Origin of the sequence: Pseudomonas sp. IT-P258 (genome assembly GCF_949767825.1) — a bacterium.
Classification (GTDB): Bacteria; Pseudomonadota; Gammaproteobacteria; order Pseudomonadales; family Pseudomonadaceae; genus Aquipseudomonas; species Aquipseudomonas monachiensis.
This window is the reverse complement of record NZ_CATKPU010000032.1, coordinates 280,837-338,507: the sequence shown is the minus strand read 5'-3', so window position 1 is coordinate 338,507 and position 57,671 is coordinate 280,837. Positions and strand designations below refer to the sequence as shown.

The following is a 57,671-nucleotide window of genomic DNA, read 5'->3' as shown; positions in this document are numbered from 1 at the left end:
CTCTGGATCGAGGAAATCACTGAGCGACTGATACCTCATCCACTCCGTCCCGCGCTGTTCTTCGACCGTGGTGGTGCTGACGTCCACGCACTTCACATCCGTGAACCCGGCACGGCGCAGCCACAACTCCAGCGCCGGCACCGACGGCAGGAACCACACATTACGCATCTGCGCGTAGCGGTCTTCCGGTACCAGCACCTGATGCTTGTCGCCTTCGACCACCAGGGTTTCCAGCACCAGTTCCCCGCCCTTGACCAGGCAATCCTTCAGCGCCAGCAAATGCTCGATGGGCGAACGGCGGTGGTAGAACACCCCCATGGAAAACACCGTGTCAAAGCCTTCCAGATTCGGCGGCAGGTCTTCGAACGGGAAGGGCAGGTGCCAGGCATTCGGCTCGGACAGGTAGCGTTGTACCGCCTGGAATTGGCAGAAGAACAGCCAGTTCGGATCGACACCGATCACGCTGTTGGCGCCGGCGCCGAGCATGCGCCACATGTAATAGCCGTTGCCGCAGCCGACATCGAGGATGCGCTTGCCCTTCAAGTCCAGGTGCGGGGCGACCCGCGACCATTTCCAGTCCGAGCGCCATTCAGTGTCGACGTGCACGCCGAACAGGTCGAACGGCCCCTTGCGCCATGGCGACAGGCCCATCAGCGCGGTGCGCATCTGTGCGCGGGTTTCTTCGTCGCAATCGGTGTCCAGTTTCAAGCCATTGAGCAAGTCGACTTCGCTCGGCTGGATCTTCGGCAGGGCGTCCAGCGCGCTTTGCCAGCGCTCCAGGTCGCCGTGGCCCTTTTCCATTTTCTTGTCGAGTTGCGCTTGCAGGGTGTTGGCCCAATCGGCCAGCGGAGTACCGGCCAGACGGCGGGCGAGGGGGGACAGATCAATCATGGCAAGGCAATCAACGAGGCAAAGTTAAGACACTGGAACCACGGCACGACTTTCGAGAACCCGGCGGCCAGCAGGCGTTCGCGGTGTTCTTCGAGGCTGTCGGGCTTCATGACGTTTTCGATGGCGCTGCGCTTCTGGGCGATTTCCAGCTCGCTGTAGCCGTTGGCGCGTTTGAAGGCGATGTGCAGGTCGGTGAGCAACGCGTGCTCCTGCTCGTCTTCGAAGCGCAGTTTTTCCGAGAGGATCAGCGCACCACCGGGCAACAGCGACTGACGGATGCGCGACAGCAACGCCGTGCGTTGGTCCGGGGCGATGAATTGCAGGGTGAAGTTCAGCGCGACCACCGAGGCCGGCTGGAACTCCAGCGCGAGGATATCGCCCTCGATCACTTCCACCGGCAGCAACTCCTGGAACATCGAATCCTGCCCGTTGAGGTACTCGCGGCAGCGTTCGACCATGGCCGCGGAGTTATCGACAGCAATGACGCGGCAACCGTCGGTGCGCACATGCCGGCGCAGGGCCTGGGTCACGGCCCCCAGGGACGAGCCCAGGTCGTACAGCACGCTATTGGGCTGGGCGAACTGGGCAGCGAGCACGCCGAGGTTTTCGACAATGGTCGGATAACCCGGTACCGAGCGCTTGATCATGTCCGGGAACACCCGCACCACGTCTTCGTTGAAGGCGAAGTCAGGCACCTGGGCCAAAGGCTGGGCGAAAAGGCGATCGGGTTCTTTGCTCACGGCGGTTCCAGCGGTGTAGGTGGAAAAGGCCGGCATTTTAGCCAAGTTGGCGCGGGGATGCGCGGGTTGTCTGATAAACCGCCAAATCAAAAGATCGCAGCCTGCGGCAGCTCCTACCCTGGGAATGCGATCCCTGTAGGAGCTGCCGCAGGCTGCGATCTTTTTCTCATGCTGATTGCGTTTTTTTGCTGAAAGCCGAGGCAGTGATACCCCATTGCCCCAGCCAGTAACTGAGGATGATCACATAAGGCGCCGCATCAAACGGCACCACAAACCGGCTGATGCCAATCACGCTGTCGGAGAACACGAACGCCACTGCGCCCGCCGCCGCCAGCAGCGCCGAACGCTTGGGCACGTCGGTGCCGAGTCGGGCCAGGGCGCGCCAGAGCATGGCGCTGATCGCCGTGCCATAGACAATCACGGGCACCAGCAATGGGCCGAGGCCGTTGGAAATCAGAATCCCCAGCAGGACGGCGCCGACACCGAGGGCCAGCACCAGCGGCAGTACGGCCAGGCGTCGGCAATCGCTCAGATAAGCCTTGAGATAAGCCAGATGCGCGACCAGAAACGCGCCCAGCCCAAACACGAACAAATCCCCCGGCCAGGCCAGCAACACATCGCCGACCAGGGAGAAAATCAGGCCCAGGCTGATCCAGCGCCGATACTCGCCGGGCGGTGCGTCGTGCAGCCAGCCGAGCAGGGCCAACACCGGCAGTGGCTTGACCAGCAGGCACAGCAATGACGCATGCACGCTCAAGCCATAAAGGAAGGTCACCGCGCCCATCAGCGCCAGAATCAGCCAGCCCACGGTCAGTTGACCGAGATCGCGCAGTCGAACGAATCCACCGGCAGCACTTCCGGCGCCCATGGTTGTTGCGAAGTTAAACGCAAACGCCCGCTGCCGGGCGCAAAAGCCTGAAAGCGCCAGGTCGAGACCCCGGCCGCGCCGACGATGCCGGCATCTTCCGGATTTCGATAAACCTCTGGCCCCAGGGGGTGCAGTACGCCACCGGCCGAATCCTGGATCGCCCAGCGATAGCCCGTGGTCGGATTGCTCGGCAGGGTCAGGATCAGGTTTTGCCCGTTGCTGAGCCGCACCGGACATTCGCTTTGTTTTTCCACGGTCACGTTGTGTGCAGGTTGCGTGGCGCATCCGGCCAGCAAGGCGAGGGCGAGGGGGGCAAGCAGGCGAATGGGGGACATAGGCTTCAGGGGCTCCGGCGTTCACGACGAACGGCGAGCATAACTTAAGATGAGACAAAGTGTGACAGTCACCCGCAATGAGGGGGCAGGGTTGATGCTACCGCGAGCGGGCCACACTCAGGGGAGGGAAGTCGCCTCGTGAGAGCGACCTGCTCGGGATAAAGAGATATTAACTGGTTAGTGCCAAGTGGTTAACTCGCAAGAGAAAAACAGAAATCGCTTCTTGATGTAAATTCGATACCTTGTCGATCTTTGAACTTCATGATCGCGTTGCCAGTGTACTGTTGTGTTTTACTGTTCACGACCAGGTTCATGACACCCTCCAACGCCCAGTGGGTGGTGTAGGAAGGGAAGTTTTCGGTATAAGCTATTTCAATTAAATGACCCTGAACATTCAGTGGGTAGGTGCCCGTCTCGATAAGCTTGGGCATGTAAATATCAAAGGCCCGGTCGAGTGGGGTGTTTTTTTCTCCAGTCTTGAATATGGCGATGATTTCCCTGTTTCCGACGCTGGCGAAAAACTCTTCGGAGATGAAGTCTTCACGGTTCTGAAGGGTTGCATTCAAGTGGTTGTTTGGACAGCAACGGCGAAAGTTGATTTCGTCATTGATGCGCTTGTCGACAAGAGTTCTTCGTAGTTTGATATCCATTGGTTCTCTTCTGTGTGCTTGAAACACAATTGATTTGAACCTTGAAAATATAGAGTTTAAGTGCCTTGGTGTACTATCTGTTCTGATAGGCTTTCAACCGGATTAAATATGTATGTCGAAGTTGTTGCTGCCTAAAAAATGGCCAGTTTACTAATCTGGCCATTTGAAAATTACACTGTTTAATCAGAACAGCACCTTCGCCACATCCGCAAAGCGCTTGGCGAAGTGCACGGTGATGCCTTCCTTCAGATACTCCGGCAGCTCCTCGAAATTGCCCTGGTTGGCCTCCGGCAGAATCAGTTCGAAAATCTTCTGCCGCCGCGCCGCAATCACTTTTTCCCGCACTCCGCCAATCGGCAGTACATGCCCGGTCAACGTCAGTTCGCCGGTCATGGCCACGCCTTTTTTCGGCGGCTGGTTGCGCGCCAGCGATAGCAGGGCGCTGGCCATGGTCACGCCAGCGCTCGGACCGTCTTTCGGGGTGGCGCCTTCCGGCACGTGCAGGTGAACGAAGGCTTCGTCGAAGAACTTCGGATCGCCGCCAAAGGACTTCAGGTGCGAGCTGACGTAGCTGTAGGCGATTTCCGCCGACTCTTTCATCACGTCACCCAACTGCCCGGTGAGCTTGAAGCCACGGTTGAGGGTATGGATGCGCGTGGCTTCGATCGGCAAGGTGGCGCCGCCCATGCTGGTCCAGGCAAGGCCGGTGATCACGCCGACACCCGACAGCACCTGCTCGTTGCGGAACACCGGCTTGCCGAGGGACGCCTCGAGGTCTTTCGGGCCGAGCTTGATCACCGTCTTTGGGTCGTCGAGCAGTTTCATCACCGCTTTGCGCACCAGTTTGCCGAGGTTTTTTTCCAGCTGGCGCACGCCCGCTTCACGGGCATAACCGTCGACCAACGCCTTGAGCGCACTGTCGGTGATGCTCAGGCTGCCCTTGGACACACCAGCTTTCTCAAGCTGCTTGGGCCACAGGTGACGCTTGGCGATGGCGACTTTTTCTTCGGTGATGTAACCCGACAGGCGAATCACTTCCATCCGGTCCAGTAACGGGACAGGGATCGAGTCGAGAGTGTTGGCGGTGCAGACGAACAGCACCTTCGACAGGTCCATCCGCAGGTCCAGATAGTGGTCGAGGAACTCGACGTTCTGCTCCGGATCAAGGGTTTCCAGCAGTGCCGAGGCCGGGTCGCCCTGGTAGCTCTGGCCCATCTTGTCGATCTCGTCGAGCATGATCACCGGGTTCATCACTTCGACGTCTTTCAACGCCTGCACCAGTTTGCCCGGCTGTGCGCCGATGTAGGTGCGGCGATGACCCTTGATCTCGGCTTCGTCGCGCATGCCGCCAACGCTGAAGCGGTAGAACGGCCGGCCCAGGGATTCGGCGATGGATTTGCCGACGCTGGTTTTACCAACACCCGGCGGGCCGACCAGCAGCACGATGGAGCCGCTGATTTCGCCTTTATAAGCGCCGACTGCGAGAAATTCGAGGATGCGGTCCTTGATGTCGTCCAGGCCTGCGTGGTGTTTGTCCAGCACCTTGCGCGCGTGCTTGAGGTCGAGTTTGTCCTCGCCGTACACGCCCCAGGGCACCGAGGTCGCCCAGTCGATGTAATTGCGGGTCACCGCATACTCCGGCGAGCCGGTTTCGAGGATCGACAGCTTGTTCATTTCCTCTTCGAGGCGTTTCTGCACCTGCGTCGGCAGGACTTTGCCCACCAGCCGCTGCTCAAACTGTTCGAGGTCGGCGCTGCGGTCGTCCTTGGTCAGCCCCAGCTCCTGCTGGATGACCTTGAGTTGTTCCTTGAGGAAGAACTCGCGCTGATGCTCGCCGATCTTGCGGTTAACTTCGGCGGAAATCTCTTTTTGCAGGCGTGCGACCTCGACTTCCTTGCGCAGCATCGGCAGGACTTTTTCCATGCGCTTGAGCATTGGCACGCAGTCGAGCACTTCCTGCAGCTCGCTGCCGGTGGCCGATGTCAGCGCGGCGGCGAAGTCGGTCAGCGGCGACGGATCGTTGGGGCTGAAGCGGTTGAGGTAGTTCTTCAGCTCTTCGCTGTACAGCGGGTTGAGCGGTAGCAGTTCCTTGATCGCATTGATCAGCGCCATGCCGTAGGCCTTGACCTCGTCGGTCGGCTCGGTGGGCTGGTGCGGGTATTCGACTTCCACCAGGTACGGCGGGCGGTGATGCTTGAGCCAGGTCTTGAGGCGGACGCGGGTCAGGCCCTGGGCGACGAATTGCAGCTTGCCGTTTTCGCGGCTGGCGTGGTGCACCTTGACCAGGGTGCCGTAGAGCGGCAGGGCCGAGGTGTCGAAGTGGCGCGGGTCTTCCTGGGGCGTGTCCATGTAGAACAGGGCCAGGGAGTGGTGTTCGGACTTGGCCACCAGGTCCAGGGTCTCGGCCCACGGTTCTTCGTTGACGATGACCGGCAGCACCTGGGCCGGGAAGAACGGGCGGTTGTGAATCGGGATGATGTAGACCTTGTCCGGCAGGTTCTGGCCAGGCAGGGCCAGGCCTTTGCCAGGTTTGTGCTGCGTGGCGTTTTCCGGATCGGCGTATTCGCTCGGGTCTTCGGGGAATTCCTGCTGGTCGCTCATGGGGGTACCTGCGCAATGGGTATGGGTCTTAGATGGGGCAGGTTGGCGGTGGTTTCAACGGTCATTTTCTGCAATGCCGTGTTTCGAAGGCGTGTTCAGCGCAGAGACAGGTTAGCTGAACCATGGCCGTGCACGGTCAAAATGTGGGAGCGGGCTTGCTCCCACAGGGGGGCGATGTGGCACAAAAAAGGCGACGTCCTCACGGGCGTCGCCTCTGGTTTTACTGCCGCGAAAACTTACTCGGACAGTTTGTACGCAATCACATAGTCACCCATCTTGGTGCCCAGTGAGCCGTGGCCACCGACGACCAGCAGCACGTACTGCTTGCCGTCCTTGCCGGTGTAGGTCATCGGCGTAGCCTGACCGCCAGCCGGCAGGCGCGCTTTCCACAGCTCGCTGCCGGTGTTGACGTCATAGGCGCGCAGGTATTGATCCAGCGTGCCGCTCAGGAAGCCGACGCCGCCGGCGGTGACCATCGAGCCGCCCATGCTTGGCACGCCGAGTGGCAGGCCGATAGGCAATGGCGAGCTGTCGCGGCTGGTGCCGTTCTTGCGTTTCCACACGACTTTGCCCGTGGTCAGGTCGATGCCGGCCACGTAGCCCCAGGCCGGAGCCTGGCACGGTACGCCGAACGGCGACATGAACGGGTGCATGATCACCGCGTAAGGTGCGCCCGTGTTCGGTTGCACGCCTGCGGTTTCGCTTTCGCGCTTGCTGTCGGCCGCGACTTCGGCGCGAGGCACCATCTTCGAGACGAAGGCCATGTAGTTCGGGCTGGTGAACAGCATCTGGCGAACCGGGTCGACCGAAACGCCGCCCCAGTTGAAGACGCCGACGTTCCCCGGATAGATCAGGCTGCCCTGTTCCGACGGCGGGGTGTACTGGCCTTCGTAGCGCAGTTCCTTGAACTGGATGCGGCACAGCATCTGGTCGAACGGGCTGGCGCCCCACATGGCTCTTTCGGTCAGTTCCGGGGCCAGCAGGTTCAGGTCCGAACGGGCCTGGGTCGGCGCGGTGTGGTCACCTTTCACGGCGCCTTGCGGAGCCGGGATTTCCTTGATCGGGATGATCGGCGTGCCGTCACGACGGTCGAGGACGTACAGGCTGCCTTGCTTGGTCGGTTGGATCACTGCCGGCTTGATGCCGTCGGCGGTTTTCATGTCCAGCAGGGTTGGCTGGCTGCCGACGTCCATGTCCCACAGGTCATGGTGAGTGAACTGGTAGTTCCAGCGCACCTTGCCGGTGGCCAGGTCCAGTGCGACCAGGCCGGCACTGAACTTCTCGGCGCCCGGGGTGCGGTCCGCGCCCCACTGGTCAGGGGTCTGGTTGCCCAGTGGCAGGTAGACCATGCCGAGTTTTTCGTCGACGCTGGCCAGCGACCACATGTTGGCCGAGTTGCGGCTGTAGTGTTCGCCCTCTGGCAGCGGTTCGGTCGCGTCGGGATTGTTGCTGTCCCAGTTCCACACCAGATGACCGTCGTGTACGTCAAAGGCACGGATCACGCCGGATGGCTCGTTGGTCGACTCGTTGTCGGTGACGTGGCCGCCCATGATCACCAGGTCACGGGTGATCGCTGCCGGCGAGGTGGAGTAGTAGCCACCGGGGGTGAACGGTCCGATGCCTTGAGTCAGGTCAACCACACCGTTTTTACCGAAACCTTCGCAGACCTTGCCGGTGTCGGCATTGAGTGCGATCAGGCGTGCATCGGCGGTTGGCAGGTACAGACGACGCGGGCAGGCCTGGGCGACGGCTTTGCCGGCCTCGGAAATCACTGCCGAAGCAGCGTTTTCAGACTTGGCGTAGGCTGCTTCGTCGTAGTACGACACGCCACGGCAGGTCATGTGGGCGAAGCCCTTGAAGCCCACCGGGCTCTTGATCTGCGGGTCGAAACGCCACAGTTCCTTGCCGGTGTCCGGGTCCAGCGCCAGCACCTTGCTATGGGCCGTGCAGGCGTAGAGCATGCCGTTGGCCTTGAGCGGGGTGTTTTCGTTGGTCAGTTCCACCGGGTCATCGGCGGTCGGCAGATCGCCGGTCTGGATACGCCAGGCTTCTTGCAGCTTGCCGACGTTGGCCGGGGTGATCTGCTTGAGCGGCGAGTAGCGGTCACCGAATTCGCTGCGGCCATAGGCCTGCCAGTCGCCTTCGGGCATCTGCGGCGCGGTGCTGGTCATGTCTGCGGTATCGCGGCCCAGTTCGCCCAAGGTCTCGCCCGGATGGGTGAACTGGCTGGCCACGGCGGTGGCGCCTGCCAGGACCACGGCCACGCCCAAGGCGCCGGTGCCCATGGGGGCAGGGCCGTTGATCAGCAATGGACGACGGAACCACGGCAGCAGCATCACCACACCGAGGGCGAACCACAGCGCCAGGCGCGGCACCAGTTGCCACCAGTCCAGGCCCACTTCCCACAGCGCCCAAACGGTACTGGCGAACAGCACCAGTGCGTACAGGCCCAGCGCCGCACGACGGGCGGCGATCAGCAAGACGCCGCTCAGCGCGATGCCGATACCGGCCAGCAGGTAATACAGCGAGCCGCCGAGCATGCTCAGCTTGATTCCCCCGGCCAGCATGGCCAGGCCCATCAGTAGAAGCAGGATGCCGAGCAGGGTCGGCAACAGACGGCTTCGACCCAAGGCACTATCAGTGCTCATAGTGTGATTCTCCGTGATGTTTCATAGAGTCCCGCGCAAGTTCACTGTAGATGACGATCCGGCGCGGGCGTGGTTCAGATAAAAGCAGTTGGGTTCACGCAATCCCACAGGGTTTTGTGGTGTTTTTAGAACGAGGACTGGACCTTGATCCCGCCAATCAGCGCGTCATCGACCTCGTTCACGCCACCGGGATGGCGGATGTATTGCAGGTTCGGGCGCACGGTCAGCCAGTGGGTCACGTGCACGCCGTAATAGAGTTCGGCGCTGTATTCGGTGTCCTGGGGCGGCAGGTAGGACGGATTGTCGTAGTCGAAGACGACATTGGCCTGGTTGGTCGCCTCGGCGTTCTTGCGATAGGCCGGATTGACGTGGACGCGGGCCATGGCAAAGCCGATGTCGTCCCGGGTGCGCGCGTCGAACGGGCCTTTGTAGACGAGGCCGGCCTGGACGTAGTTGTCGATGGCGTTGGTCTTCTTGTCGTGCATCGTGCCGTTGGCGAAGAGGCTCAGGCCACGGGAGTGGTCGCTGGCGATACTGGTGACTTGCTGCTGAAGACCCAGCCACACGCCGTGTTTGCTCGACGCGCTGCGGTAGGCTTCGCCGCTCAGGGCGGCAGGCTGGCCATTGCTGTCCTTGTAGACGTCGGTGGCGCTGGCGCTGCTGTAGTAGTAACCGGCGCGGTATTCACCCGGCAGGCCGTTGAGTTTCGGCGTCCACACCAGCTCCACCGGCACGACCGCGCCCTGGGTGCCGCTGCCGCTGAGCTTGAAGCCGTTGTCGCGGTCAAGGTTCGACGGGTTCTGTTCGTACGCGCCAACCTGTGCATAAAGCTCAGGCGTCAGGTGATATTTGACCCGCATCGCCCACTGGCTGACCGGCCAGTTGTACCAGATGTCGCCCGCCCAGTTGCCGACCTGGGAACCGCAGAACGCCAGGTTCTGGAAGTCGCAGGGGAAGCTGTTGAAGTCTTCGCCTTCGCCGAATCGGCCGACCTTGATGTCGAGTTTTTCATCGAGGAATTTCTGCTGGTACCACATCTGCGTCAGGCGCCAGGTCTGGCCGCGGCCCCAGACTTCCTGGGCCGAGGTGAAGCCGCCGACACGCGGGTCGTTGATGCGGTCGTTGCTGATGTTGTTGCCGCTGCGTTCGGTGATGGTCAACTGGAACTCGGCGTCGTCCCAGCCGAGGATCTTCTGCAAGTCCAGGTGAGTGCCCAAGCCGAACTGGTCGCTGTAGCGCGCCGTGCGGTCGTGGTCGTAGCCGCCGTGAAGATTGCTGCCCATTTCACCGGTGTAATCGACTTTGAAGTCGTAGCCTTTTTCCGCGAGTTCTGTGCGAGTGCCATTCCAGTCACCGAGCATCCACGGTGAATCGCTATCGAAGGCAGGTGCCGCCTGAACGCAGGAGGCAAGGCCCAGCGCGGTGAGGCCGCCGATCAGGGGCAGGATGTTTCGCTGGGCAGCAGTTGCAAAGACAGCGCTGTCTCGCAAAGATTTAAAGTCAGGCATAGAGACGGAGTTCTTGATCTTTTTCTGGGGGATAAACGGAAAGCAGCAGGCGTGAAGCGAAAGCAGAAGCGTTTCAGCAGGCAGCGGGGTGCAAGGATAATGTTCTGTTACAAATAGAGAAAGTGCTTTTGCTGACATGCATCGTTTCGGATTTGGTAACAGTGACAAAAGATCGCAGCCTGCGGCAGCTCCTACAGGATACGGATTCCAATATAGGAGCTGCCGCAGGCTGCGATCTTTTCCGTTTCACCTACATTTAACGTAAGGTGCGCGGCTTCCAATTCCCACTCTGCTCGAAGGCCCGGCATGACCGAACACAACACCGATCCGTTGCATGGCGTGACGCTGGAACAGATCCTCAACGCGCTGGTTGAACACTACGAGTGGTCGGGGCTGGCCGAGCGCATCGATATCCGCTGCTTCAAGAGCGAACCGAGCATCAAGTCGAGCCTGACGTTCCTGCGCAAGACCCCGTGGGCGCGGGAGAAGGTCGAACGCCTGTATGTGAAGTTGATGCGCACCAAACGACCGCTTTGAACATGGCCGACCCGTCTGCGTTACGCCGTCGTTTTGTGGCCGTGGCTGCCATGCTCGGCTGGGCGGGATTGAGCATCCAGATGTACCTGATTTTCCATTCGCGCTGGACGCTGGGCGCCAGCCTGATCGGCGGGCTGGTAAGTTTTTTCAGCTATTTCACCGTGCTGAGCAACACCCTGGTGGCGACCGTGCTGACCTGTGAATGGACATCCCGCGAGTCAGCCGCGCGGCGCTGGTTCCTGCAGCCTTGGGTCAGCAGTGGCATTGCCGTGAGCATCGCGGTGGTGAGCCTCGCCTACAACCTGCTGCTGCGCCACTTGTGGCATCCCGAGGGCTGGCAATGGCTGGCCGATGAGCTGTTGCACGACATCATGCCATTGCTGTTCCTGGGGTATTGGTGGCGTTGTGTGCCCAAGGGCACATTGCGCGTGTGGCATATCGCGCTGTGGGTGATTTATCCGCTGCTGTATTTCGCCTATTCACTGTTGCGCGGGCATCTGCTGGCGGTTTACCCGTATCCCTTCGTGGATGTGGACAAACTGGGTTATCCACAGGTGTTCATCAATGCCGGCGGGTTGTTGGTGGGTTTTGTGGTGATTGCGTTGCTGGCGATCGGGCTGGATCGGTGGCGGGCTCGGAAGTGAGCAACCATGGAAAGTTTGAGCACCTTTGTGGCGAGGGAGCTTGCTCCCGCTCGGCTGCGAAGCAGTCGTAAAATCTGTTCATTGGGTTTTTCAGATAAAACCAAGTAGCAGGTTTTGGCACTGCTGCGCAGTGCAACGGGAGCAAGCTCCCTCGCCACAGGACATCCGGCCCACCTATGGATGATCTTTATTCTTCGCCGTAGTCAGCCAATTTCCAGTAACCCACCGCCTTGACGAACTGTTCGTCCAGCCCATGCTCGTCGAGCAACACCCGACGAATCTGCCGCGACACCTTGCTCTCGGTCGCCACCCACGCGTACAGGCTGCCGGCAGGCACCTGGATCTGGCGCACGGTGCTCAATAAATGATCTTTGCCGCCTTCGCGCAGCACCCAGATCACATTGACCTCGGCCGCACTGTGCAGCACCTGCTGCTCCTTGCCGTTTTCCACTTCCACGATCACCAGCGCACGGCGGTTGGCCGCCAGGCCTTCCAGACGCCGGGCGATAGCGGGCAGGGCGGTCTCGTCGCCGATCAGCAGGTAGCTGTCGAAGATGTCCGGGACGATCATCGAACCCCGGGGCCCGCCGATGTGCAGGAACTGCCCGGGTTGGGCCTGTGCCGCCCAGGTCGAGGCCGGGCCGTCGCCGTGCAGCACGAAGTCGATGTCCAGTTCCAGGGTGTTCAGGTCATAGCGGCGCGGGGTGTAGTCGCGCATCTCGGGCAGCGGACCGTTGTCTTTGCCGGCGCCCAGCACCAGGTTTTCCAGGGCCACGGCCTGCTCGGCGTTCTGCGGGAACAACAGTTTGACGTGGTCGTCCGTGCCCAGGCTGACGAACCCTGCCAATTCAGGGCCACCCAGGGTAATCCGGCGCATGCGCGGGGTCAGGTCGACCACGCGCAACACTTCCAGGCGACGGCGTTTGATTTCGTGCATGACACGGTGAATGGTTGAGGCGATCACTTCAGTCATTCGGCGTTCTCCTGAACGGGTTGAACGGCGGGGCCGTCGACGATGGCTTTGGCGGTGTCGTTGAGCAGGTCACGTACCCGCAGGATTTCGTCCGGGCTCCAGCGTCCATGGTGCATTTGCAGGGCGTGGCGCAGGTTATGCACAGCTTCGTGGATCTCTGCCGGACGATCATGGCCGCGCAGTGAACGCTTGCTGACGTCGATGCGCATGCGCACGCCATCCAGTGCTACAGCTTGCTCTTGCAGGAACAGACGTCCGGCATCGGTGATGGTGTAGCGTTTTTTTCCGCCTTCGGCGTCGCCCAGGATCAGTTCGCTTTCTTCCAGGAACGTCAGGGTCGGGTAGATCACGCCGGGGCTGGGACAGTAGGCGCCGTCGAACATGCCTTCGATCTGGCGGATCAAGTCGTAGCCGTGGCACGGCTGTTCGGCGATCAATGCCGGCAGCAACAACTTCAGATCACCGGGGGCAAATACCCGGGGGCCGCGACCACCGCGTTCGCGGGCGGGACGTTTCTCGAAGCCGTCGCGGCCATCGCCGTGCTCACGGTGGGGGGAATGATGGTCTCTCATTTTCTGCTTTCTCTCGTCGTGTTTAGATACAACTTAAGATATATCTTAACGATCTGGCAACGGCTCCCGACCAACGGCATTCCCCCGCGTCGACCCTGGCTTGAAGGTCAAATCGAAAAAATAGTGCTTATTAGTACAGGTCAAACCTCCAGAATTAGTGTTAACTCTCTAATGTATTAGTTTGCTCCATTATTTGCTGGGCTGTGGGATTGGTCTTACAGAAGTTGCTTTGCTAATATCTCGAGTGTCATGGCGGACAGGGCGCCATTTGTAGTCTGTCTCTTACAGTCAAACATTGGGGTTATAGTTTTTTTGGCTTTTTTCTTTCTGCGCTGATGGCACTCTGGCTACGCACTTGCAGGAACTTTCTTGCTTACTTTAAAGATAAATTGATCGATCATCTTTCGGCGTTGAAAGTTCAGCTGGGCAAATGGCTGCTCGTGACGGTTTTTGCTCGGCATGAACTTTCAATACGTCATCCTTTTAAAAACACAGGTACTGAAAGATGTTCAAGAAAATCGCGTTCGCTGCTCCCCTGGCTGTTCTGGCTCTGAGTTCTTCGATGGCGTTTGCCGCTACCGAAGCCCGACACAGCATCAGTCTGGTTGCTACTGTCAATGCTGACGACTTCTATGCGGTGCCGGTTGACTCTGATCTGGTAAACAAGGATCAGGACATGAGCTACAACCCCTCTACCGACTCCATGAGATCCGTCGATGGGCACTTTGATGTGCTTCATACCGCCGGCAAGGTCAACGCACGACTTGAAGGCGTCCCGAAGCTGATTGCCGGTAACAAAAGCATCGACTTGAAAGTCGAACTCAATGGCAAGACGCTGACAACTACTTCACAGGAAGTGGTTGGAGGTGAAGAATCCAATACCCGCTATCGTGCACCATTCAAAATCAGTGCAGTCACCACTAAAAAACCAGATGCAGGCGATTACACTGGCGTCGTGATGTTGGTTGTCGAGCCTTCGGTCTAAGTAATATCGGCGACGGCAAACCGTTTACTTATATCAAGTGACGTTCTCGGTCGGCAAACTTTCCGGTTTGTCGGCCGTGCTTGAACTCCTTTGCAATTAGAGAGCCCGTTCATGTTCCCGATGACGCCCATCGCGGCAGCGCTTGCGCTGCTGTTATGTAGCAGTGCATTTGCGGCGCCCACTTCCGTTGATAACACGCCGCGAAGTTTGCTGGCACAGGCCAAGGGCTTGCCGGCCGAGTTCGAGGAGCATTTCTTCGATGTTCCCTTGGCGGTTCGGGTTGAACTCGATCAACTACCGCTGGGTGAGGCAATGATTGTGTTGTCCCGTGATGACCGGGTGACGCTGCTGGATTTCACCGACACCAGCGAAAGCCGTTTCAGCGCGAGTGAGCGTGATACCTGGGCCGATGTTCTCAAACCCGGTGTGACGCTGGGCACCTGCACGGGCCAATGCCCGGAGCAGATGCTGGCGGTTCACTACAACCTTGAAAATTCATTGCTGTCGATCGTCACTGAAAATGCCGAGCGCGACAGCGAAGCCAAGCGTTACTACGATCAGCCCGAAGGCGGCAGCAGCGGCCTGATGGTACGTAACCAGCTCAATCTCAATGGCGGCCAGGATCAGGACCTGGGCGGTCGTTTCGGCCTGGAGGCCAGCGGCAGCCTGGGCAACTGGAGCCAGACCTTCAACATGCAACTGTCCCGTCTTGGCGGTCCGGACAACAAGACCTACCACGCAGTGCACCAGCTTTATAGCCAGCGCGAACTGGAGGGCCGTTTTTTCCGCCTGGGCTACTTCACCCCCAACTCCGAAGGCCTGACGCGCGAGCCCCGTTCGTTCGGCGCCAGCCCCGATACGGCGGTGGGCGTGATGTTCGGCAGTTCCGACAGCCTGGCGATCGATAGCCCGAAACCCAGCGTCTATCCGGTCTATGTCACGGCCAACCGACAGGGCTCCGTGGAAATTTACCGCGACGGCTTACTGATCAATACCCAATCGGTCCCGGCGGGTTTGCAAACCCTCGACACCCGTCCGTTGCCCGGTGGCATTTACGAGGTGGAAGTGCGGTTGATCGAAGACGGTCAAATCACCTCGACCACCCAGGAGCTGATCTATAAGCCGAACAATTGGCGCAATCACGATGAACGCTGGCGCTACAATCTGTTTGCCGGTCAGGAAAGCAAATTGCTGAGTAACTGGGATGATCAGGACAGCGGCGATGCGACCGTGGGCGCCTCATTCAATTACTTGCTGCACCCGAGGGTGATACTCGGACTGTCGGCACGCCAGATCAGTGACAAGCTGCAGTACGGCAGCTCCATCGATTGGAGCCTGGCCAACAGCGTCAGCCTCTACGCCAACCTGTACCAGACCGAAGACCATGGTACCGGCGCCGACCTTCAAGGCTTGTATAACTATGGCGCCGGCAGTCTGGTGATCAGCCACAACCGCAGTTGGCTCGACACTACCAACACCTACGAAACATTACCCGACGGCACCCGCGTGCGTCAGCGCAATGTGTTCACCGGCCAGACCAGCAACTCTTCACTGGCGCTGAACCACCGGATCAGCCGCAAAAGCTCGCTCAACGCACGGGTGTCCCATAGCGAGGGCAACGTCGAAGGTGTCGGCGTGGACCTGGGCTGGACGCAACGGACCGTTCTGTTCGGCAGCGATGCCAACTGGCGGCTCTCGCTGTTCGATCGTCCGGGCAGCTACAGCAGTGGTGATGCGCGTAATCGTGGGGTCGATCTGACCATCAACATGGCGCTCGGTGGCCCGGGGCAACAGGTTTCCGGCAGCATCGGCAGCCGCACCGCCCGTGATGGCGGCCGTGATAACAACGCCTCCCTGGGGTGGCGAAAGGACCTGCAAGACCACGTGTTGCAGAGCGTATCGGTGACCGCGCTCACCGATACCTACGGTGTCGGATTGTCGAGCCTGGCGAACTTTCGCACCGATACCGTCAACGGTGACGGGTTCATTCAGCGTTCGTCCTTCAACAACAATTTCACCGGTGGTTTGAACCTCGACAGCACGCTTGTCGTTGGAGCGCAGCGCATGGCACTGACCAGTCAGCATCAAGGCCGCGGCGCCGGGATGATTGTCGATGTCGAGTCCGACATCGACGGCATCGCTCTGCGTGCCGACGACCTTAGCGGCGGTAGCGCTGCCTTGCGTCCCGGACGCAATTTCATACCGCTCACCGCTTACAAAAACAGCTCGGTGAGCTTCGACTTCGAAGGCAACGACGTCCCGGCGGCGAGCATTGAACCGGCACGCACGCGCTATCACCTGAACAAGGGAGGCGTGGAGTACCGCAAGATCCGGGTCATGAAAACCCTGACCGTGCTCGGCCGCTTGCTCGACCCGCAAGGACAGCCGCTCAAAGGCCATCACGTCATCAACCACGCCAGTCGTGGAGTCAGCGAAGTCGACGGCTTCTTCTCCATGGAAATGAATGCCGGCTCGCCCACCCTGGAAGTGCGTTACGCGGACCAGTTGCTGTGCCAGTTCCGCCTTGATGTCGACAAGCATCGCAGTGAAAACAACGTGCTGATGATCGGTGATCTGCGTTGTTCGCCGGACACGTTGGCGGATGCCACTCACAAGGCTGAAACGGCGGGCTGATACGGGCCAAGGTTAATCGGAGGTTATGTCTAAATGAACGTCTCGTGTTCTTTCGTTATTCGTTGGCGTTGTTGGTTGGCCGGCGCTTTGATCACCTGCGCAGTGGCTTATCCAGTCAAGGCTGAAGAGGTTTCAATTACTGCCGTATTCAAGCCGGACTCGGCCTTCCCACATCGCAACAAGTTCCTGAACACCACCCCGCCCAGTGGCTATTGCGCGAGTTATCCAACGGAGTGTTCAGACAATGAGATGTTCAGTTTGCAGGTGCCGATTCAATTCGACTCCCGCGCGCCGATTTTGGCCAATCATGTTTCCGAGCGTCAAGGCGCCATGTTGAAAGTTCCGGCGCAATGGCGCGAACTGACGGTTTTTCACGAGACAACCCGTGAGCCCGAGAGGGTCAGGGTGCGCATTGCCGGCATCGGTTCCAGGTACAAGACCGAAGATGTGATTCAGTTGGTGGGGGGCGGTGATGACTACAGGGTTGCGCATAACCTGTTATGGGGCCTCAGTTGGGTGAATGCCCCGGCTCCCTGCCTTTACAGCGGGGTGGGTTGGTACACGAACGCTACCTATGGTTTTTTCTGGAAAACTCCGGCAGAGGCCGTATGTTCCAAGCAGGCGAAGTTTGATGTGCCGTGGTTGCGCCTGGAGCACCTGGACTTCGCCTACGAACTGGAAACCCCCAACCCGTTGGGCATGTCTTCAGGGCAATACAGCGGCTCGTTGACCTACAGCGTTGGACCCAACGGCGATTTCGATTTCGGCGATGTCATGTTGCCGAGCGATTCGGCATTAACCCTGAACTTCAATCTGGATGTGCAACACACCCTCAAGGTCGACATCCCCCCCGGCGGCGAGAAAGTCCAACTGGTCCCGGCGGGCGGTTGGCAAAGCTGGTTGCAGGCGGGGCGCAGGCCTGTGCGTTTGTTTCGGGACCAGACGTTCAATATCTCCGCGTCCTCTCGGTTCAAGATGCTGCTGGAGTGCGAAATCAGTGCTTTCCCCTATGACTGCGTGATTCTTGATTCGGTGTCCAGGCGCTCGGTCGAATTGCAAGTCAGCGTCAGTCTGCCAAACGGGTTGACCGATCTCGCGGGGCAACCGGTCAAGCGCCGGCGACTCAGGGCTGGACCGGCCAATGCGCAGCAATTTCAACCTGGTTTTTATGTAGATCGGGCGCCGGGAATTCTGCACTTCGAGATCCCGCCAAATCAGATGGAATTCATGATTCAACCTGGTGCGGCATCCACCTATCGCGGCAATGTCACCGTGATCTGGGATTCGGAAGTCTGATGGCCCGCGTATCGATGGCGCGTGTCCGATTTGTGTTCTATGTGATGAGGTTCAAGAGTATGAAACGTTTGTGGGCACTGCTGGGTTTGAGCTGTTTTTCCCTGGCGGCTTTCGCCGGACCGCAAATCAACGTCGGAACGGTTTACGACTACCTCGACAGCGACAAGAGCACCTACCTCAAACGCGTGTTCAACAGCGGTGACAGCACGGCGTTCGTCAAGGTCAGTATCCTGGAGATCATCTACGACGCCGATGGCAGCCCTCGTGAAATTCCGGTCAAGACCCAGGCGGATGGCAGCGCTCGGGATGGCTTGATGGCCAGCCCCGCGCGACTGATCGTGCCGGCCAAGGGCATGCAGGGCACGCGCCTGTTGCACATGGGGGCTCGTGACACCGAGCGTTATTTCCGCGTGCGCTTCGTGCCGGTGGTGCCGGAGAAAGAAGACGAATTCGCCGTGTCGAGTGAAGAGCGCGATGCCTACAAAGAGAACCTGTCGGCGGGGGTCAACGTGATGACCGGGTTTGGCACGGTGTTTTTTGTCCGGCCGAAAAACAGTCGCTTCGACAGCGTGATCGATGACAGTCCCGGCATTTACCGGCTGCGCAACAATGGCAATACCGTGGTGCTGATCGATGAATTTCGCAACTGCTCGCTGAAAAACGAAAGCGAGTGTGAGCCGACCACCAAGCACCACGTTCTGGCCGGTAAAACCTTTGAGTTCGAGAAAAAGCCCGGCCGAGAGTATCGCTTCAACCTGGTGGAAGGCGCATCGAAAAAAACGCTGCGCATCGCCAGCCAGTAATACCGGGAGGGGCGAGTCACCTTGGCTGGCTCGCGGTATTTTTTGACGCAACAGGTACCTGACATGATCAAGCAATCGACCATCGCGGCGTGGATGAGCGTGATGGCGCTGATAAGTACCCAGGCTTTTGCGGCCCGGGAAGAGCGCACGTTCGAGGTGTCGGTGGATATCCCGACGCTGGGGTTTTACATCATTCCGGCCGAGTCGAACTGGATACACCTTGAACAGACGTTAGCGTGGAACATCCATACGAAGACATTGGAGGGGCTGCGCAAGAATTTCGACGTCAAACACGACACCAGCGCGATTGAAGCACGGTTGGAAGCAGAGCCTTACCTGTCCAACGGACGTGACGATCAGAACATCTATTTGCGCGTCAGCTTCAATGGCAAGGAGTTGAGCCATGACCCACAGCCACGGGAAGTGCTGACTGCCGCGCAAGCAATCGCCGGTGGCCGCTTTCCCTTGGAGATCGTGCCGAAAGTGCCTGCCGGTGGATACAAACCGGGGGTTTATTACGGCAATGTGCAACTGATATTCATCGCCGCTGCGCCTTGATGTGCGGCAGCCTGACAAGTCAGGCTGCCTTTGGCTTGCTTTATGACTTTTATTGGCCGGCTTTGCGCAGAGCCTCTCGGGTCAGTTGTCTCGCCAGCTGTTTCTCCTCGTCACCCAGATCGACGAGGAAGCGATCGAAGTCAGATTCGCTGATCGGCTCATCGGCAAAGACTACGGTCTCTGGGACGGGCAGATCGTTGATGAGCTCCCTGAGCCGGTTGCGCAGTTCGGCTTTCTCAACGTCCGACGTCGACTCGAGCCACTGACGCTGGGTTGTGCGCAGTTCCTCCAGTTTCTCGTATTTGCTCTGGTAGAGAAGTTTGTTCGTCTGCGTTTCAACAGGCCAGGTTTCACGCAGATAACGCTCCCAGAAGTCCTGTTCAAGCATTGTGTTGATCAGGCCGTCGCCTTCACCCAGAGCCAGCACTGTGTTATACGCCTCATCGATCATGGCGTCAGTAACGCCGGCAACCGATCGATACAGCATGCCTTCGGATTGCCACGGCAAGTTCAACCGCGAGGCGAGACCTGTCTGGTACGCCAGGTAGATTTCGACGTCATCAGGGGTGCCGCCACGACTGGCAACGTCAGCCCGGGCGATTTCGTTGACGTGCTCCAACCGTGCGGCACCTTTGGCAAGGGTCACCAGTTTGCGTTGAAGCTGCGCCGGATCGGTGGAGTACGAATAGGCCTCGGAGGCGAGCACGCGAATGCCCATGCTGTTGAACAACTGAGCACCGGCATCGGCACAATCGACCGGGGCGATGGCCATGGTGTAGAGCTGTTCGCGCAGCTGAGTGTCGATGTACACGGCATCGACCATGCGTGCCATACGCTGTACCAATTGCCGGCGAACAGGGCCACCAGCGGCAAAGTCCGACGAGCTTTCCTGTTTGAGCACGGCTTCAATAAACGCATGGGACCGGGGGTCGTCGGTCAGTTCCCGGAAAGAGACGATCCGTTCTACCCCAAACCCGGGTACATCGGCCCAATCATCGGCAGTGGCGCCGTAGTCCATCGGGTGAGGAATCACCAGTGGCTCGGGAGGCAATCCAACTGAGCGACGAATCTCCTGGTATCGCAGTTGGTTCATCTCCGACAAATCACCGACGTTGAGTCGGGTGCGGGCAATGACCCAGGCTTCTGGCCTGCCGGGTACCACCTCGGGAATAACGCTGAGGGGATTGTCCCGCAGGTCCAGGAAAAACCCCCTTGGGCGGGTTTTGGCCAGGACACCGTCGGGCCAGGTGGTCAGGCCGGTGTTTTTCAAGGCCACAACTTTGAGCCTGGGCATGCGACCAATGTCCGGTGCCATCGCCAGAGGGTTGCCTTCGAGCCTGAGTATTTCCAGGAAGGTCAGTTGCTTGAGTCGCAGGACTGCGCTGGCATCGAACACAATCTGGTTATCACTTAACTGCAGGCGTTCCATGCGGCGCATGTCCCCGATGCTGTCGGGTAGCCGCTTAAGGTCGCAGTTTCGGGCGCTGAGTTCGTGAAGATTTGGGAAGTCTTTCAGCAAGCCATTGAGCTCGCTGGAAAAATAAGTTTTGTCGAGTTTCAGCACGTTGACTTTGTCGAGGAACTTTCTCAGCTCGGGAGGCCGCTTTGACCACCAGGTCTCCAGGTCCAGTGGCAGCATTTCTCTGGACAGGTCGAGCGCATAGTTGTCCAGGTCGAGACGACTGCCGAGTCCGGTGTTTTTGCGCTCGAAACATTCGATTAGGCGCTCGGCGATATGCTGTCCGCCGCCGTCACGAAACTCGTTGCTGCCAGGCCCCCACGTTTGCGGTTGCTGGAATTCCCAGCGGTTGAGAATGACGCGCAGTTCATCGAGTTCATCTTCGCATTGCTCAATGGCTCTCAGTGCATCGCCTCTAGCGATCAGGGCGTCGGCAAACGTGTCGACCTCATGCTCGCTGAAGTCCGAGTACAGGTCCTGAATGCGTTCGTGCAGGGTTTCGCCGGCTCTACTGGTGGAGGCGCCTCGCACCAGCAAGAGTGTCTCATGCTCGGCCACGGCGCGAATGGGAGGCGTGGCCAGAACCGCCCGGCGCTCGCTCGGTGTCTCGGTCTTGGCGATGATCCAGTACTTGAAGAACCCGACATCCCCCGCTCGATATCCAATCGCTCTGCGCCCATCCCGGCCCATGGCCTGGAGCAGGGCAGGAAGAAAATCATCGGCCGCATGGATCAGTTGGTCCTCGGTGTCGCGCACTTCGTATTTTCCGGATTCGTTGCGTACCATGACCCTTACTTGTGCTGCATCTTCGGGCCCTGCGCTGCATCGCAGTTCGCCGTCGAGCGCGCCCTGGCGGATTTCGATGCGCAGCTTGCCGAAGGTATCGGTTTGCATGCGCAAGGTGCCCAGCACCAGGCGTTCGGTATCACCACTGACCAAAGCATTGTCGTACAGGCCATGGGCGGCGCGCACCGCCTGGGTCTCGAACTGGAGTTCCCGGGCCTGGCATCTCAGGCGCAAGGGCAGGCGTTTGTGCCGGGTCATCTGCTGGAGTTCCGACGGGGTGGCACCGGCGAAGATTTTTTCCGCGACGGGTTCAGGCAGTTCGGGATAATCGCTGAACAACGCAGCCACTTCAGGGGGTAACGCAGGAAGCGGATTCACCGGTGCCCCCAGGCGTTGCAGGGTGTCGGTCAGCAAGGGCGGCGGCGGGGCGTGCTCAATGTGCATCCTGCGCAGTTCGGCCTCTTCAGTGCCGCTGATCTGACGGATCCGCTCCAGTTGCGTGTCGCTGAAGGCATCGGTTGTATGGCCCAGGCGTCGCATCAGTGTCGTGCCTTCCCACTCGCGCGGGTTCTCCGTTTCGCAGACCCAGGCACCCTGGCCGTTGTGTCGCAGGGTCGGTGCATAGGCATCGAACCGCTGCGGATGGCGTATGCGCTGTTGCCCGGTAACCGGGTCGTCCAGCACATCGAAGTGTTGATCGTTCAGGCGCAGAATTCGCTGGCCGTGATACTGGTGAATACCCTGTCCATCAGGCCGTGCATCCGCTGGCAAAACCACGTCGGCTTGATGATAAGGGCTCAGGTCAGGGTTCCACAGCCGTGTCTCGCCGTTTGCCAGCTGCACCGGTTTCAGATTTTCGAAAAACGGCGAGAGCTTCGCTCGCGCGACATTGCCGATTGCGCCGCCCGCCGCAAATGTCCCCAACTGGATGACGCTTTCCAGCACGTTGATGGTCTGTTCCGCCGCCTCGGCAAAATGACCTTCGGCCAGGTCGACGATACCCTCGACCACTTCATCGGTCAGTTGATAGGCCGTGTAGGCCAGCATCAGTTCGCCCAGGCCGGGGACAAGTGGCGTCGCCACCAGCAGCGCGACGTTGAAAATGTCCGAGAGCATTTTTTCCAGGTTATCCCACCAGGCCCAGCGGGCCATGCGATCGGCGTACTCGGTGGAAATCGCGATTTCCCGCCCATCGTTGAGAATCTTGTTGAGCTTCTGTTGGTAGTAGTAGCCCCAAAGATCATTCTTGAAAACTGTCTCTCTGTCGGTCCTGACGCTCGACAGGCTGAACCTCAGGTCGGGGTTGGCCACGGGGGTTTCACGCCAACTGGGCAAGTTGGAGCCAGGTGGGGCCGGCTGCCATTTGATTTTACTCAGGCGATCATTGAGTCCGGCAAAGAACGGTCCGCGTTGCTGATGGGGCACGAACTGGCTGAAGTACTGTTGATAGCTTTTGCTGGAGGTGCCGTCGCGCAGCTGGCGTGTCAGCTCCGCCATGAAATCCAGCGTCGACGGGTACAGCTTGAGCGGATGCTCCGGGTCATGGGGAACATACGCCAGGACCGGGACGGTGCTTGTCGAGGTGTATACATCGGGGGCGATCAGCACAATGCCAACCAGGCGCGTGTCCATCATCGACAGGTTGTAATAACCGACCGGCTGCCCGCGCCATTGCATTTTCAAGCGATCGTTGAGCATGCCTTGCACGAAGTCATAGGCCTCCTGGTCGATGTCCTTTTTCATCAGGGCCATTTGTGCCGCAACATTCAACGCGCTTTTCTGACTGCCAATGACGATGTAACGCAGGTAGTTGCTCGCGACCCTGTTGGGCGACAGCAAAAACTCGTTCAGGGGCTGTTGGTATCTGGCACCGATGTTCAGTTCACGGCACAGTGATTTGAACTGATCGATGCTCAGTTTGTGCTTGAGGTGTTTGACCCAGAAATGCCCGCGAGCGTTAGGGCGGGTGATGAATTCGGAGTCTTGGTGAAACGACTCGTCGAGCGAAAAATTATGTACGGCGGCGTCCAGCAGCGAGACGGTTCGGCTGGTGGTACCGCCGGAAAAGTCATGCACCCACCAGGATGTCTTCACCGGTGCATACAGTCGTAGCCAGGTCTGCTCGACATCGTCGTCGACGCCGAAGCGGTCTTTCAGCGCCTGTTGCAGGATGGGCCGGGCAAACGCGTAGACATCCTGCAACTCGCTCAGTGCGCGATCTACCTGGTTTTGCGCAGTCCAGCTGAGCCTGATGTCATTTTTCAGTTTTTGCTGCAGCGCCCGGGTGGCTTCCCGTAGCGGGTCTGGAAGGATCACCCTGTCGGCTTTCAGTTCGTTGACACGAGCGATGGAAGTTTCTTTCAGCCAGTAAGGGATAGCCTGTTTGACCCGCTCAAAGTGGATACTTTTATCGGCCAGGTCGTCGGCGAGCGAGTCTGGAGTTTTATCGGGGTTGGGCATTGTCTGATCGTCCGTTGATCAAAAATGGAACGAAGAGACTAGGTACGCGTGGCCCCCGAAAAAAGCTCAAAAAATGGTTTGAAAGGGCGCGGTTTTTGCCCCGAGTCCCCCAAAATCAGAGAGTGAAAAATAAATAGTTACCGCCACCCCGGCAGCGTTTTTTTGTAATGGTCAGCGCACAGCCGTTGCCTGGGTTGGCTTGCACATCGTGTGGGTGCCCGGTTGCAGGTATGGCGTCAGAATCGGTGCCATGCCCTTGAGCACCTGCACCGGCAACGCCGAGGTGAAGGTGAAGCTTTCCGCCGAGCGGCCCGGCACGAACGCCGTCAGGGTGCCGAAGTGGCTATCGCCGATGTAGAACACGAACGTGGCCGTGCGGTTGAGCGATTTGGAACTCAGGATCCGTCCGCCGGAGCCGATGGCTTCGATGCGGTTGTCACCGGTACCGGTCTTGCCGCCCATGGCCAGCGGGCTGCCATCTGGCAGTTTGAAACTGCCGGCCACGCGTTTGGCGGTACCGGCATCCACCACTTGTGAAAGGGCTTCGCGCATGGCGCTCGCCACCTCGGATGGCATCACCCGTTTGCCGACGTCCGGGTCATTGACCAGTTGGGTTTCATAGGGGGTGTTCGCAGCGAAATGCAGGCTGTCGATGCGCAGGGTTGGCATGCGCACTCCATCGTTGAGGATGGTGCCGATCAATTCGGCCAGGGCGGCGGGGCGGTCGCCGGAGCTGCCGATGGCGGTGGCTAGCGACGGCACCAGGTGATCGAACGGATAGCCGACTTTCTGCCAGCGCTGGTGGATGTCCAGGAAGGCTTCGATCTCCAGCATGGTGCGGATGCGACTGTCGCGGGCGCCCTTGTGCCGGCTTTTGAACAGCCAGCTGTAGACCTCCTGGCGCTCGAACTGGCTGGCTTTGACGATGTCGCTCCACTTGGCGTCGGGGTGATTGAGCAAGTAGCCCATCAGCCACAGGTCCAGCGGGTGGACCTTGGCGATGAAGCCCTGGTCCGGCAAGTCGTAGGCGCCGGGACCGTAGGATTCGTAGAGCCGCACCAGACGTTCGTCGGTGAGTTTTTCCGTGAGCGTGGCGCCCTTGAGGTGCGAGCGCACAAAGGCGTTGAAGCTTTCCTGGCTGGCCTGCGGCAGCAGGTAGCGGTGCACGGCGGCCATGCGGATCGGGGTCGGGCGCATGCTGTCGAGGAAGGTGTCGAGGCGGTCCTGGGTGTCCTTGTTCTTGTACTTCTTCCAGAACTTGAGCAGGAATGAAGTGCCCTCGCGGTCGGCAAATTCGGCCAGGTACTCCTGGCGCCGCGGGTCGCGGTCGTCCTTGAGCAATTCGGCACTGCTGTTGGGGCCGGAGTAGATGGTGTAGCGCACCAGGTCTCGCATCAGGCGAATGAACGGCAGGTTGATCGACTCGCGCAGGGCGTCGCGCAGGGGGGGTATCCGGCCGTTGTCTTCCTTGCGGAAGTTGTTGAACACGTGCAGGCCGCCACCGGTGAAGAATGCCTCGCCGGGGCTGGCGGAGTATTTGCGGTCCAGGGCGGCGCCGAGCATTTTTTTCAGGTCGCGGTCCTTGTTCTCGATCAGGTAATCGACCGCCCAGCGGCTCAGGCGGTCCTGATCCGGTACGTCGACTTTCTTCAGTTCTGGAATGGTCATGCCGACGTATTTGTCGTGCAGCTCGGCGATGATTTGCAGGTAGGTGGTCAGCACGCGCATTTTCGCGGTGGAGCCCAGTTCCAGTTTACTGCCTTCGTTGATGTCGAATGGCTGGTCGGTGCTGTCGGTCTGTACCCGAACCCGCGAGCCGTCCGGGGTCAGTTCGAACAAGGTGAAGCTGTAGCGCACCTGGGTGGTGCTGGTGGTGGTCAGGAGGCGTTCGCCGATCAGGCCGATTTGCGTGGCAAACTCAGGGTCGGCGAGTTTTTTCAGGTACGCGGTGGCCTCGCTTTGCAACTCGCCTTGCAGAGTGCTGGTGGCGGAGAGGTCAAGGCGGTCGAGGTCATACAGCGGGCGATTGAGCATGCCGGCCAGACGGCTGCGCGCGACACTGATGCCCTTGTTGGTTTCAATCGGTTGAATGGTCGGCTGGGTGGCCCAGTCGCGGTAGGTCACTTTGCTGGCCAGGGCGGCGGTGGCGAACTCGGCGTCGATCACATGGTTTTGCGCCAGCAGGCGAATATGGCTGTCGGTGAGGTCGGCCAGTTCATCGTGACCTTTGACCAGGTAGTGCGACGGGCGGCGCTGGGCAATCATCAACGACAGCATCTCACGCAGGGCCAGGCCTTTTTCCGCCATGGTTTTTGGATCCGTCGCGGTGCTGGACAGCGCTTCGTTGGCCTGATTGAAGTCGGTGCCGTACCACACGCGCAACCCTTCAGCCATGCCATGCACTTCACCGTGGCCCGGTACGGCCGACAGCGGCACACTATTGAGGTAGTCGCGAACCACGTTCTGCCGGGCTTCAAGGGTTTGTGGCCCGGCCTGGTAGGCGCGTACGGTGGCGGAAATCATCTGGCGAATCTTCTCCGCGCCATTGACCGTCAAGCCATCGGGGGAATGCCGGTACTTCTCCAGTTGCGTGGCCAGGGTACTGCCACCGGCGGATTGACCGGGTACGTGCAACATCTTGGCCAACTGGGACCACGCCGCCATGCCGAATCGCGGCCAGTCCACTGCCGGGTTGGCCAGCGGTTGTCTGGGGTCGAGCAGGAAGCGGTTCTCGATGAACAGCAGGCTGTTGACCACCACCGGCGGGATCGAGGCAAAGGTCGAGTAAAGCTGCTGTGGATAGTTGTACTGGTACAGCGGCGCTGCGCGGCAATCGGTGATCGATAGCCCGGCCTGGATTTTCTCGGCATAAGGCACGAACAGGCCCTTGTCGCTGTATTTCAACAGCGCCGGGGAAAAGCGGGTTTGTGCTTCGACGACGAAATCACGCTTGATCAGGCGCGGCAGGAACTCATCCAGCGAGCTGTAGCCCAGGCGCCGATCGAACGGACCGTCCCCTGGATAGCGAATCGCATCGCTGGGGCCGGGTTTGAGCTCATAGCTCAGGGACGCGGCGTATTTGCTGACCTCCTGGGCCTGGAACTTCGAGGTACGCATCTCCCTCGCGGCGGAAAGCCCCGCGACAACCGCGATTATCAACAGTAATAGCCAGAACGCTCCCCATCCGTGCCTGGAGCGACGGGGTTTTTCAGGTGTAGGCGCTTCATCCTCTCGTTCATTCGGAACCACGGTTTTACTCGAATCGGTTTGCCACAAAGCGCCCATAGTCGACTGATCCATTCACGCAGATTGATCGGACTTGAATGAAGCTTAGACGGTGGTTGGCGAGGGTGAAGAAAATGTGAAGGGTAAAACGTCGGGTAATGGCCTCTTTTTGTGGCGAGGGAGCTTGCTCCCGCTGGACTGCGAAGCGGTCCCCATACCAGCAACTCTGATCTGTCTGGACGATCTGGTTTTTTGGTTTTGCGACTGCTGCGCAGTCGGACGGGACGGTGCGGCGATCCGACAAGCTCCCTCGCCACAGTAGGCAGGAGGGCTGAAACACTTGAACTAGAGCTTTATAGGCTTTGGCTGGGAGCATGACGATGCACCAATGCTGTGCAATACTCCGCGCCCTTTAAATAGCGAAAATTCATACAAAATCCAGTTGATGCCCCTCCGCAAGTCGGGTTATTGCCGGGATTTATGACTGAATTTAGTGGTTTATAGAGTGAATATCTCTGCCGTCAGCTTTTTATACTGCACGACCCGCTGATCCTGCAGGTTTTGTCCTACAGGACGGTTCTGCTTACAAAGCAGGCCCGGTTTCGCGAAGCCATTGGCCTATCGGTCGGCGGCTTCAAAACTCGGTGGTCATATCCAACAACAAGATGAGGTGCCCCTTATGCCCGTAGGCAATCACCAGCCCCAAGGCGAGACCGCTCAGGGCGGTCCGCTTAAACGCGAACTCGGCGAACGGCATATTCGCCTGATGGCGCTCGGTGCCTGTATCGGCGTCGGCCTGTTCCTGGGCTCGGCCAAGGCCATTGAAATGGCCGGCCCGGCCATCATGCTGTCTTACATCATTGGCGGTCTGGCGATCCTGGTGATCATGCGCGCCCTCGGCGAGATGGCCGTGCACAATCCGGTCGCCGGCTCGTTCAGCCGTTACGCCCAGGACTACCTCGGCCCGCTGGCGGGATTCCTGACCGGCTGGAACTACTGGTTTCTGTGGCTGGTGACCTGCGTCGCGGAAATCACGGCCGTGGCGGTGTACATGGGCGTCTGGTTCCCCGATGTGCCGCGCTGGATCTGGGCGCTCGCCGCGCTGATCAGCATGGGCTCGATCAACCTGATCGCGGTCAAGGCCTTCGGTGAATTCGAGTTCTGGTTTGCCCTGATCAAGATCGTCACCATCGTTGCGATGGTGTTCGGCGGTATCGGCATCATCGCCTTCGGTTTCGGCAACGACGGCGTGGCCCTGGGGATTTCCAACCTGTGGACCCACGGCGGCTTCATGCCCAACGGCGTGCAAGGCGTGTTGATGTCCCTGCAAATGGTGATGTTCGCCTACCTGGGCGTGGAGATGATCGGCCTGACCGCCGGTGAAGCGAAGAACCCGCAAAAAACCATTCCCGACGCCATCGGCTCGGTGTTCTGGCGGATTCTGCTGTTCTACGTCGGTGCGTTGTTCGTGATCCTGTCGATCTACCCGTGGAACGAAATCGGCACCCAGGGCAGTCCGTTCGTGATGACCTTCGAGCGCCTGGGCATCAAGACCGCGGCGGGCATCATCAACTTCGTGGTGATCACCGCGGCGTTGTCGTCCTGCAACGGCGGTATCTTCAGTACCGGGCGCATGCTCTACAGCCTGGCGCAGAACGGCCAGGCCCCGGCGGGCTTTGCCAAGACCTCGAACAATGGCGTTCCACGTCGTGCATTGCTGCTGTCGATTGGTGCGTTGCTGCTGGGCGTACTGCTGAACTATCTGGTACCGGAAAAGGTGTTTGTCTGGGTGACGGCGATTGCCACCTTCGGCGCGATCTGGACCTGGGCGATGATCCTGCTGGCCCAGCTGAAATTCCGCAAAGGCCTGAGCGCCAGCGAAGCGGCTGGCCTGAAATATCGCATGTGGCTGTACCCGGTCAGCTCGTACCTGGCGCTGGCGTTCCTGGTGCTGGTGGTGGGCCTGATGGCGTACTTCCCGGACACCCGCGTGGCGCTGTATGTGGGCCCTGCGTTCCTGGTGCTGCTGACGGTGTTGTTCTACGTGTTCAAGCTGCAACCGACCCATGTTGCGCAAGGTGCCGCGCGTTCGGCTTCGTAAGTCGTAATGCCTGAAAGACAAAAGCCCCGGTCGTAAATGATCGGGGCTTTTTGGTTTTGAAGAGCAAATGATCGCAGCCTTCGGCAGCTCCTACAGGAGGATGCGGTCTGATTCTGTAGGAGCTGCCGCAGGTTGCGATCTTTTGATTGTCTGGTTCAAACGCTTGTTGAACTCCAGCCACGCCGCCAGCAACGCCATCAACCCGGCGCCCACCAGCGCCGTGAAGATCTGCATGGCAAAAGCATCGTCGGTCAATGCATTGACCATGTCCGCCAGGGGCGCCAGCAGCACGCCCAGACAGAAAATCTCCAGCGAGAAACGGCCCATGCGGCAACTTTGCTGCGCCAGCCAGTTTTGCGTCCATCCGCTGTCGGGAATCAGTTTCGCCGTGACGTAGGCCAGTGCGAGGAAATGCAGCAGGCGCACGGGTGACAGGTCGGTCTTGCTGATGGGGTACAGGACGTTTTGCAGGCTCGCCGGCACCACGGCATCGTGTATGTCCGGCCAACGCCACAGCACGGTCAACACACCCGCGACCACGACATACAACGCCGCACCGACAAACAACGGCTGGCGAACCAGTGGGCGGGATTCGGGCAGGCGCGGGCGCTGGCTGTGAATCGCAGCGGCACCGCCGAGCACGAACAGCAACTGCCAGGCGACCGGGTTGAAATACCACACGCCGTCCTTGATGGCGGCCAGGTTCCAGCCAGCCAGCGGCACCATCAGGTACAGCGCCAATGACATCGCGACCACCACCCAGGCCTGGCGCACCAGCAGGGGCAGCGCAAGGGGCAAGCCCGCCAACAGCACGATGTACAGCGGCAGCGGGTCCATCAGGTTCGGCTTGAAGCGCAACAGCAGTTCATCGATTAGCGCCTGCTGCGGGTTGCTGATGAAGTGATGCATGCCCATTTCCTCCACCAGGTCCCGTGTTTCCACGTGGCTGTTGGCGAAAAACACAATGCCCATCAGCATCGCCAGCAGGAAGATATGTACCACGTAGAGCACCCACGCCCGGCGCAGGATTTTCACGCAGGCGATCAGAAAGCCTTCGCGCGCCAGGACTTTGCCGTACGCCAATACGGACGCGAAGCCTGCCAGGAACACGAAAATCTCGGCTGCATCGCTGAAACCGAAGTTACGCAGGGTGATTTGCCCCAAGGGGTTGTGGGGCACGTGATCCCAGAAGATGAAGATCAGTGCCAGGCCACGAAAAAAGTCGATCCGGTGATCGCGCGCTAAGGTCATGACAGTAGGCTCGTAACAACGGGTGAAAATGGGATTGGCCACAGGCGCAAAGGCCACGTGCCCGATCGGCGGCGCGCAGGGTGTACTGATTCGCGGGCAATTGCAAAGTCGGGATATTACCGGATGTCTCGGGCGTTGCTTCAAGGCTCAACCGCTGGTCTGAAAGGTCCAACAACCTGCGATTTCTGACAGTAGACAGGCTCAAATACTATTGAATGCAACGTTCTGGAAGCGGGAGCCTCCCATGAGACTGTTGTGGAAAGGTCTGTCCAGTTACACGGTGATCGGGGTCGCCAACACCCTGATTCACTGGCAGATCTTTTTCCTGCTGAGCGTGGCGGCCAGCCTCAGCCAGGCGGTCAGCAACCTGGCTGCCTTTTGCGTGGCTGCGTCGTTTTCCTTCTACATGAACGCGCAATTTACCTTCGCCGCCAGTGCCACGGTCGCGGGTTATCTGCTGTTTCTTTTGGGCATGGGGGCATTGAGCCTGGGTGTCGGTCATCTGGGCGACATCTGGCGATTGCACGGTTTGTTCACCGTGGCCCTGTTTTCGGCGTTGAGCCTGGTGTTCGGTTTCCTGTATTCCAAATACGTGGTGTTTCGTGAGCGTGATCGATGAAAATCTCGCTCATTGTCCCGGTGTTCAACGAAGAGCAGTCCATCAACCTGTTTTATCAGGCGGTGCGACGGGAGTTGAGGCTGGGCGACACCGAAGTCGAGATCGTGTTCATCAACGACGGCAGCTCCGACCGCACGGCCGAACAGGCTACGGCACTGGCCCAGGCGGATGATCGGGTCATGCTGATCAATTTCTCGCGCAACTTCGGCAAGGAGCCGGCACTGTTTGCCGGCCTGGAATACGCCAGTGGCGATGCCGTGATCCCGATGGATGTCGACCTGCAGGACCCGATCAACGTCATTCCGTTGTTGATCGAACAATGGCAAAAGGGGGCCGACGTGGTACTCGCCAAGCGTCGCAGCCGGGCTGACGACGGCTACCTCAGGCGTCACAGCGCGTCGATTTTCTACCATGTGCTCAATCGCATCGCCTACACCCGCATCGAGGAAAACGTCGGGGACTTCCGGCTGATGGATCGCAAGGTGGTCGACGTGATCAGGTCCTTGCCCGAGCATCAGCTGTTCATGAAAGGCGTGCTGTCGTGGGCCGGGTTCAACACCGTGGTGGTGGAGTTCGAGCGGCCAGGAAGGGTGGCGGGGAGCAGCAAGTTCAATGGCTGGAAGCTGTGGAACCTGGCCCTGGAAGGCGTGACCTCGTTCAGTACCGTGCCGCTGCGCTTGTGGACTTACGTCGGTGGCGGCATTTCGATTTTCGCGGTGCTCTATGCGGTGTACATGGTGCTGGACAAGATTTTCTTCGGCAACAGCGTCCCCGGTTATCCGTCGCTGATGACCGCGATCCTGTTTCTCGGCGGCGTGCAGTTGATCGGCATCGGCATCCTCGGCGAGTACATCGGTCGCATCTACATCGAGGCCAAGCACCGGCCGCGTTATGTGATCAAGGACATCGTCGGTGGCAAAGACCGGGGCGGGCGTTAGCATGGGCCGGTTCAGCGACCTCTTCGTTCGCGAGCTCAGTCGGCATCAGGTCTGGCGGTTTTTTCTGTTTGCCACCCTGCTGTATATCCTGCCGTTGATCCTCGCCGATTATCCCTACATCGATGACAACTGGCGCTCGCTGTCGGCGGGCATGGCCTGGGCCGAGCAGGGCCGACTCTTCGCCCAGCTGTTCTACAACGCGCTGACCTTCAGCCATGCCGCGCCGAACATCTTTCCCTTGCCCTTGCTGATCGCCACGCTGGCCATGGCGTCGGCGCTGACCAGCCTGACGCTCCATTACTTTCACAAGCCAAGCGTCGCTTGTTGCCTGGTACTGTTGCCGCTCTGGTACAACCCGTTCTTCCTGCAAAACCTGTCCTATCAATACGACGGTCCCACCACGACCCTCAGCCTGGTGGCGGTGATCTACGCCATCACCTTCCGTCACCCGTGGCGTAGCGTGCAATGGCTGGTGCCGGCGTTCCTGATTGCATTGGCGCTGGGGTTGTATCAGGTCAGCCTGAATGTGTTCCTGGGCCTGTGTTGCCTGGAAATGCTCAGGGCCGCCAACGATAAGACGGCCCCGTTGTCATGGCGCGACCTGCTGGGCTGGAAAGCCGCCCAGGTCATCCTCGGCGGGTTGATCTACAGCGTCAGTGCGGGTCCGTACATGGACTCCAATCGCACATCGTTGCTCGATTGGACGGCGCACCCTTTTTTGCAGATCCAGATCAACATTGCCCGGGTCCTGGAAAAAGTCGTGCTGCTGTTCCATGGCGGATGGCTCTGGGTGTTCGGCGGGTTACTGTTGATCGCGATAGCCGGGGCGGTGCGGTTGGGATTGAACATAGCGGTGCGCCAGGACGGTGGGCCAAAGAAGCTGTTGATCGGCCTGATGTGTTTGTTGATTTTGCCGGTGGTGACGCTGCTGGTGTCCGGTGTCGCGCTGTTTTTTCGCGACTTCAACGAAGGCGCCCGCACCTTGATGGGCTTCGCCGTGTTGTTGGTGTTGCTGTTCTACCTGGGGCATCTGGCGCTGGCCTCGATCCATGAGCGGCTGCCGCTGCTGTTGATGATTCCCCTGTTGGCCATGTTGTCGCTGTCGTTCGCCTATGGTCGGGTGCTGACGGTGCAGAAAACCTTTGCGTCCACGGCACTGGCCGGTCTTGCGTACGACATCGCCAGCCACCAGTCGCTTCGCGAAGCCAGGCGGATCTACATCTCGGTGAGTTATTCCGACTATTGGTTAGTGGCGGCGGCAGGCTCATTCAAGCAGTTGCCGGTGCTGCACTATTTGCTCAATACCGACTTTTACATGCTGGCCGAAAACCTGCCGAAAGCGGGGATCACCAACGTGGTGGCGGAGCAGGAGCGGCGCAACGCGACGCGGGTCGGGTACCAGGGTTATCCGGCGCTGGTGGACAGCCAGTTCTACCGGATTTACCTGATCGGTGATTACGGTTTTATCGTGATGAAGGAACCGACCCCGAGCAAAATACTGCGCTGGTAACGCGCGATTTTGATCGGGGTGGCGAAGTCATGCCGCCGCTATGTCATTGGGCTCGAAACTGTCGGCCCGGGCCATCTGCCACATCCGCGAGTAGAACTCGCCGTTCACTTCGCCAGTCAGCAATTCCCCCGGTTTGAGGAACACGTGCAACTGCGAGAACAATTTGATCTCGGTCGCCGACATGCGTCGCACCAGATGCTTGGCTGACAGCTGCGACGGGTGTTCGAGGCCGGCGGCGGCGAGCATTTCCGCCAGGGCCTTGAGGGTGTTGCGGTGGAAGTTGAACACGCGCTGGGCCTTGTCCGGAACCACCAGCGCGCGCTGGCGCAGGGTGTCCTGGGTGGCGACGCCGGTCGGGCATTTATTGGTGTGGCAGCTCTGCGACTGAATGCAGCCGATGGCGAACATGAAACCGCGCGCCGAGTTGGCCCAGTCGGCGCCGATGGCCAGCACGCTGGCGATGTCGAAGGCGCTGACGATCTTGCCGCTGGCGCCGAGCTTGATCTTGTCCCGCAGGTTCAGGCCCACCAGGGTGTTGTGCACGAACAGCAGGCCTTCGCGCATCGGCACGCCGATGTGGTCGGTGAACTCCACGGGCGCGGCGCCGGTGCCGCCTTCCTTGCCGTCGACGACGATGAAGTCCGGGAGGATGCCCGTCTCCAGCATGGCCTTGGCGATGCCCATGAACTCCCACGGATGGCCGAGGCAGAACTTGAAGCCCACCGGTTTGCCGCCGGACAATTCACGCAGTTGCGCGATGAAATGCATCATTTCAATCGGCGTGGAAAACGCAGTGTGGCGCGACGGTGACACGCAGTCCTCGCCCATCAGGATGCCGCGGGTTTCAGCGATTTCCCGGGTGACCTTGTGCTTGGGCAGGATGCCGCCGTGGCCGGGCTTGGCACCCTGGCTCATCTTGATTTCGATCATCCGTACCTGCGGCGTCCGGGCTTGCGCCGCAAAGCGTTCCGGGTCGAAACGGCCGTCGCTGGTGCGGCAGCCGAAGTAACCGCTGCCCAGTTCCCAGGTCAGGTCGCCACCGTTTTCCCGGTGATAGGGGCTGATGCTGCCTTCGCCGGTGTCATGGGCGAAGTTGCCGAGCTTGGCACCCTGGTTCAGCGCGCGGATGGCGTTGGCGCTGAGGGAGCCGAAACTCATGGCCGAGATATTGAACACTGACGCTGAATACGGCTGGGTGCACTGCGGGCCGCCGACGGTGACGCGGAAACTGCTCGGGTCGCTCAAGGGCGCGGGGCGCATGGAGTGGCCGATGAATTCGAAACCCGACTGATACACGTCAATCAGCGTGCCGAAGGGTTTGTCGGCGGTTTCATTCTTGGCCCGGGAATAGACCAGCGAGCGCTGGGCCCGGGAGAAGGGCAGGGCGTCGCTGTCGGATTCGAGCAGGTACTGGCGGATCTCCGGGCGGATGCCTTCGACCAGGTAGCGGATATTGCCGAGGATCGGGTAATTGCGGCGCACTGCGTGGGGGCTTTGCAGCAGATCGAACACACCGATCAGGCTGAGGACAGCGGTGACGGCGGTGATCGGCCAGAGCCAGTCATAGTCAAGAAAAGGCAGGCTGGCGAGGGTGAATATCACGCAGGCGGCAAAGAAGGCGTAGCGGCTCAGGAGTGACAGGCTCATACGGTTTCCTTGGGTTCGGACTCGAGTTTAAAGATCGCAGCCTTCGGCAGCTCCTACAGGGAATGCGATCCATGTAGGAGCCGCCGAAGGCTGCGATCTTTTCAGGCATTTTGTGCCTGGAGAAAAATCGAAAACAGCTCGGACTGGGATTTGATCCCCAGCTTGCTGTACATGTGTTTCTTGTGGACTTTCACGGTTTCGACAGAGATTTCCAGCTTACGGGCGATTTCTTTACTGGAGCAACCGCTGAGCATCAAACGCCCGACATCCAGCTCCCGGGCCGTCAACTGCGCGCCTTTGAGCTGCTGCACCGAGGCTTCCAGCTGTACCCGCCAGTCGGCGTGTGGCGGTGCGGGGGCCAGGGCCACGGCTTCGTTGATGTCGTAGGGTAGACGCTGGCGCAACAGGCCGAGCACCCACGGCTGGATCAACGACAACAAGGCGATCTGCTGGCCGCTGAAGCGCTGCTTGCTACCCAGTGACAGGCACAGCGTGCGGTCGCCTTCGAGCTGGCAATTGAACTGGATTTCATCGGCCACCACATTCAGGCGAAAGTAGCGCTGGTAATACTCGGTCAGCTCGAAGTGCTCCGGGGCTACTTCCGACAGACGATAAAGCCCGGTGCGCGACTGCTCGCGGCAGGCGATGTAGAAGGGGTCGAGCAGGTACAGGCCGCGCAGGTAGTCCTGGAACAACTGGTCAGGGCTGCCGTCTTCGCCGGGGCATTCGGCGAACACTTGCGGGCGCTGATCGGCACTGAAAAGCAGCGCCACCCAGCTGTCGAAGGGTACGTACTGGTCCAGCAGGCGTACAAGCCGGGTCCAGAAATTGGGCTTGTCCAGGGCGTCGATCAGTTGCCCCACCGAGCGGTGCCAGGCGATGTCGTCCAACGAGAGTGTCATGCATCTACCCCTATCGTGTTACCCCAGCGGCGTGATTCCCCGCCCGGTTGCTTGGTGCGCATACTGGCGCACAGACACCGACCGGGCAATCTTTCTGCCGCCCGGCCCATGACAAGGAATACCCATGAAGGTCGAACTCGCCCAATTGGCAGGCCGTGACAACGACACGGCCTACAACCTCGAACGCACTCTGGCGGCGATGGCCGCGTGTGCAGCCGATACGCAGCTGATCCTGTTCCCCGAAGGCCACTTGATGGGCTTCCCTTCGGCCGAGTCCGTGGCCGAGGTGGCCGAACCACTGGACGGCCTGTCCGTCAGCGCGGTAATCGCCGCCGCCCGCCAGCGCAATATCGGCGTGGCCATCGGCATGGCCGAGAACGACAACGGCCGCTTCTACAACACCACGCTGTTGATCACCCCTGAAGGCATCGCGCTGAAGTACCGCAAGACTCACTTGTGGGCCTCGGATCGCGGCGTCTACGAGGCGGGCGATCGCTACGCCACCTGCCTGTGGAACGGCGTGCGCGTGGGCCTGCTGATTTGCTACGACATCGAATTCCCCGAAAGCGCCCGTGCCCTGGCGCAACTGGGGGCCGAACTGTTGATCGTCACCAACGGCAACATGGACCCCTACGGCCCGACCCACCGCACCGCGATCATGGCCCGCGCCCAGGAAAACCAGGCGTTTGCGCTGATGGTCAACCGGGTGGAAGAGGGTGACGGTGGTTTGCTGTTTGCCGGCGGCAGCGCATTGGTCGATCCAATGGGCACCTTGTTGTTCGAAGCCGGACGCGAGGAAGGGCAGTTTGCGGTGGAGCTGGACCTGAACCAGCTGACGGCGGCACGCCAGGATTACCGTTATCTGGATGATCAGCGGCTGAGGTTGCCGGGGGAGGTGGTCGAGCATGTTTCCGGGGTGCGGGAGCTGCTGATTCCCAAGAGCTGATCCGGATTCCGTGTTGGCTGGGCTGACGCCTTCGCGAGCAAGCCCGCTCCCACAGGAGGGCTCCAGTGGATTCAGATTTTGTGAACGACACAAATCCTGTGGGAGCGGGCTTGCTCGCGAAGAGGCCATCGCAGACAGCACACCTGTTTGACCATTCACCCAAGAACAACAACGCAACACCCGTAACTTGCGCCGAACTCGGCTCTGCCATAAATCCAATAAAATCCGGAGTAGTCGCTCATGGCTCGTTTGCAACGCACCCTGTCACTAGGGTCGGTGGTGCTGTTTGGCATCGCCTACATGACGCCGATCATTGTGCTCGGCACCTTTGGCATACTCGCCCAATCCACCGCCGGCATGGTCCCGGCCGCGTACCTCGCGGCGCTGGTGGCGATGTTCTTTACCGCCATGAGCTACGGGCGCATGGCCTCGGCGTTCCCGGTGGCCGGCTCGGCCTACAGCTACGTGCGCAAGGCCATCAGCCCGAAGCTCGGGTTCATCGCCGGTTGGGCGGTGCTGCTCGATTACCTGTTCCTGCCCATGGCGATCTGGCTGATCGGCGCGGCTTACCTCAACTCCGCATTCCCGGCGGTGCCGCAGTGGATCTGGGTACTGGCGTTCATCGGCATCACCAGCGCGATCAACATCGTCGGCCTGAAACTGGCCAACGGCATCAATGCCTTGCTAATGCTGGTGCAGTTTCTGGTACTGATCGCCTTCGTCGCACTGTGCGTGCATTACGTCGGCGGTGATGCAAGCACGCCGTTGTGGTCGATCAAACCGTTCTTCAATGGCGACATGCAGATGCCGCTGATCATGAGCGGCGCGGCCATCGCCTGTTACTCGTTCCTGGGCTTCGACGCGGTCAGCACCCTGACCGAGGAAACCCGTGATCCACGCCGCACCATTCCCCGGGCGATCATGCTGATCACCCTGATCGGCGGGCTGATTTTCGTCGGTGTGTCGTACTTCGTGCAGGTCGCCCATCCGTCGTTCCAGTTCGACAGCGTCGACTCGGCGGCCTATGAAATTGCCCGCAACATCGGTGGCGACCTGTTCGTCTCGATCTTCCTGATCGGCCTGATCGTCGGCCAGTTCGCCTCGGGCCTGTCGGCCCAGGCCAGCGGTTCGCGGCTGCTGTACGCCATGGGCCGCGACGGCGTCTTGCCGAAGTCGTTTTTCGGCACCTTGCACGAACGCTTCGGCACGCCGATCAACAGCATCCTGCTGTGCGCGGTGGTGGCGTTGCTGGCACTGAAACTGGACGTCACCACCTCGACCTCGTTCATCAACTTCGGCGCGTTCCTGGCGTTCAGCCTGGTGAACCTGTCGGTGATCTTCCATTACTGGATCGCTGGCGAAAACAAAGGTCTGCGCGAGTTCGTGTTGTTCCTGCTGTTCCCGTTCATCGGCCTGGCAGCGGATTTGTGGCTGATGGTCAGCCTCGATCACCTGGCGATTTACCTGGGCTTGAGCTGGCTGGCAATCGGCGTGGTGTACCTGGCGGTGCTGACCGGCGGGTTCCGTCGGCAGCCGCCGGAAATGGACTTCCAGGAAGCGCTCTGAGGCGCCGTCAGGCGGCCGGTCGGGTCTGGCGTAGCGGTAGTTGTACGCGAAACGTCGTCCCGCTCCCCAGCTCGCTGCTCACCGAAATATCGCCACCGTGTTTTTTCACAATGCCGTAGGACAGGGACAGGCCGAGCCCTGTCCCTTGGCCCACCGGTTTAGTAGTGAAAAACGGATCGAAGATTTTTTGCAGGGTGTCGGGCGCGATGCCTGATCCTGTATCGGCGATTTCGATCCATGCCGTCTCGCCCTGCGTCCCGGTGCGAAGGGTGATGGTGCCGCGTTCGGGGCCCATGGCCTGCGCGGCGTTGACCACGAGGTTCATGATGACCTGGTTGATTTGCGACGGCAGGCACTCGATTTCCGGCAGCACCTGATAGTCTTTGACTACATCCGCCTTGTACTTGAGTTCGCTGGCGACGATGTTCAGTGTCGACTCGATGCCCTGTTGCAGATTGGCCCATTGCCATTCCTGATTGTTGTCGATCCGGGAGAAGTCTTTCAGGTCCCTGACGATCTGCCCGACCCGGCTGATTCCCTCCTTCGACTCTTTGATCAGCAGCGGCACATCCTCGCGCAGATACTCAAGTTCGATCTGCTCGCGCATGTGCTCAAGTTGCAACGCTGTCTGGCTGCCCGCCAGGACCTGTTCAGCGCTGTGATAGGCGTCGAGCATGGTCAGCAATTGCTGAAAGTAACCGTCAAGAGTGCCAAGGTTGGAGGAGATGAACCCGATCGGATTGTTGATTTCATGCGCGACACCGGCCGCCAGTTGGCCCAGCGAAGCGAGCTTCTCCGATTGCACCAACTGGCCTTCCAGTTGCTTGCGCTCGTCGATTTCCCGCTGCAAAGCCTCGCTGGCCTGTTTGAGCTGGGCGGTGCGCTGATCCACCAGGTGTTCCAGGTGATGCATCTGCAGCGAGGCCCGTTCGGTCATTTCCCATTTGGTCAGCAAGGTGTTGGCCATCTGCTTGACTTCGATATTGTCGAACGGTTTCTTCAAGATCAGCAGCCGGTCATGGGCATTCAGACGATTGAGCAGATCGTCCCAGGAATAATCGGAGTAGGCGGTACAGACCACCACCTGTAATTGCGGATCCTGCTGCCACAGGTGTTCGATGGTCTTTGCCCCGTCCCAGCCGTCGGGCATACGCATGTCGACAAACGCCAGCGCGTAGGGGCGTTGTTCCTGCAGCGCGAGGTTGAGTTTGCCCAGGCCTTCTTCGCCACCATAGGCCGAATCCAGTTCGAAAATCGGGCGCTCGGGTTGGGTCTGTTCGCCAAACAATGCGGCCTCCATCTCGTCGAGTTCTGCCGAGTGAGCCTGGGGCGGGGCGAGGATCTTGCGAAAGTCGTCGTGGATCGACGGCATGTCGTCGATTAGCAGAATGCGGCGGTTCGAGAGCTCACTCATGCGTTCTCCGTTACGGTGATCAGCGGTATCTGCAAGGTAAACAACGCGCCAAGGCCGGGGCCGTCGCTGTGGGCGGTGAGGTGGCCATTCATCTCGATGGCCGCCAGCGCGCAGCTGTGCAGGCCGAAACCATGACCTTCCTTGCGGGTGGTGAAACCGTGGGCAAAGATCCGCGTCATGTTTTCCGGGGCGATACCTTCGCCATCATCCCTGACGCTGATTTCCAGGAAAGTGTCATCGACGATTCGCACACCGAGGGTCATTTCCCTTGAGCGGTTGTTGAGGTCGGACATTGCGTACTTGGCATTGCTGATCAGGTTGATCAGGATCAGCAGCAAGCGGTGCTTGTCCCCCATCACCTGAGGCACCTCGCTGTATTCCTTGATCACCGTGACGTGATGCCGGGCCAGCGCACCGGTATTCATGCGCAGTGCGTCTTCGAGCAGTTCGCTGATGTACAGCGGTTCGGTGATGCTGTTGGCCCCGGCATAGGATTGCTGGGTGGCAACGATGTCCTTGATATGGTCGACGCTCTTGCTCATCTGACCCAGTTCGTCGGCCATCTCCTGCTGTTCCTGGGCGATGGCGCCGACCAGTTGATTGAGATAACCGGGCAGTAGCTTGCCCTTTTCGTCCTCGGTCAGGAAATGGCCAAGATCCTCCGGATGGCCGTTGATCAGTTGCATTGCCTTGCCCAGTCCGAGGGTCTTGCTGCTGCGAAGCTTTCGTGCAATCAGGTCGGCAGAGATGTTCACGCTATTGAGCACGTTGCCGACGTTGTGCAGCACGTTGGTCGCGATTTCGGCCATGCCGGCCTGGCGCGCGGCGCCGAGCAGTTCGCTCTGGGCATTCCTGAGCTCGCGGGTACGTTCCTCGACCCGCTGTTCGAGCACGTCGTTGGCGGTTTGCAGAGCATTGTTGACCCGGTTGATCTCGGCGAAGCTGCGGATCAGCCGAAATGCCAGCCACATCAGCAGTAACACCAGCAGGCCGGAAAACGCCAGCAGGTAGAAATGGTATTTCTTGTCGATTTTCTCGGACCGTTGCTGATCCAGGTTGAGCATGTTGGTGATGTCGTCTAGACGATCCGCCACGGGAACCGCTTCGATGTCTTCGAGCAAAGCGTTGACAAGCGGCTGCTCGCGCAGGATCAGGGCGACGTGATTGCTGAGGATCCTGATCGGGGTATGAAACTCCCCAGGCAAGCGTTGCGCGTTCACCGCCAGTTTGCTCAGCCCCACCTGAATGTCGGCGGCTTTGTCGACGGAGGTGACCTGGGCGAACTCCAGGGCACTGAGCAACAGGTCATAGGTATCGGTGGCGATATTTTGCACTTGCAGCTTGTCGAGGTCAGGCAGGTTAGCCAGTTGCGCATGGATGTCGTCCTCGGCGGTGGGCAGGAAGGCCAGCGAGTTGCGCAACAAAGCGTTGTGCGACTTGAACTGCTCCACCAGTCGGGTCTTTTCCTGCATCGCCTGCAGAAAAGCCTCGTGGGCATCGCTCCATTGCTGTGAGTCGTTGCGCCCATGACCTGACTCCATGGTATCGAACTGCTCCCATAGCCGGTTCATCTCGTTCATTGGCGAAACCAGAGGGTCGTAGTTATGCGAAATCGCCACCCGGGACTTGAGGACCTCGTTTTCCCACTGGGCGTCCTGCTGTTTCATCAGGCGGATCAGATCCCGGGACTCCGAGTAGGTCACGGTCTGTTCCGAGTTGGATTTGAAGTACAGAAAAACCAGGGTCGAGGCCAGGAGCACGGCGACGAGCGCGAGTAACAGCAGGCTGAAGCGGCGTGAAAGCTTTATCATGACTTGCCCTTCCATTCGCCGGTCAGGGTCTTGAGAAATTTCACAATCAGCGCTTTGTCTTCAGCGCTCGGCATGCGCCCCAACTGGTACTGGAACATGACGTCCACGGCTCTTTCGAGGGTGGGCGCCGAGCCGTCGTGAAAGTAGGGGGCGGTCAGCGCGACATTGCGCAGGCTCGGGACCTTGAACACCGAGCGGTCCGCTTCGTCACCGGTAATGTTGAACCGTCCCTGGTCAGCGACGGTCGGGTTGCCGCGATCGGCGATGTAATCACCGAACACCCCGAACTTCTGGAACATGTTGCCACCGATGTTCACGCCCTGATGACAGGCGATGCAGCCGTAGTCCTTGAAGCGCTGATAGCCGTATTTCTCGTCGAGGGTCAGGATGCTTGTATTGCCCAGCAGGTATTGATCGAAACGGGATCCGGGCGTCAGCAGGGTGCGCTCGTAGGCGGCCAGTGCGCTCTGTATATTGGCCTTGGTCACTGCCTTCGGGAACGCCGCGCTGAAGCCTGCGCGGTAGTCTGGATCCTCGTTGATCCGCTGGATGATGGTGTTCCAGTCGCTGCCCATTTCGTGGGGACTGGTAATGACGACGTTGCTTTGCGCCTCGAGCGTTTCGACGCGGCCGTCCCAGAATTGGCGAAAGTTGAGGCTGGCGTTGAATACCGTCGGCGTGTTGATCGATACCGGTTGTCCATCGAAGCCGAGGGAAAGCGCGCGGGTGTCGGCTCCGCTCTTGTCCAGTTGATGACAACTGGCGCAGGACAGGGTGTTGTTGACTGACAGGCGCGGATCACTGAAGAGCTTGCGACCGAGTTCGACCTGAGCGGGGTTCTGTTTCGGTATCTCGGGCAACGGTTTGAGCGGTTCGTCCAGCGGCGCGGCACCGGCGATAGCACTGAGCCCGTAAAGCAGGATCGCAAGGGAGTGGGGGACAAGGGAGATGGGCCATCGTCTCGCGAATTTACCGCCGGACTGTCGTGTCTGCCTGTTCATGAGTCGTCTCGCTGTTCTGCCCAGCCAACGGCCAGCAGCCGCGCAAAAGAGTCTGCCGGCAGGGCCTTGCTGAAGTAGTAACCTTGGCCTTCCTCACATTGATGGGTCTTGAGAAACGCCAGTTGTTCCTCGGTCTCGACGCCTTCGGCGATGACATTCAGATCGAGGCTCCTGCCCAGGCTGATGATCGCGCTGACCAGGGCGGCATCGTTGGTGTCATTGCTCAAGCCACGAATGAACGACTGATCGATTTTCAGCACATCGATGGGGAACCGGCGCAGATAGCTCAAGCTGGAATAGCCGGTTCCGAAGTCATCGATGGCCAGCCGCACTCCTAGCGTCTTCAGCCGGTTCAGTGCGGTCATGGTCGCCTCGACGTTCTGCATCAGTACACCTTCGGTGATCTCCAGTTCCAGCAGACAGGGGGGTATTCCCGTCTGTGTGAGTATCTGTTCGACGCCTTCGACGAAATCACGTTGGCGAAAGTCGATGGCCGATGTGTTGACTGACATGCGGATCGCCGGGAGGCCGGCTGCTTGCCAGCGTTGTGCCTGACGACAGGCTTCGGCCAGAACCCACTTGCTCAGTGGCACGATCAGGCCGCTGTCTTCGGCCACGGGGATGAACTCGGACGGATAGACCAGGCCATGCCCGGGTTTTTGCCAACGCACCAGCGCCTCCGCACCGACTACCCGTCCGCTGCTCAGTTCGATTTTCGGTTGGTAGTGCAGGACGAATTCGTGCCTTTGCAGGGCCTGACGAATGCCCGATTCGATGCTCTGCTGCTCCCTGGCACGCTGGTTCATGGCTTCGATGAAGAAACCGATGTCGTTCGGACCGCTCTCCTTGACATGGCGCATGGCGGACTCGGCTTTTTTGATCAGGTCAATGGCCTCGAACCCGTCATCGGGGTAAACGCTGATACCCAGGCTGGCGGTGATGCTGATCTCCTGGCCGGCGATCGACTGTGGGCTGCGCACGGCACTCAGCAGTTTTTCGGCGATGCCGCGGGTCTGCTGGGGGTGGTTGATGTCGCTGAGGATCACCACGAATTCGTCGGCGCCATAGCGAAAGACCGAGTCGGACTCTCGCACGTACTTGAGCAGTTGTTGCCCGACCCGTTTGAGCATTTCGTCCCCGGCCGGGTGGCCCAGCGCGTTGTTGATGCGCTTGAACCGATCCAGTCCGAGAAACATCACCACCAGGTGCTTGTCATGGCGTCGGGCAGCGGCCAGCGACTGGCTCAGGCGATCACCCAGCAAAGTGCTGTTGGGCAGCCCAGTGAGGGCGTCGTACTGCAGCAGGTGCGACACCTTGAGCAGTTCGTGTACCCGTGCCTCGATGGTCTGCTCAAGGCTCAACAACTTCAGCGCCGCGTCCTGTGCCAATTGCCATTTCCAGGTCAGGGCATTGGCCATCTGGCGGATTTCCAGGGTATCGAAAGGTTTTTTCAGAATCAGCAACTGGTCACCGAGCTCCAGTCGTTCGGCCATGGCTTCCCAGCTGTAGTCGGTATAGGCGGTGCACAAGGCAATTTGCAGGTTCGGGTCGGCATTCCACAGGTGTTCAATGGTTTCAAGACCGTCCCAGCCAGGCGGCATACGCATGTCGATAAACGCCAGGGCATAGGGGTGGCCATCGGCCAGTGCGCGTTCGACCAACGCCAGGGCTTCCTTGCCCTGGTAGGCGGAGTCGAGCTGGAAGTTGAGGCGCGAAGATTGCCGAGTCCCGAACAGTGAGTGTTCGAGACTGTTCAGATCCGCTTCGCCGTCGGTGTTCGGGGTGAGGATTTTGCGAAAATCGGCATGGATCGCCGGTGTATCGTCGATGATGAGAATACGTCGGTTGGTCTGGGAGAAAAGTGTTTTCATTCCTCATCCTCCCTGGAGGATGGGGGCGCCATGTTCCCGTCCTTGAGCAACCGGGCCGCTTGTTCCGCGCTTACGGCCTCGCTGAAGTACAGGCCTTGTGCGCTTGGCAGCGGGGCGGTTGACGCTGGCGCGCGGGGCCGATCCGATGGCTGGACGCCTTCGGTAATGATGCCGATTCCCAGGTCCCGGGCGAAGTTGACGATTGCCCGCAGGCTGTTGGCGCCAGCCGCATCCTGAGTCGCGCCGTCGATAAAGGATTGGTTGAGCTTCAGGTGATTGACCCGGTAGGTTTTCAGGTAATCGAATGATGAATATTCGGTGCCGAAATCATCGATGGCGATTTTTACCCCCAGCTCACGCAGTCGTGGCAGCACATCGTTTTGGGTCCACTTGGTTTGTGCCAGAGTCGCTTCGGTCACGTCGAAACGCAGGTCCCAGGGGGCGAGTTCCCAGCGCGCAGTGGTGCGCAGCACGTCGTAAATGAGCTCCGGACCACTCTTTAGCTGCGCCAGGGACAGTTTGATCGCCATCACGGGGGGCGCCATTCCCTCGTTACGCCACAGGCTCATCTGCCGGCAGGCCTGATCCAGCACCCAGCGCCCGAGAGGGATGATGGCACCGGTCTTTTCCGCCGCGGGCACGAAGGCCGGCGCCAGCAGTTCGCCGCGCCGGGGATGACACCAGCGCACTTGCGCTGCCATGCCCAGGATCCTGCCGCTGTGCATATCCACTTCCGGAACGTAATGCAGCGCCAGTTCATCGCGCTCGATGGCCGTCATCAAGTCATTGGCGATGGCCATGCGCTCGGCCACTTCTTGGGTGATCTCCTGCGAGTGGAAGTGATATTGGTTGCGGCCCATTTCCTTGGAGCGGTACAGCGCCATGTCCGCCTGGCTCAGCAGGCTGTCGGCGTCGAGGCAGGCGACGCCGTAGCTACTGATGCCTATGCTGACTGAAATATGCAGGGCATTGCCGGCGAGGTTGTACGGCGTCAGCAGCGCATCGCGGATATTGGCCGCCATGGCGGCGGACTGGGTCGGGTCGCTGACGTCCAGTTGCAGGATCGCGAACTCGTCCCCGCCCAGGCGTGCCACCACATCGTTTTCCCGCACGCCGAATTTGATGCGCCGGGCCACTTCCTGCAACAGCAGATCACCCACCGGGTGGCCGAGGGTGTCGTTGATCCGCTTGAAGTGATCAAGGTCCAGATAAAATACCGCGAATGCCTCTGCGCCTCGACGTGCGGCAGCAAAGGCCTGATGCAGGCGTTCGATCAGGGTGGCGCGGTTGGCCAGGCCGGTGAGCCCGTCCGTGCGGGCGAGCAGGGCCATTTTTTCTTCGGCCTGCCGGCGTTCGGTAATGTCGAGAATGATCCCCTCGACTTCCAGCAGGCGACCGTCATGGTCGCGTACGGGAATGTAGCGGTTCTCTACCCAGCGCCATGCTCCCTGGCCGGTGCGCAGGCGAAATTCAATCGAGGCGCCCAGCGCATGACGGTCCAGCACCCGGGCCATGGCCGCATCGACACTGGCCTGGTCTTCCGGGTGGATCAACTGCTGGGCCCAGTTGGCCGAGCCCACCAGATCGGCGGCGACGTGTCCGTAGCGGGTGATGTTATGGGAAATGTACATCAGCGGAAACGACGGTTCGCCACGCAACCGGTAAAGGATGGTCGGGCTGTTCTGCACGATGATATTGGCGTCGGACAGTTCCCGGGTGCGTTCCTGGACCGCTTGTTCCAGCAGGTTCATCTTGAGCGCGGCGTCTTCGGTCATCTGCCATTTGACCGTGAGGGCGCTGGCCATCTGGCGTATTTCAATTGCATCGAAGGGCTTCTTCAGAATCAGCAGGCGGTCGTTCAGCGCCAGCCGTCGGTCGATGTCCTCCCAGGAGTAGTCGGAGTAGGCAGTGCACAGCGCCACCTGCAGTTTGGGATCGACCTGCCACAACCGTTCGATGGTCTCCAGGCCATCCCAGCCCGGTGGCATTCGCATGTCGATGAAAGCCATGGCGTAGGGGCGATCGTTCGCCAGGGCGGCTTCGAGTTTGTCCAGGGCTTCGCGGCCCTGGAACGCCGAGTCCAGTTCAAAGTGTTGGGCCGGTGTGGTGGACAGGGTGCCGAACAGGAGGTTTTCGGTTTGCCCAAGACTGTCATCCTCGACAGTGGCCGGGCTGAGTATCTTGGCGAAATCGGCATGAATCGACGCGGTATCGTCGACGATGAGCACACGACGATTGATGCGCGTCTGCCAGGTGTTCATGGGGCGGTACCGGCAGGAGTACGCGCGTTCATTTTCGGGAGCATCCTTTTCCCTCGTCACATGGCTGCCAGCAGGCCGGTTGTACAGTCCATTGCGTTGAGCATAGTCGCCATTGGCCATTTTGCCCGCAGAACTCAAAACAATAATTAGCGCGAGCGATACGGAAAATCATCTAGCCTGTCATTCAAGCGTAGGCGGGAACGACGGTAGGCCCGCGCTGCCTGTCACACTAAATGACTCGCTTGAGACCATGCCATGGAAGAGCAATCCGTACCGATGTTGAACAGTCGCCCCAAAGTGTTGCTGGTCGATGATGAGGAGCCGATCCTCAACAGTCTGCGTCGCCTGTTGCGCGGCCAGCCCTACGAGGTGTTGCTGGCCACCAGCGGTGCCCAGGCGCTGGAAATCATGGCGTTGCAGCCAGTGGATCTGGTGATGAGCGATGCACGCATGCCCAATATGGACGGCGCCACGTTGCTGGCCCATGTCCGTCAGCGCTATCCGGCGACCATGCGGATCATGCTCACCGGCTATGCAGACCCCTCGGCGATCATCAAAGCCATCAATGAGGGGCAGATCCACCACTACATCAGCAAACCCTGGAATGACGACGAAATGCTCCTGACCCTGCGCCAGGCCCTGGACCACCAGCATTCAGAGCGTGAGCGCCAGCGCCTGGAACAATTGACCCGGGTGCAGAACGACCAGCTCAAGTTGCTCAACAGCACACTGGAAAAACATGTCGCCGCACGCACCGCCGAATTGCAGCAGACCGCCGACATGCTCGACCTGGCTTACGAGGAGCTCAAGCACAGCTATGTCACCGGCACCGAGGTGTTCTCGCTGTTGGCCAATCTGCGCCTGCCATCGGCCAAGCAGACCAACCGGCAGATTATCGAACTGGTGCGCGGGTACTGCACGGAACATGGGCTGGATGAAGCTGCCAGCCGCGACCTGGCCATGGCGGCCGCTCTGTACAACATCGGCAAGCTGAGCTGGTCCGACAGCATGATGGTCACCCCTTCGGATCTGCTGAGGCACACTGACCGCGACCGCTATCGTGGCTATCCGAAGCAGAGCGAATCGCTACTGATGACCCTGGACCCGATGAAGGACGCGGCGCAGTTGATCCTGCACCATCAGGAACGCTGGGACGGCAGTGGTTTCCCCGACCGGCTCAAGGGCAAAGCCATTCCGTTCGGATCGCGATTGCTGAAGCTGGCGGTCGACTTCGTCGAGTTGCAGCGAGGATTGATTCTCGAACGACAGATGAACAGCGACGAAGCGCTGCTCTACCTGCGCCAGTACGCCGGACGGCTTTACGATCCTGACCTGCTCGAAGATTTCATCAAGGTGTGCACCACATTCCTGAGCGATATCACCCTGGCCGATCCGCAGGTCAAGGTCCTGACCACCCGGGAACTGACGGCAGGGATGATGCTGGCGCGCAATCTCAACGCCGATAACGGCATGCTCCTGCTCAATGCCGGCAAGGTGTTGAACGGGCCGCTGGTGGAAAAACTGATCGCCTTCGAAGCCATGGAAGGCGGCAAGTACAGGATTTTCGTGAAGGTCCCGCAGGATACGCCGGAGCTGGTTCAGGCCAAGGCATGACGGCGGACGGTCGGACATGGGATCCTAGTGATTTCCACCAGGGTCCATGGCTGACACATGACATCTGTATCCGCTGTTTTACCGCGTATTATCCATATCGCCGCCGCCCTGCTGATCGGCCCTGATGGCCGCACACTGCTGGTGCGCAAGCGTGGCACCACGGCGTTCATGCAGCCGGGTGGCAAGATCGAGCCCCATGAGTTGCCGGTCCACGCCCTGGCCCGGGAACTGGAAGAAGAGTTGACTCTGGACATCGACCCGGCGCAGGCCGTTTACCTCGGTCACTTCTCGGCACCGGCCGCCAACGAGCCGGGTTTTGTTGTACACGCCGAGCTTTTTCAGCTGAACATTGATTCGGATGTCACCCCGCAGGCAGAGATCGAAGAAGTGATCTGGATCGACCCGGCCACCGAAGGCGATGTCAGCCTGGCGCCATTGACACGGGACCTGATCCTGCCGTTTTATCGTGCATCGCTGACTGCGATCGCCTGATCATCACGCAAAGGACTTCGCCCATGATCCCGCTTCAAGACCTGCTGATTTTTGCTGCCGCCGCGTTGTTGATGGTACTGACGCCGGGGCCGAATATGATCTACCTGATCTCCCGTTCGATCTGCCAGGGGCGCAAGGCCGGGGTGATTTCGTTGCTTGGGGTGGTTGCGGGATTCTTCGTGCATCTGTTTGCCGCCGCCGCCGGTTTGACCGCGGTGTTCCTGGCCGTGCCGATGGCCTATGAAGTGTTGAAGTGGGCCGGTGCGTTGTACCTGTTGTGGCTGGCCTGGCAGGCGATCAAGCCCGGTGCGCGCTCGCCGTTCGAGGCGCAGCAGTTGCCCCCGGATTCGTCGCGCAAGCTGATCACCATGGGCTTTCTGACCAGTGCCCTGAACCCGAAAATCGCAGTGTTCTATCTGTCGGTGTTTCCGCAGTTCATCACGCCGGAGCACGGTTCGGTGTTCAGCCAGAGCATCATCCTCGGCCTGACCCAGATCAGCGTGAGTTTCTGCGTCAACCTGCTGATCGCCATGTTTGCCGCGGGCATCGCCTCGTGGTTTGTCAGCAATCCGACCTGGCTGGCGATGCAGCGCTATTTCATGGGCTTCGTATTGTCGGCGCTGGCGCTGCGGTTGATGCTTGAGCAAAAACGGATGGCTTGAGCATGTGGATCGAACGACTGGATGCCAGCCATGCCCTGGACTACCGGGCGCTGATGCTCGAAGCCTACGACCTGCACCCGCAGGCCTTTACCTCGAGCGTGCGTGAGCGGGCGACGATGCCGCTGGGCTGGTGGGAGTCGCGCCTGACCGGCAAGCTGGACCTGGTGCTAGGGGCGTTCGAAGAAGGCCGGTTGGCCGGCATCGTCGGCCTTGCGTTCGAGCCTCGGGAAAAGGCCCGGCACAAGGTGACGCTGTTTGGCATGTATGTGACCGCCAAGGTTCGCCAGCGCGGCCTCGGCCATCAGCTGGTTCAGGCGGCATTGGCCGAGGTGCAGAACCATGAGGGTTTGCGCCTGGTCCAGTTGACCGTCACCGCCGGCAACGATGCCGCGCTCAACCTCTACCAGCGCTGCGGCTTCATCCAGTTCGGCCTGGAACCGATGGCGGTGCGGGTGGGGGAAGATTACTTCGACAAGATCCACATGTGGCGCGAGCTCTGAAGTCACCGCTCCCACATTTGTACAGTTTTCCTTCATTAAGAAATCAGCGAACCGCACTAACCCCATCCAGCGTCGAAAACGACGTGTCCTTGGCCGTCAGCAGGAAGTCACGCATGTACGGCGCATCGAGCATGTCGGCGCGGATCGCCGCATACAGCGTGGCGAACAGTCCTTTCTCGCCCAGCCGCTTGGCTTTCACATAGCCTCGCGAGCTGTATTCATGCAGCGCCCAATGGGGCATGCCGCACACGCCGCGCCCGCTGGCCACCAGTTGCATCATCATCACCGTCAGTTCCGAGGTACGGACCTGGGCCGGTTCGATGTCGGCGGGTTCGAGGAAGCGGGTGAAGATGTCCAGCCGGTCCCGTTCCACCGGGTAGGTGATCAAGGTTTCCGGGAGCAAGTCTTCGGGGACGATATAGGCCTTGCTGGCCAGGCGGTGCTGGTTGGCCACCGCGAGCATCGCTTCATAAGTGAACAGCGGTACATAGGTGATCCCGGCCAGGTCCACCGGATCGGAGGTCACCACCAGGTCCAGGTCGCCACGGGCCAGGGCCGGCAGCGGGGCGAAGGAAAACCCCGAGGCCAGGTCCAGCTCGACTTCCGGCCAGGCGTCACGGAATTGGTCGATGGTCGGCATCAGCCACTGGAAGCAACTGTGGCATTCAATGGCCATGTGCAGGCGTCCGGCGGTGCCCCCGGCCAGGCGACTGATGTCGCGTTCGGCGGCGCGCAGCAGCGGGAGGGTGGCGTCGGCCAGTTGCAGCAGGCGCAAACCGGCGCTGGTGAAGCGCACCGGTTTGGTCTTGCGCACGAACAGTGGCATGCCCATGCGTTCCTCCAGTTCCTTGAACTGGTGGGAAAGGGCTGACTGGGTCAGGTGCAGGCGATCGGCCGCATCCACCAGGCTGTCGGCTTCGCGCAAGGCGTGCAGGGTCTTGAGGTGACGGATTTCAAGCACCAGGGGGCTCCATGAGGAAAACTTGTCGATAAATCGAAAAGGTTGAGTTTGTCTCATGTTGGTGCCGCTGTCGACCACAAGCACGGCGGAGCACATTGCGTGCCCCGCCGTTGCTGCTTTACAGCGTGGAAAAGAGTTTGTTGCCCAGCGGTTTGCCGATGTCGCCGCGCCAGATCGCCTCGACCGTACCGCCACTGGCGGCCATGTCCTTCTGCCATTGCAGACCCAGGTTGCGTTGTTCCGGCCGTTTCAGGTGGCCTTTGACGAAGTCGCTGAATTGCGGCTTGGCCGAGGTGTAGTGGAAGTGTGCGTACCACAGGGTTTGCGCCGGTTCGTGGCGCAAGTCACGCACCTCGTACTCCTGGAGGAAATCCCGTCGTCCGTCCGGGCGTTTGCCCAGGTCGCGCAAACCGCCTTCCTTGCGGATGTCCACCATCTGTTGTTCAACCAAATAGTCCAGATAACCTTCGGTCGGGGTTTTGCTGTTCATGCTTTGCTCGATGCGCAGGGTGCGCCCCGTGCTCAGCATTTCATCCGCCCGCGTGCGCAACTGTTGCGCCACGGCCTCGGTGGGGGACAGCCGTTCGATGGCCTGGGCGCGCAGGGTCAACTCCGCCGCTTCGCTGCTCATCATGTGCTCAAGGTCGACCGGCAGCGTGTTTTGCTGCGCGTAGCCTTTGACTTTGTCGGTATAGGCGTCCGTGCTTCCCAGCCTTTTTCTGGCTTCGCTCAGCAGTGGCCTGACGTCGGTCGGCAGTGCCGGTTGCGTGGAGACGGCAGGTTCACTGAGGCGATATCTACCGGGGTGGCGGTCGTGGGGCAGCCAGGTTTCCTTGTAGCCATTGATATCAATGATGAAGTGCTGTTGCTGAGTCTCGACATCGATACCGGGTTCACCAATCAGCAATCGGTTGTCCTCAGTCTCGAACAGTTGTTTTCTGATGCGTTCTGTCGGAGGTGGGGCGGTGGATCGGTCTCTGATGGCATTGCGGGCAAACGCTTCCATCTGGTCGAGGTCGCCCAGAAACGCACGAACTTGCTCCAGATCCAAGTGTTGCGGATAGCCTAGCGTCCAGGCGTCAAGCTGGCGGCGGAACTCGCTGTAAGTGGTCAGGCAATCTTCGAAAACGCGGTTGCGCTGGCCGATACTGGAACTGACTTGTGGTAGTTGATATTGGGTCAATAGAGCGCGCCCGACCTTCTCGCGGGATTTTTTCAACTGTACGTGGAAGTAGACCCAGGACAGGTCGTCAACGGCCTCATAGCGGGTGATGGTTTCCAGAACGTGCGCTGCCTTCAGGTAGTGGTAATTGGCATCGCTGTACGACTGGTTCAAGAGTTCCATGGTCCGGGTCACGTTCTCTCTGTGCTCGGAGCGGGTAATTCGGCGGTACCATCGCCTGGCTTCCTCGACGGCCAGGTGTTGCAGGTCAAGTTCCTGGACAAAAGCCTTTCGAACCGTCGTGCGCTCGGCCATCAGTTTCAAATGGGCGGAGGTATCGCCAACCGGGGTCGTGTCCGAACGGGCGATCAGTTGTTCGGTTCGGTCGAGGCTTTCCAGCAGTCGCTCCCTGGCCAGGTCGATCCTGCGGTTCAGGCGGTCGACGACAATCCCGGCGCACTGGCTTTGAAGCTTCTTGATTTCGGCGCGATTGTTGCCATGACTCAACACCACCCACTCTTCAAGGGTCCGGTGCAAAGCCTGCGCGGTTTCGATATCGTCCAGGCAGGCAAGGTCGACACCGGGGCGAAGAGCCGGGCGCTGCGCGTGCGGAAGAACGAAGTAGTCCCGCATCAGGTTATTGCTCTTGCGGGTCTGGGCTTTGAGGCGCCGGGTATAGGCATCGGCGGTGTTTTTCAGGGTCAGTTGTCGACGCAGGGCCCGATCCGTCCACCAGCGCGGCAGCCAGCGGCGTATGGCGACCGGCCAGAGTGGGTCCAGTCCATCGGCCATGTGCCCAAGCACCGCGCCTCCCCCCACGCCGCCGCCTTCGATCACCGTGCCGAATACTGCGTAGTGGGTGTTCCAGTGGCCGGACTCATCCAGGGCGATTGGCTGTTTGTAGGTCCGGCTGCTGGTGCCGCTCAAACGCCAGCGGGGTGGATTGCCTTCCAGTTCGATGCGATAGATTCGCCCCTGGCTGAGCATGAAGTCGCCGTCGGCGTGGTGATACACGTTGCGATAGATGCCTTCGGTGTCCGGTTGCAGGCCGGCGAGGGAAATCATCTGTTCGTATTCATAGCCCTTGAAGCGTTCCAGGGTTCGTTGTGCCTGGCGCTGCGTCGAACCGCGCAGTGCGCCGACGCTTTTGCTCACGGCGCGCAACTGGCGCTGGCGGGTGATGGCAAGCGCTGCCGAAGGTGCCGCACTGGCGCCGGGCAGCAGATCCATGGCCGCGTCGATTAATGACAACAGCACTGCTTCGACCTCGGCCAGCCCGTGGCCGACATCTCCGCGCAAGAACGCCGCCACTGCCAGGTTGGCGCTGCTCCAGGCGTCGTACAAGGCAATCGCCGTGCCGACGAAGGGCACCACGCCCAGCGCCATTTTCAGGTAGTTGAACATCGCGCCGGATTGCAGCGCAACCTGTTCCAGGTACAACGCATCGTTGGAACGAGACGTCGCCCGATGGGCTTCCAGCAAGCGGCCCATGTGCACATTCAACAGATGTGCTGCCAGGGATGTGCTGGCTGGCCAGGGCGTACCGACGCCGATCAGGGCGTCGAAGTTTTTCAACCGGGCCTGGTTGATCCGGCTGACGTGGTGGGTGACATCGCCCTTCAAGGCCTGGCCGGCCAGGTAGTTGACCATTGAGCTGCGCAGGCAGTCGTTGAACAGGCGCATCCGAGCGTCTTCAAGACTGTCGAATTGACGCAGAAAAACACCGTCTGGACTGTCGGGCAGATAAAGCAGGGTCAGGCCGCTGATCTGCTCCACGATAAACGTGACGCCGGACAAGGTGCTCGGTCCCTGGCCATGGGTGTCCTTACCACCCACCGTCAGGTATGCCGGCAGCAACTGGATGCGTTTGCCATTGGCGCTGAAAGCGTCACGGTTGTTGGCATCGATGGCAATGTCCAGGACCTGCTGGCCATCGGTATTGATGTCTTTGGCGAGCACGGCGAATTCGCCTTGCAGGCGCAGCATCAGGCGCCAGGGTTCGCTCAGGCATTCGTGGCGGTATTCATTGCTGAAGGTCGGTGCGTTCGAGGTGCCGAGGAAGGTTTCACGGATCAGCGTTTCATACTGTCCGGCCAGGTCCAGTTCGGTGGCCATCTTTCGCAGCCAGGCCTGGATGATGCCGGTTTTCAGCTTCTGTCGATCTGTCGGATCGCCGCCGCTGGTCTCGACTTGCATGAACGACAGTCGCCACGACATCGCCTGATCAATGTTGCTTTGCGCAAGGTCTCCGAGGGACAGCTTGCTGCGCTGCTCGCTGGCGACCAGCACGCTTTCCTGGGGTGTTCCCGGTGCCGCACCCTCGATGACGACTTTGCGCCAGGCGGTGGCGTCAGGCACGTCCAGTAGCACGTCAACGTTCCGGGTCAGGCCGAACGCCTGGCGCAGGTGGGCATCAATGGCTTTTTTGCTGAAGGCGTCGCGGGGCGGCAACTCGCGCTCCAGTAATTCATGGGAGCGCTTCATGGCCTCGATGTAGGACTTGAACAGCGTCTTGATCCGCTCACGTTGCACGGTGGGCAGGGCGTCGTGCCACGCCGGCAAACGTGCGGCCAGTGCACTGCTGTGAACTTGCTCGACAATATGCTGGTGCGCCAGCTCTCGGGCTGCGTGGACAGGAACCGTCAGGCAGGCGAGGGTCTGTTCGCGCAGCTTTTCCAGTTCTGTTTCGCGTTGACTGGCGCGAGACGGATCCCGGTTGGCGGAAAGCAGCCGTGCCACTTGTTGTACGCAGCCATGAAGCTGGTTCTGCAAGGCGTATTCGAACGGGTTTGCAGCCAGCGGCAAGAGATGCAGCGCTTGACTGTTGTCGTTGGCCGCCAGTTTGAACAGCGTCTGTTCCAGCGCCTGTCGAGAGGTGAACCGTTGCAGGCCGCCGAAACGTCCCGGCCAGTAGAGCAACAGGCTTTCGGTCGAGGACGGCAGCAAGGCCGATGGCTGGGCAAATAGCAATACACCGTCCAGTTCCTGGGTTTGTGTACGGGGGGTATCACCTTCGGTATCCGTCATCGACAACACCAGGCGCGCCACTACCACTCCGGCCGGACGTGGTTGATCCGGTGCATCCAGTACACAGATCAACCACTGATGTTCCTCGTGGCTGATCTGGTTCAGGCTCAATTGCAGCTCGGCTTCGGCGCGCAGGCCGTCCAGGCGCGCCTGGTAAAGGGCGGCGTAGTGCGGGCGGTTTTTGTGGCGCAGTTCCAGCATTTGCTGCGCACTGTCGGTGTGCAGCAGCGCGGTTGCGGCGCGGGTGCTGGCCTGCTCGGCCGTCGTGAGCTCGTCCATTTGCCGTTGCAGACGTTGCAGGCGCGGGTCAGTGTGGTTGCCCTGAAAGTTATCGCCCAACAAGGCATCCAGTGCCGTGCGCTGTTGCGCCAGTGCATGGAGACGGATGCCCAGTGGAATATCGGGGCTCAACTGGCCGAACAGGACAGCGTCGTCGTTGGTATCCGCGTCCGGCAGGTTGGCGGGCGGGGCCAGGATCAATTCGTTACGCAGTCGATCGCCAGGGGTGACAGGCAATCGTGCCCACAAGGATTGAGCACCGGTCTGCAGTACGCTGCGCTCAAGCACTGTGTAATAGACCCTGAGGGTACCTGTCGGTAGCCGGGGGTGGTCGAACATCTGCGGCTGATGTTCGATCAGCCAGCTTTCCATATCGACTCGGCTTTCAAAGGTCATCCAGGCCGATGGCCGGGAAGGCAAGTACAGCAATTGAGCGACCGGCTGGGCTGTGTCCCGGGTGATGACCAACGCGCCGGATAGTTCGATTGACAGGCCTTTGTCATCCTTGAACTGCATTTGCTCGACGTAATGCCGTGCAGTGGCAGGCGTTGCTGTCTGCACGGGCGGATCGATGAACGCCTGCAATGTCTGGAACTGTTCGACATCCAGGATGCCCCGGGCAAACGCCCATTGGCTCGACGCTTCGAAATGCTGACGATACAAGCGGTTGGCCTGAGCCCGGCGTGACTGATCCGTACCGCGCGCACGGGCATTCCACCAAGTGCTGGCGAGCGGCGACTGCGGATTTTGCGCCATAAGCGCCCGCCACTGTTCACAGCATTCATTCCAGCGCTCCGAGGCGCTCAGGGTCAGGCCTTGGTCCGGGTTCGCGGGCAAAGGAACAACAAGGCCGAAATCGGCCGCTAGGGGGGTGGTTTCGTCAACCATGACGATGAATCTCCAGAAGGCCGGGCCGTGCCGGCGGTGCGGGCATTAGGAGACAGTCGTCAAAAGGGCGGGTGGTACATAGTTATTGCGAGGCTGAATCTGACGCCTGATGACCGCTCGGCACTCTTCATCAAACTGTCATGGAACTGTGGCAGCGCGCTTGAACAAACTTCATCAGACTCGCGCTCTACTGGGGTTCTGCGTTTTGGTGTTTTTCCATGGGTGCTTCATTCCTTTCACGAATCGTATTGTTGGCCGCGTTGTTGTTCGGCCTGCCGTCCATGGCGGCTTCGCGTTGTGACGTCAATGTTCCGACCGAACGGGTGGATCTGGCCCAGGTAAGCCTGGCGTACCAGAGCATCGGCCGTGCGTCCGATCCGGCATTGCTGCTGGTGATGGGCCTGGGCGGGCAATTGATTCACTGGCCGGACGAAGTGGTGGTCGCCCTGTGCCAGCAGGGGTTCCGGGTGATCCGCTATGACAATCGCGACGTAGGCCTGTCAACCTGGCGGCAAGCACTGGCCGAAGCCAACCTGACTTTCGAAGTTTTGCGCTACAAACTCGGATTGCCGGTGTCGTCGCCGTATTCGCTGACCGACATGGCCGAGGATGGCCTGGGCTTGATGGACGCCTTGCACATCGACCAATTCCACGTGCTGGGCGCCAGCATGGGCGGAATGATCGCCCAGCGCATGGCGGCCATGGCACCGCAACGGGTCGAGAGCCTGACCCTGATCATGACCACCTCCGGCGCCGAAGGCTTGCCGGCGCCGAGTGCGGCGCTGGTGCAGTTGTTGGCCCGGCGCGGCGCACCGAACCGCGAAGTGGCCCTGGAGCAACAGGCCGACTTGCTGGCGGCACTGGGCAGCCCGATGGTCACCGACGATCGCCAGGCGCTGCTGCATCAGGCGGCACAGTCCTATGACCGGGCGTTCAATCCCGAGGGCGTGAAACGCCAGATCATGGCCATTCTCGCCGAGCCGAGCCGGGTGGCGCTGCTCAATCAATTGCGGGTACCGGCGCTGGTGGTGCACGGCACGGCCGACCCGCTGCTGCCGGTGATGCACGGGGTGCA

Annotated in this window: 40 protein-coding genes (2 of these 40 only partly in view); 18 read left to right on the top strand and 22 right to left on the bottom strand. The window is 60.0% G+C overall.

The genetic code is table 11. From position 1 onward, the window contains the following. The 8 genes from cmoB to ACM6G4_RS14065 form a co-directional block, all read right to left on the bottom strand. On the bottom strand, positions 1 to 891 hold the 5' portion of the coding sequence (gene cmoB / locus ACM6G4_RS14100) for a tRNA 5-methoxyuridine(34)/uridine 5-oxyacetic acid(34) synthase CmoB (RefSeq protein WP_414913925.1). The gene continues 66 nt to the left of window position 1, outside the view; only the first 891 of its 957 coding nucleotides appear in the window; it begins with the start codon at positions 889 to 891; its stop codon lies off the left edge, out of view. Continuing rightward, positions 888 to 1,667, bottom strand: a complete 780-nt coding sequence (gene cmoA, locus ACM6G4_RS14095; protein WP_191628059.1) for a carboxy-S-adenosyl-L-methionine synthase CmoA — start codon at positions 1,665 to 1,667, stop codon at positions 888 to 890. The genes cmoB and cmoA overlap by 4 nt, the downstream gene beginning before the upstream one ends. Before the next feature lie 130 nt (positions 1,668 to 1,797). Then, positions 1,798 to 2,439, bottom strand: a complete 642-nt coding sequence (locus ACM6G4_RS14090) for a lysoplasmalogenase (protein WP_414914032.1) — start codon at positions 2,437 to 2,439, stop codon at positions 1,798 to 1,800. A gap of 2 nt (positions 2,440 to 2,441) precedes the next feature. Beyond that, positions 2,442 to 2,834, bottom strand: coding sequence for a protease inhibitor I42 family protein (locus ACM6G4_RS14085; protein WP_056721165.1), 393 nt, complete (start codon positions 2,832 to 2,834; stop codon positions 2,442 to 2,444). Positions 2,835 to 3,025: 191 nt separating this feature from the next. Beyond that, positions 3,026 to 3,484 carry a hypothetical protein gene (locus ACM6G4_RS14080; protein ID WP_414913924.1) on the bottom strand — a complete coding sequence of 153 codons (459 nt, stop codon included), beginning with the start codon at positions 3,482 to 3,484 and terminating at the stop codon, positions 3,026 to 3,028. A gap of 183 nt (positions 3,485 to 3,667) precedes the next feature. Further along, positions 3,668 to 6,085 carry an endopeptidase La gene (gene lon / locus ACM6G4_RS14075; RefSeq protein ID WP_414913923.1) on the bottom strand — a complete coding sequence of 806 codons (2,418 nt, stop codon included), beginning with the start codon at positions 6,083 to 6,085 and terminating at the stop codon, positions 3,668 to 3,670. A 236-nt stretch (positions 6,086 to 6,321) separates the two neighbouring features. Further along, the gene (locus tag ACM6G4_RS14070; RefSeq protein ID WP_414913922.1) at positions 6,322 to 8,733 is read right to left on the bottom strand and encodes a glucose/quinate/shikimate family membrane-bound PQQ-dependent dehydrogenase; all 2,412 of its coding nucleotides are present in this window, start codon (positions 8,731 to 8,733) and stop codon (positions 6,322 to 6,324) included. A gap of 125 nt (positions 8,734 to 8,858) precedes the next feature. Further along, positions 8,859 to 10,241 (bottom strand): carbohydrate porin, encoded by a 1,383-nt coding sequence (locus tag ACM6G4_RS14065; RefSeq protein ID WP_223542196.1) that lies wholly within the window; start codon positions 10,239 to 10,241, stop codon positions 8,859 to 8,861. Positions 10,242 to 10,547: 306 nt separating this feature from the next. On the opposite strand from ACM6G4_RS14065, the gene ACM6G4_RS14060 reads away from it, so the two are divergent. After that, complete coding sequence (locus tag ACM6G4_RS14060) at positions 10,548 to 10,778, top strand: VF530 family DNA-binding protein (protein WP_046041003.1); 231 nt, start codon at positions 10,548 to 10,550, stop codon at positions 10,776 to 10,778. Between the two features lie 2 nt (positions 10,779 to 10,780). Then, positions 10,781 to 11,422, top strand: coding sequence for a Pr6Pr family membrane protein (locus tag ACM6G4_RS14055; protein WP_056721157.1), 642 nt, complete (start codon positions 10,781 to 10,783; stop codon positions 11,420 to 11,422). Between the two features lie 187 nt (positions 11,423 to 11,609). On the opposite strand, the gene ACM6G4_RS14050 is transcribed toward ACM6G4_RS14055, so the two are convergent. Further along, entirely contained in the window at positions 11,610 to 12,395 is a 786-nt protein-coding gene (locus ACM6G4_RS14050; RefSeq protein WP_414913921.1) for a siderophore-interacting protein, read from the bottom strand. Further along, entirely contained in the window at positions 12,392 to 12,967 is a 576-nt protein-coding gene (locus ACM6G4_RS14045) for a PadR family transcriptional regulator (protein ID WP_056721154.1), read from the bottom strand. Before ACM6G4_RS14045 ends, ACM6G4_RS14050 begins: the two co-directional genes overlap by 4 nt. 505 nt (positions 12,968 to 13,472) lie before the next feature. Between ACM6G4_RS14045 and ACM6G4_RS14040 the strand changes: the two genes are divergently transcribed. The 5 genes from ACM6G4_RS14040 (at position 13,473) to ACM6G4_RS14020 (ending at position 19,243) form a co-directional block, all read left to right on the top strand. Further along, the gene (locus tag ACM6G4_RS14040; protein ID WP_414913920.1) at positions 13,473 to 13,952 is read left to right on the top strand and encodes a CS1 type fimbrial major subunit; all 480 of its coding nucleotides are present in this window, start codon (positions 13,473 to 13,475) and stop codon (positions 13,950 to 13,952) included. Positions 13,953 to 14,063: 111 nt separating this feature from the next. Beyond that, positions 14,064 to 16,586: a CS1-pili formation C-terminal domain-containing protein gene (locus tag ACM6G4_RS14035; protein ID WP_414913919.1), complete on the top strand. Its 2,523-nt coding sequence runs from the start codon at positions 14,064 to 14,066 to the stop codon at positions 16,584 to 16,586. Positions 16,587 to 16,619: 33 nt separating this feature from the next. Further along, entirely contained in the window at positions 16,620 to 17,882 is a 1,263-nt protein-coding gene (locus tag ACM6G4_RS14030) for a hypothetical protein (protein ID WP_414913918.1), read from the top strand. A 59-nt stretch (positions 17,883 to 17,941) separates the two neighbouring features. After that, positions 17,942 to 18,685 (top strand): molecular chaperone, encoded by a 744-nt coding sequence (locus ACM6G4_RS14025; RefSeq protein WP_414913917.1) that lies wholly within the window; start codon positions 17,942 to 17,944, stop codon positions 18,683 to 18,685. 63 nt (positions 18,686 to 18,748) lie between these two features. Then, positions 18,749 to 19,243: a CS1 type fimbrial major subunit gene (locus tag ACM6G4_RS14020; RefSeq protein ID WP_223542192.1), complete on the top strand. Its 495-nt coding sequence runs from the start codon at positions 18,749 to 18,751 to the stop codon at positions 19,241 to 19,243. A gap of 49 nt (positions 19,244 to 19,292) precedes the next feature. On the opposite strand, the gene ACM6G4_RS14015 is transcribed toward ACM6G4_RS14020, so the two are convergent. Then, positions 19,293 to 23,948, bottom strand: coding sequence for a dermonecrotic toxin domain-containing protein (locus ACM6G4_RS14015; protein WP_414913916.1), 4,656 nt, complete (start codon positions 23,946 to 23,948; stop codon positions 19,293 to 19,295). Positions 23,949 to 24,119: 171 nt separating this feature from the next. After that, positions 24,120 to 27,233 carry a transglycosylase domain-containing protein gene (locus ACM6G4_RS14010; protein WP_414913915.1) on the bottom strand — a complete coding sequence of 1,038 codons (3,114 nt, stop codon included), beginning with the start codon at positions 27,231 to 27,233 and terminating at the stop codon, positions 24,120 to 24,122. A 619-nt stretch (positions 27,234 to 27,852) separates the two neighbouring features. On the opposite strand from ACM6G4_RS14010, the gene ACM6G4_RS14005 reads away from it, so the two are divergent. Further along, positions 27,853 to 29,274, top strand: coding sequence for an amino acid permease (locus ACM6G4_RS14005; protein WP_409078259.1), 1,422 nt, complete (start codon positions 27,853 to 27,855; stop codon positions 29,272 to 29,274). Positions 29,275 to 29,364: 90 nt separating this feature from the next. On the opposite strand, the gene ACM6G4_RS14000 is transcribed toward ACM6G4_RS14005, so the two are convergent. Then, a complete protein-coding gene (locus ACM6G4_RS14000) occupies positions 29,365 to 30,525 on the bottom strand; it encodes an OpgC family protein (protein WP_414913914.1) in 1,161 nt (386 codons plus the stop codon). A gap of 244 nt (positions 30,526 to 30,769) precedes the next feature. Here ACM6G4_RS14000 and ACM6G4_RS13995 point away from each other — a divergent pair, with 244 nt between their 5' ends. From ACM6G4_RS13995 to ACM6G4_RS13985, 3 genes are read left to right on the top strand one after another with little or no spacing between them, the layout of a single operon-like run. Beyond that, on the top strand, positions 30,770 to 31,144 hold the full coding sequence (locus tag ACM6G4_RS13995) for a GtrA family protein (protein WP_056721138.1): 375 nt from the start codon (positions 30,770 to 30,772) through the stop codon (positions 31,142 to 31,144). After that, a complete protein-coding gene (locus tag ACM6G4_RS13990; RefSeq protein WP_056721135.1) occupies positions 31,141 to 32,082 on the top strand; it encodes a glycosyltransferase family 2 protein in 942 nt (313 codons plus the stop codon). The genes ACM6G4_RS13995 and ACM6G4_RS13990 overlap by 4 nt, the downstream gene beginning before the upstream one ends. Before the next feature lies 1 nt (position 32,083). Further along, positions 32,084 to 33,592: a glucosyltransferase domain-containing protein gene (locus ACM6G4_RS13985; RefSeq protein WP_414913913.1), complete on the top strand. Its 1,509-nt coding sequence runs from the start codon at positions 32,084 to 32,086 to the stop codon at positions 33,590 to 33,592. A gap of 27 nt (positions 33,593 to 33,619) precedes the next feature. Here ACM6G4_RS13985 and ACM6G4_RS13980 read toward each other — a convergent pair whose 3' ends face one another. Next, positions 33,620 to 35,239 (bottom strand): FMN-binding glutamate synthase family protein, encoded by a 1,620-nt coding sequence (locus ACM6G4_RS13980; protein ID WP_056721131.1) that lies wholly within the window; start codon positions 35,237 to 35,239, stop codon positions 33,620 to 33,622. Between the two features lie 101 nt (positions 35,240 to 35,340). Further along, complete coding sequence (locus ACM6G4_RS13975; RefSeq protein WP_056721129.1) at positions 35,341 to 36,141, bottom strand: helix-turn-helix transcriptional regulator; 801 nt, start codon at positions 36,139 to 36,141, stop codon at positions 35,341 to 35,343. A 124-nt stretch (positions 36,142 to 36,265) separates the two neighbouring features. On the opposite strand from ACM6G4_RS13975, the gene ACM6G4_RS13970 reads away from it, so the two are divergent. Next, positions 36,266 to 37,087 carry a carbon-nitrogen hydrolase family protein gene (locus tag ACM6G4_RS13970; RefSeq protein WP_414913912.1) on the top strand — a complete coding sequence of 274 codons (822 nt, stop codon included), beginning with the start codon at positions 36,266 to 36,268 and terminating at the stop codon, positions 37,085 to 37,087. A gap of 240 nt (positions 37,088 to 37,327) precedes the next feature. Further along, on the top strand, positions 37,328 to 38,653 hold the full coding sequence (locus ACM6G4_RS13965) for an APC family permease (protein WP_414913911.1): 1,326 nt from the start codon (positions 37,328 to 37,330) through the stop codon (positions 38,651 to 38,653). Positions 38,654 to 38,660: 7 nt separating this feature from the next. Here ACM6G4_RS13965 and ACM6G4_RS13960 read toward each other — a convergent pair whose 3' ends face one another. From ACM6G4_RS13960 to ACM6G4_RS13940, 5 genes are read right to left on the bottom strand one after another with little or no spacing between them, the layout of a single operon-like run. Then, positions 38,661 to 40,067, bottom strand: coding sequence for an ATP-binding protein (locus ACM6G4_RS13960; RefSeq protein WP_056721122.1), 1,407 nt, complete (start codon positions 40,065 to 40,067; stop codon positions 38,661 to 38,663). Continuing rightward, on the bottom strand, positions 40,064 to 41,878 hold the full coding sequence (locus ACM6G4_RS13955) for a DAHL domain-containing protein (RefSeq protein ID WP_414913910.1): 1,815 nt from the start codon (positions 41,876 to 41,878) through the stop codon (positions 40,064 to 40,066). The genes ACM6G4_RS13960 and ACM6G4_RS13955 overlap by 4 nt, the downstream gene beginning before the upstream one ends. Beyond that, positions 41,875 to 42,879, bottom strand: coding sequence for a cytochrome-c peroxidase (locus ACM6G4_RS13950; protein WP_409078254.1), 1,005 nt, complete (start codon positions 42,877 to 42,879; stop codon positions 41,875 to 41,877). Before ACM6G4_RS13950 ends, ACM6G4_RS13955 begins: the two co-directional genes overlap by 4 nt. After that, on the bottom strand, positions 42,876 to 44,750 hold the full coding sequence (locus ACM6G4_RS13945) for a putative bifunctional diguanylate cyclase/phosphodiesterase (RefSeq protein WP_414913909.1): 1,875 nt from the start codon (positions 44,748 to 44,750) through the stop codon (positions 42,876 to 42,878). The genes ACM6G4_RS13950 and ACM6G4_RS13945 overlap by 4 nt, the downstream gene beginning before the upstream one ends. Continuing rightward, entirely contained in the window at positions 44,747 to 47,011 is a 2,265-nt protein-coding gene (locus tag ACM6G4_RS13940) for an EAL domain-containing protein (protein ID WP_414913908.1), read from the bottom strand. The genes ACM6G4_RS13945 and ACM6G4_RS13940 overlap by 4 nt, the downstream gene beginning before the upstream one ends. A 255-nt stretch (positions 47,012 to 47,266) precedes the next feature. On the opposite strand from ACM6G4_RS13940, the gene ACM6G4_RS13935 reads away from it, so the two are divergent. From ACM6G4_RS13935 to ACM6G4_RS13920, 4 genes are read left to right on the top strand one after another with little or no spacing between them, the layout of a single operon-like run. Further along, positions 47,267 to 48,625, top strand: a complete 1,359-nt coding sequence (locus tag ACM6G4_RS13935) for an HD domain-containing phosphohydrolase (protein WP_414913907.1) — start codon at positions 47,267 to 47,269, stop codon at positions 48,623 to 48,625. 57 nt (positions 48,626 to 48,682) lie between these two features. Next, on the top strand, positions 48,683 to 49,117 hold the full coding sequence (locus tag ACM6G4_RS13930; protein ID WP_223542185.1) for an NUDIX hydrolase: 435 nt from the start codon (positions 48,683 to 48,685) through the stop codon (positions 49,115 to 49,117). Positions 49,118 to 49,140: 23 nt separating this feature from the next. After that, positions 49,141 to 49,779, top strand: coding sequence for a LysE family translocator (locus ACM6G4_RS13925; protein WP_056721107.1), 639 nt, complete (start codon positions 49,141 to 49,143; stop codon positions 49,777 to 49,779). A 2-nt stretch (positions 49,780 to 49,781) separates the two neighbouring features. Then, positions 49,782 to 50,279: a GNAT family N-acetyltransferase gene (locus tag ACM6G4_RS13920; RefSeq protein ID WP_414913906.1), complete on the top strand. Its 498-nt coding sequence runs from the start codon at positions 49,782 to 49,784 to the stop codon at positions 50,277 to 50,279. A gap of 43 nt (positions 50,280 to 50,322) precedes the next feature. Here the strand turns inward: ACM6G4_RS13920 and metR are convergent, their stop codons facing one another. Both metR and ACM6G4_RS13910 read right to left on the bottom strand, forming a co-directional pair. Next, on the bottom strand, positions 50,323 to 51,240 hold the full coding sequence (gene metR / locus ACM6G4_RS13915; RefSeq protein ID WP_007985733.1) for a transcriptional regulator MetR: 918 nt from the start codon (positions 51,238 to 51,240) through the stop codon (positions 50,323 to 50,325). 118 nt (positions 51,241 to 51,358) lie between these two features. Beyond that, complete coding sequence (locus ACM6G4_RS13910; protein ID WP_414913905.1) at positions 51,359 to 56,596, bottom strand: dermonecrotic toxin domain-containing protein; 5,238 nt, start codon at positions 56,594 to 56,596, stop codon at positions 51,359 to 51,361. Between the two features lie 218 nt (positions 56,597 to 56,814). Here ACM6G4_RS13910 and ACM6G4_RS13905 point away from each other — a divergent pair, with 218 nt between their 5' ends. Beyond that, positions 56,815 to 57,671 carry the 5' portion of an alpha/beta fold hydrolase gene (locus tag ACM6G4_RS13905; RefSeq protein WP_414913904.1) on the top strand. Its footprint extends 178 nt past the window's final position, so the window shows 857 of its 1,035 coding nt (coding positions 1-857); the start codon lies at positions 56,815 to 56,817; the stop codon falls past the right edge of the window.

What these genes read in the sequence shown, in the direction of transcription:
- cmoA (WP_191628059.1), bottom strand. Translation starts at nt 1,667, where the DNA reads ATGCCGGCCTTTTCCACCTACACCGCTGGAACCGCCGTGAGCAAAGAA.
- ACM6G4_RS14085 (WP_056721165.1), bottom strand. Translation starts at nt 2,834, where the DNA reads ATGTCCCCCATTCGCCTGCTTGCCCCCCTCGCCCTCGCCTTGCTGGCC.
- ACM6G4_RS14080 (WP_414913924.1), bottom strand. Translation starts at nt 3,484, where the DNA reads ATGGATATCAAACTACGAAGAACTCTTGTCGACAAGCGCATCAATGAC.
- lon (WP_414913923.1), bottom strand. Translation starts at nt 6,085, where the DNA reads ATGAGCGACCAGCAGGAATTCCCCGAAGACCCGAGCGAATACGCCGAT.
- ACM6G4_RS14070 (WP_414913922.1), bottom strand. Translation starts at nt 8,733, where the DNA reads ATGAGCACTGATAGTGCCTTGGGTCGAAGCCGTCTGTTGCCGACCCTG.
- ACM6G4_RS14065 (WP_223542196.1), bottom strand. Translation starts at nt 10,241, where the DNA reads ATGCCTGACTTTAAATCTTTGCGAGACAGCGCTGTCTTTGCAACTGCT.
- ACM6G4_RS14060 (WP_046041003.1), top strand. Translation starts at nt 10,548, where the DNA reads ATGACCGAACACAACACCGATCCGTTGCATGGCGTGACGCTGGAACAG.
- ACM6G4_RS14055 (WP_056721157.1), top strand. Translation starts at nt 10,781, where the DNA reads ATGGCCGACCCGTCTGCGTTACGCCGTCGTTTTGTGGCCGTGGCTGCC.
- ACM6G4_RS14050 (WP_414913921.1), bottom strand. Translation starts at nt 12,395, where the DNA reads ATGACTGAAGTGATCGCCTCAACCATTCACCGTGTCATGCACGAAATC.
- ACM6G4_RS14045 (WP_056721154.1), bottom strand. Translation starts at nt 12,967, where the DNA reads ATGAGAGACCATCATTCCCCCCACCGTGAGCACGGCGATGGCCGCGAC.
- ACM6G4_RS14040 (WP_414913920.1), top strand. Translation starts at nt 13,473, where the DNA reads ATGTTCAAGAAAATCGCGTTCGCTGCTCCCCTGGCTGTTCTGGCTCTG.
- ACM6G4_RS14035 (WP_414913919.1), top strand. Translation starts at nt 14,064, where the DNA reads ATGTTCCCGATGACGCCCATCGCGGCAGCGCTTGCGCTGCTGTTATGT.
- ACM6G4_RS14030 (WP_414913918.1), top strand. Translation starts at nt 16,620, where the DNA reads ATGAACGTCTCGTGTTCTTTCGTTATTCGTTGGCGTTGTTGGTTGGCC.
- ACM6G4_RS14025 (WP_414913917.1), top strand. Translation starts at nt 17,942, where the DNA reads ATGAAACGTTTGTGGGCACTGCTGGGTTTGAGCTGTTTTTCCCTGGCG.
- ACM6G4_RS14020 (WP_223542192.1), top strand. Translation starts at nt 18,749, where the DNA reads ATGATCAAGCAATCGACCATCGCGGCGTGGATGAGCGTGATGGCGCTG.
- ACM6G4_RS14015 (WP_414913916.1), bottom strand. Translation starts at nt 23,948, where the DNA reads ATGCCCAACCCCGATAAAACTCCAGACTCGCTCGCCGACGACCTGGCC.
- ACM6G4_RS14010 (WP_414913915.1), bottom strand. Translation starts at nt 27,233, where the DNA reads ATGGGCGCTTTGTGGCAAACCGATTCGAGTAAAACCGTGGTTCCGAAT.
- ACM6G4_RS14005 (WP_409078259.1), top strand. Translation starts at nt 27,853, where the DNA reads ATGCCCGTAGGCAATCACCAGCCCCAAGGCGAGACCGCTCAGGGCGGT.
- ACM6G4_RS14000 (WP_414913914.1), bottom strand. Translation starts at nt 30,525, where the DNA reads ATGACCTTAGCGCGCGATCACCGGATCGACTTTTTTCGTGGCCTGGCA.
- ACM6G4_RS13995 (WP_056721138.1), top strand. Translation starts at nt 30,770, where the DNA reads ATGAGACTGTTGTGGAAAGGTCTGTCCAGTTACACGGTGATCGGGGTC.
- ACM6G4_RS13990 (WP_056721135.1), top strand. Translation starts at nt 31,141, where the DNA reads ATGAAAATCTCGCTCATTGTCCCGGTGTTCAACGAAGAGCAGTCCATC.
- ACM6G4_RS13985 (WP_414913913.1), top strand. Translation starts at nt 32,084, where the DNA reads ATGGGCCGGTTCAGCGACCTCTTCGTTCGCGAGCTCAGTCGGCATCAG.
- ACM6G4_RS13980 (WP_056721131.1), bottom strand. Translation starts at nt 35,239, where the DNA reads ATGAGCCTGTCACTCCTGAGCCGCTACGCCTTCTTTGCCGCCTGCGTG.
- ACM6G4_RS13975 (WP_056721129.1), bottom strand. Translation starts at nt 36,141, where the DNA reads ATGACACTCTCGTTGGACGACATCGCCTGGCACCGCTCGGTGGGGCAA.
- ACM6G4_RS13970 (WP_414913912.1), top strand. Translation starts at nt 36,266, where the DNA reads ATGAAGGTCGAACTCGCCCAATTGGCAGGCCGTGACAACGACACGGCC.
- ACM6G4_RS13965 (WP_414913911.1), top strand. Translation starts at nt 37,328, where the DNA reads ATGGCTCGTTTGCAACGCACCCTGTCACTAGGGTCGGTGGTGCTGTTT.
- ACM6G4_RS13960 (WP_056721122.1), bottom strand. Translation starts at nt 40,067, where the DNA reads ATGAGTGAGCTCTCGAACCGCCGCATTCTGCTAATCGACGACATGCCG.
- ACM6G4_RS13955 (WP_414913910.1), bottom strand. Translation starts at nt 41,878, where the DNA reads ATGATAAAGCTTTCACGCCGCTTCAGCCTGCTGTTACTCGCGCTCGTC.
- ACM6G4_RS13950 (WP_409078254.1), bottom strand. Translation starts at nt 42,879, where the DNA reads ATGAACAGGCAGACACGACAGTCCGGCGGTAAATTCGCGAGACGATGG.
- ACM6G4_RS13945 (WP_414913909.1), bottom strand. Translation starts at nt 44,750, where the DNA reads ATGAAAACACTTTTCTCCCAGACCAACCGACGTATTCTCATCATCGAC.
- ACM6G4_RS13940 (WP_414913908.1), bottom strand. Translation starts at nt 47,011, where the DNA reads ATGAACACCTGGCAGACGCGCATCAATCGTCGTGTGCTCATCGTCGAC.
- ACM6G4_RS13935 (WP_414913907.1), top strand. Translation starts at nt 47,267, where the DNA reads ATGGAAGAGCAATCCGTACCGATGTTGAACAGTCGCCCCAAAGTGTTG.
- ACM6G4_RS13930 (WP_223542185.1), top strand. Translation starts at nt 48,683, where the DNA reads ATGACATCTGTATCCGCTGTTTTACCGCGTATTATCCATATCGCCGCC.
- ACM6G4_RS13925 (WP_056721107.1), top strand. Translation starts at nt 49,141, where the DNA reads ATGATCCCGCTTCAAGACCTGCTGATTTTTGCTGCCGCCGCGTTGTTG.
- ACM6G4_RS13920 (WP_414913906.1), top strand. Translation starts at nt 49,782, where the DNA reads ATGTGGATCGAACGACTGGATGCCAGCCATGCCCTGGACTACCGGGCG.
- ACM6G4_RS13910 (WP_414913905.1), bottom strand. Translation starts at nt 56,596, where the DNA reads ATGGTTGACGAAACCACCCCCCTAGCGGCCGATTTCGGCCTTGTTGTT.